38 protein-coding genes (2 of these 38 only partly in view) are annotated in these 57,671 nt (G+C 71.4%); 22 read left to right on the top strand and 16 right to left on the bottom strand.

Going from position 1 to position 57,671, the window contains the following annotated elements:
• The 4 genes in view from OG488_RS04565 to fabD are tightly spaced (each overlapping or abutting the next) and all read left to right on the top strand, a layout consistent with a single transcriptional unit that may run on beyond the window.
• Positions 1–1,202, top strand: partial view of a beta-ketoacyl synthase N-terminal-like domain-containing protein gene (locus OG488_RS04565; RefSeq protein WP_329226155.1) — the end only. 3,238 nt of this gene lie to the left of the window's left edge; only the last 1,202 of its 4,440 coding nucleotides appear in the window; the start codon falls outside the window, past its left edge; it ends in the stop codon at positions 1,200–1,202.
• Entirely contained in the window at positions 1,195–9,567 is an 8,373-nt protein-coding gene (locus tag OG488_RS04560; protein WP_329226153.1) for a type I polyketide synthase, read from the top strand. Before OG488_RS04565 ends, OG488_RS04560 begins: the two co-directional genes overlap by 8 nt.
• Entirely contained in the window at positions 9,564–10,628 is a 1,065-nt protein-coding gene (locus OG488_RS04555; RefSeq protein WP_329226151.1) for a ketoacyl-ACP synthase III family protein, read from the top strand. Before OG488_RS04560 ends, OG488_RS04555 begins: the two co-directional genes overlap by 4 nt.
• Positions 10,628–11,875: an ACP S-malonyltransferase gene (gene fabD, locus OG488_RS04550; RefSeq protein ID WP_329226149.1), complete on the top strand. Its 1,248-nt coding sequence runs from the start codon at positions 10,628–10,630 to the stop codon at positions 11,873–11,875. Before OG488_RS04555 ends, fabD begins: the two co-directional genes overlap by 1 nt.
• A gap of 240 nt (positions 11,876–12,115) precedes the next feature.
• On the opposite strand, the gene OG488_RS04545 is transcribed toward fabD, so the two are convergent.
• Together OG488_RS04545 and OG488_RS04540 are read right to left on the bottom strand one after the other, a co-directional pair.
• Complete coding sequence (locus OG488_RS04545) at positions 12,116–12,769, bottom strand: DUF6357 family protein (RefSeq protein WP_329226147.1); 654 nt, start codon at positions 12,767–12,769, stop codon at positions 12,116–12,118.
• Between the two features lie 140 nt (positions 12,770–12,909).
• On the bottom strand, positions 12,910–13,350 hold the full coding sequence (locus tag OG488_RS04540) for a hypothetical protein (protein WP_329226146.1): 441 nt from the start codon (positions 13,348–13,350) through the stop codon (positions 12,910–12,912).
• A 266-nt stretch (positions 13,351–13,616) separates the two neighbouring features.
• On the opposite strand from OG488_RS04540, the gene OG488_RS04535 reads away from it, so the two are divergent.
• The 5 genes from OG488_RS04535 (at position 13,617) to OG488_RS04515 (ending at position 18,742) form a co-directional block, all read left to right on the top strand.
• Entirely contained in the window at positions 13,617–14,057 is a 441-nt protein-coding gene (locus OG488_RS04535) for an ATP-binding protein (RefSeq protein WP_329226144.1), read from the top strand.
• Positions 14,058–14,462: 405 nt separating this feature from the next.
• Positions 14,463–15,218 carry a (5-formylfuran-3-yl)methyl phosphate synthase gene (locus OG488_RS04530; protein ID WP_329226142.1) on the top strand — a complete coding sequence of 252 codons (756 nt, stop codon included), beginning with the start codon at positions 14,463–14,465 and terminating at the stop codon, positions 15,216–15,218.
• Between the two features lie 8 nt (positions 15,219–15,226).
• A complete protein-coding gene (locus tag OG488_RS04525; protein ID WP_329226140.1) occupies positions 15,227–16,636 on the top strand; it encodes an aldehyde dehydrogenase family protein in 1,410 nt (469 codons plus the stop codon).
• A gap of 25 nt (positions 16,637–16,661) precedes the next feature.
• Positions 16,662–17,768: an NAD(P)-dependent alcohol dehydrogenase gene (locus OG488_RS04520; protein ID WP_329226139.1), complete on the top strand. Its 1,107-nt coding sequence runs from the start codon at positions 16,662–16,664 to the stop codon at positions 17,766–17,768.
• Positions 17,765–18,742 carry a class I SAM-dependent methyltransferase gene (locus OG488_RS04515; RefSeq protein ID WP_329226138.1) on the top strand — a complete coding sequence of 326 codons (978 nt, stop codon included), beginning with the start codon at positions 17,765–17,767 and terminating at the stop codon, positions 18,740–18,742. Before OG488_RS04520 ends, OG488_RS04515 begins: the two co-directional genes overlap by 4 nt.
• A 195-nt stretch (positions 18,743–18,937) precedes the next feature.
• On the opposite strand, the gene OG488_RS04510 is transcribed toward OG488_RS04515, so the two are convergent.
• The 3 genes from OG488_RS04510 to OG488_RS04500 form a co-directional block, all read right to left on the bottom strand.
• Complete coding sequence (locus OG488_RS04510) at positions 18,938–19,471, bottom strand: EF-hand domain-containing protein (RefSeq protein WP_329226136.1); 534 nt, start codon at positions 19,469–19,471, stop codon at positions 18,938–18,940.
• A 315-nt stretch (positions 19,472–19,786) separates the two neighbouring features.
• Positions 19,787–21,010, bottom strand: a complete 1,224-nt coding sequence (locus OG488_RS04505) for a metallophosphoesterase (RefSeq protein ID WP_329226134.1) — start codon at positions 21,008–21,010, stop codon at positions 19,787–19,789.
• A gap of 285 nt (positions 21,011–21,295) precedes the next feature.
• Positions 21,296–22,804, bottom strand: a complete 1,509-nt coding sequence (locus OG488_RS04500) for a DUF4246 domain-containing protein (protein ID WP_329226133.1) — start codon at positions 22,802–22,804, stop codon at positions 21,296–21,298.
• Positions 22,805–23,034: 230 nt separating this feature from the next.
• Between OG488_RS04500 and OG488_RS04495 the strand changes: the two genes are divergently transcribed.
• Together OG488_RS04495 and OG488_RS04490 are read left to right on the top strand one after the other, a co-directional pair.
• Positions 23,035–23,673, top strand: coding sequence for a LemA family protein (locus tag OG488_RS04495; RefSeq protein ID WP_329226131.1), 639 nt, complete (start codon positions 23,035–23,037; stop codon positions 23,671–23,673).
• Positions 23,670–25,238 carry a DUF2207 family protein gene (locus OG488_RS04490; protein WP_329226130.1) on the top strand — a complete coding sequence of 523 codons (1,569 nt, stop codon included), beginning with the start codon at positions 23,670–23,672 and terminating at the stop codon, positions 25,236–25,238. The genes OG488_RS04495 and OG488_RS04490 overlap by 4 nt, the downstream gene beginning before the upstream one ends.
• A 122-nt stretch (positions 25,239–25,360) precedes the next feature.
• Here the strand turns inward: OG488_RS04490 and OG488_RS04485 are convergent, their stop codons facing one another.
• Both OG488_RS04485 and OG488_RS04480 read right to left on the bottom strand, forming a co-directional pair.
• Positions 25,361–26,215, bottom strand: a complete 855-nt coding sequence (locus tag OG488_RS04485) for a rhamnogalacturonan acetylesterase (RefSeq protein ID WP_329226128.1) — start codon at positions 26,213–26,215, stop codon at positions 25,361–25,363.
• A 204-nt stretch (positions 26,216–26,419) separates the two neighbouring features.
• Complete coding sequence (locus tag OG488_RS04480; protein ID WP_329226127.1) at positions 26,420–27,607, bottom strand: PP2C family protein-serine/threonine phosphatase; 1,188 nt, start codon at positions 27,605–27,607, stop codon at positions 26,420–26,422.
• Positions 27,608–27,958: 351 nt separating this feature from the next.
• Here OG488_RS04480 and OG488_RS04475 point away from each other — a divergent pair, with 351 nt between their 5' ends.
• Positions 27,959–28,462 carry a GNAT family N-acetyltransferase gene (locus OG488_RS04475; protein WP_329226126.1) on the top strand — a complete coding sequence of 168 codons (504 nt, stop codon included), beginning with the start codon at positions 27,959–27,961 and terminating at the stop codon, positions 28,460–28,462.
• Positions 28,463–28,674: 212 nt separating this feature from the next.
• Positions 28,675–30,987 (top strand): protein kinase domain-containing protein, encoded by a 2,313-nt coding sequence (locus OG488_RS04470; RefSeq protein WP_329226124.1) that lies wholly within the window; start codon positions 28,675–28,677, stop codon positions 30,985–30,987.
• Positions 30,988–31,141: 154 nt separating this feature from the next.
• On the opposite strand, the gene OG488_RS04465 is transcribed toward OG488_RS04470, so the two are convergent.
• Positions 31,142–32,521, bottom strand: coding sequence for a glycoside hydrolase family 76 protein (locus OG488_RS04465; protein WP_329226123.1), 1,380 nt, complete (start codon positions 32,519–32,521; stop codon positions 31,142–31,144).
• A gap of 343 nt (positions 32,522–32,864) precedes the next feature.
• On the opposite strand from OG488_RS04465, the gene OG488_RS04460 reads away from it, so the two are divergent.
• The 3 genes from OG488_RS04460 to OG488_RS04450 all read left to right on the top strand — a co-directional run bounded on the left by OG488_RS04460 (position 32,865) and on the right by OG488_RS04450 (position 36,169).
• Entirely contained in the window at positions 32,865–33,818 is a 954-nt protein-coding gene (locus OG488_RS04460) for a GlxA family transcriptional regulator (RefSeq protein WP_443074209.1), read from the top strand.
• Between the two features lie 118 nt (positions 33,819–33,936).
• Entirely contained in the window at positions 33,937–34,935 is a 999-nt protein-coding gene (gene gap / locus OG488_RS04455; protein ID WP_329226120.1) for a type I glyceraldehyde-3-phosphate dehydrogenase, read from the top strand.
• A 397-nt stretch (positions 34,936–35,332) separates the two neighbouring features.
• Positions 35,333–36,169 carry an IclR family transcriptional regulator gene (locus OG488_RS04450; protein ID WP_329226118.1) on the top strand — a complete coding sequence of 279 codons (837 nt, stop codon included), beginning with the start codon at positions 35,333–35,335 and terminating at the stop codon, positions 36,167–36,169.
• Positions 36,170–36,266: 97 nt separating this feature from the next.
• On the opposite strand, the gene OG488_RS04445 is transcribed toward OG488_RS04450, so the two are convergent.
• Positions 36,267–37,439, bottom strand: coding sequence for an epoxide hydrolase family protein (locus OG488_RS04445; RefSeq protein ID WP_329226115.1), 1,173 nt, complete (start codon positions 37,437–37,439; stop codon positions 36,267–36,269).
• Between the two features lie 106 nt (positions 37,440–37,545).
• On the opposite strand from OG488_RS04445, the gene OG488_RS04440 reads away from it, so the two are divergent.
• On the top strand, positions 37,546–38,121 hold the full coding sequence (locus tag OG488_RS04440) for a CGNR zinc finger domain-containing protein (protein WP_329226114.1): 576 nt from the start codon (positions 37,546–37,548) through the stop codon (positions 38,119–38,121).
• Between the two features lie 178 nt (positions 38,122–38,299).
• Positions 38,300–39,484 carry a serine hydrolase domain-containing protein gene (locus OG488_RS04435; protein WP_329226112.1) on the top strand — a complete coding sequence of 395 codons (1,185 nt, stop codon included), beginning with the start codon at positions 38,300–38,302 and terminating at the stop codon, positions 39,482–39,484.
• Positions 39,485–39,577: 93 nt separating this feature from the next.
• Here the strand turns inward: OG488_RS04435 and OG488_RS04430 are convergent, their stop codons facing one another.
• On the bottom strand, positions 39,578–40,801 hold the full coding sequence (locus OG488_RS04430) for an alginate lyase family protein (protein WP_329226110.1): 1,224 nt from the start codon (positions 40,799–40,801) through the stop codon (positions 39,578–39,580).
• A gap of 268 nt (positions 40,802–41,069) precedes the next feature.
• On the opposite strand from OG488_RS04430, the gene OG488_RS04425 reads away from it, so the two are divergent.
• Positions 41,070–41,537 carry a GNAT family N-acetyltransferase gene (locus OG488_RS04425; protein ID WP_329226108.1) on the top strand — a complete coding sequence of 156 codons (468 nt, stop codon included), beginning with the start codon at positions 41,070–41,072 and terminating at the stop codon, positions 41,535–41,537.
• A gap of 140 nt (positions 41,538–41,677) precedes the next feature.
• Positions 41,678–43,636 (top strand): acyl-CoA dehydrogenase family protein, encoded by a 1,959-nt coding sequence (locus OG488_RS04420; RefSeq protein ID WP_329226106.1) that lies wholly within the window; start codon positions 41,678–41,680, stop codon positions 43,634–43,636.
• 127 nt (positions 43,637–43,763) lie between these two features.
• Here the strand turns inward: OG488_RS04420 and OG488_RS04415 are convergent, their stop codons facing one another.
• On the bottom strand, positions 43,764–44,036 hold the full coding sequence (locus OG488_RS04415; RefSeq protein ID WP_329226104.1) for a hypothetical protein: 273 nt from the start codon (positions 44,034–44,036) through the stop codon (positions 43,764–43,766).
• A gap of 146 nt (positions 44,037–44,182) precedes the next feature.
• Positions 44,183–44,989, bottom strand: a complete 807-nt coding sequence (locus tag OG488_RS04410; RefSeq protein ID WP_329226102.1) for a nucleotidyltransferase domain-containing protein — start codon at positions 44,987–44,989, stop codon at positions 44,183–44,185.
• A gap of 121 nt (positions 44,990–45,110) precedes the next feature.
• Between OG488_RS04410 and OG488_RS04405 the strand changes: the two genes are divergently transcribed.
• Positions 45,111–45,584: an ATP-binding protein gene (locus OG488_RS04405; RefSeq protein ID WP_329226099.1), complete on the top strand. Its 474-nt coding sequence runs from the start codon at positions 45,111–45,113 to the stop codon at positions 45,582–45,584.
• A 438-nt stretch (positions 45,585–46,022) separates the two neighbouring features.
• Positions 46,023–47,246 (top strand): cation:proton antiporter, encoded by a 1,224-nt coding sequence (locus OG488_RS04400; protein WP_329226097.1) that lies wholly within the window; start codon positions 46,023–46,025, stop codon positions 47,244–47,246.
• A gap of 21 nt (positions 47,247–47,267) precedes the next feature.
• Here OG488_RS04400 and OG488_RS04395 read toward each other — a convergent pair whose 3' ends face one another.
• From OG488_RS04395 to fxsT, 4 genes are all read right to left on the bottom strand, one after another.
• Positions 47,268–50,648 carry an ATP-binding protein gene (locus tag OG488_RS04395; protein ID WP_329226095.1) on the bottom strand — a complete coding sequence of 1,127 codons (3,381 nt, stop codon included), beginning with the start codon at positions 50,646–50,648 and terminating at the stop codon, positions 47,268–47,270.
• 120 nt (positions 50,649–50,768) lie between these two features.
• Positions 50,769–51,803: a hypothetical protein gene (locus OG488_RS04390; RefSeq protein WP_329226093.1), complete on the bottom strand. Its 1,035-nt coding sequence runs from the start codon at positions 51,801–51,803 to the stop codon at positions 50,769–50,771.
• Entirely contained in the window at positions 51,800–52,966 is a 1,167-nt protein-coding gene (locus OG488_RS04385) for a CHAT domain-containing protein (protein ID WP_329226090.1), read from the bottom strand. Before OG488_RS04385 ends, OG488_RS04390 begins: the two co-directional genes overlap by 4 nt.
• Before the next feature lie 110 nt (positions 52,967–53,076).
• Positions 53,077–57,671, bottom strand: the 3' portion of a protein-coding gene (gene fxsT / locus OG488_RS04380) for an FxSxx-COOH system tetratricopeptide repeat protein (protein WP_329226088.1). It continues 931 nt past the right edge of the window; the window shows 4,595 of its 5,526 coding nt (coding positions 932–5,526); its start codon lies beyond the right edge, outside the window; its stop codon occupies positions 53,077–53,079.

Here is a 57,671-nt window from a genome sequence, read left to right as displayed (position 1 = left end):
CGCCGGATCAGGCCCCGCACACAGGCGTCGGCCCTCCGGACGGCGACGCCTTCGTCGCCGACCTCGTCGCCTCGGTACTGGGCCTGTCGCGCCACGAGATCGACGGCACGAGGTCGCTCGCCGACTACGGTCTCAACTCCCTGCTCCTGGTCGCGATGCTGGGCCGGATCAGCCAGGTGTTTCCGGGGTTCCAGCCCGAATGGTGGCAGCCGCACGACACGTTGAACGACGTGGTCGCGAGGCTGCCCGATGCGGAGGCCCGCTCCACGCCCGTGCCGGCCCCGGAGCTGGTGCGCCTCAACGGCGCGACCGAGGGCAGGCCGGTCTTCTGGATCCACGGCGCCCTCGCCGGCGTCGAGTCGTACCGCACGATCGCCGAGCGGATCGACCGCCCGTTCTACGGCATCCAGGCCCGTGGCCTGCTGACCGAGGACGCGCCGATCGAGGGCGTCACGGCCATGGCCGAGTACTACACCGAGCTCATCCGCTCGGTGCAGCCCGAGGGGCCCTACGACATCGGCGGATTCTGCCTCGGCGGCATCGTCGCCTACGAGGTGACCCGGCGGCTGCAGGCGCAGGGCCAGGACGTGGCCTCGCTGACGATGGTGGACTCGCCGGACGAGACCGGCCTGGCGAAGTCCAACGCGAACGGAGCCCAGTCGGCGCGGAGCGCGGCTCTCCAGGTCGTCAATTCCCTGCTCTGGCCGCCGGGGGAGAAGGACCCCGCGGTCCTGCGTGCCCGTCTCGTCCACCGGGACGAGGTCGCGGAGGACCTGGACGAGGACGCGTTCGTCCTGCGGCTCGCCGAGTCGGCGGCCGAGCGCGGGCTCGCCATGAGACCCGCCCAGATCGCGCGGTTCATCAGGCGCAACATGGCGATCCAGCTCGCCTACCGGCTCGGCGAGCACACCATCAGGCCTCTGCCGCGGCCGGAAGCCGTGGCGTGCACCTACTTCCACAACCGGCGCGGGCTCTTCCTGGGCGAGGTCGAGCCCTACTTCCAGGTCGCGGGCGAGACCTTCTCCCTCGACCACGTGAACTACCAGCAGGACTGGGGGCGCGAGCTGCCGGGCCTTCGCCTGGTGGAGATCGACGCCGCGAACCACATGACGATCCTGAACGACGCGGGGCCGCTCGCCGCGATCGAGGACACCTGCCTGGCGCTCTACGCGCCCGACGAGATCGGGGCTTCCCGTGGCTGACCGGACCGCCGCCCGGACGTACGACCGCCGTGAGCCGGTGGCGATCGTCGGCATCGGTTGCCGACTGCCGGCACTGATCGAGGATCCGACCGCACTCTGGCAGGCTCTGCTCAAGGGCGTCGACGCGGTGCGTCAGGTGCCGGCCGACCGGTGGAACGCCACCGCGTGGGCCGACGCGGAGGCGTCCGGCGGGGCGGCGAACCGTCGAGGTGGATTCCTCGACGACGTCATGGGATTCGACGCGGAGCACTTCGGAATCCCGCCGGCCGAGGCACGGCAGATGGACCCGCAGCAGCGGATCGCCCTGGAGGTGGCGTGCGCCGCGGTCGAGGACGCGCGGCGTTCCACGGCGAGTCTCGCGGGCACACGCACCGGTGTCTTCATGGGCGCGATGTGGCAGGAGTACCCGCTGTTCACGCAGGGCGCCGCCGAGGCGATCCACGCCCACTCGGCCATCGGCTGGGACAACTCGGTGATCCCGTCCCGCATCGCCTACGCGCTGGGGCTGCGCGGCCCCGCGATGGGCGTGGCGACCGCGTCGAGCTCCTCCCTGGTCGCGGTGCACCTCGCCGTGCAGAGTCTGCGCTCCGGCGAGTCGGACTTCGCACTCGCCGGCGGCGTCAACCTGATGCTGCATCCGAACACCTCGGTGGCCTTGACGAAACTCGGCACGCAGAGCCCTGCCGGCCTGTGCCGTGCCTTCGACGGCGACGGCGACGGCTACGCCCGGGGCGAGGGCTGCGCGGTGGTCGTGCTGCGCCGGCTGTCCGACGCGCTCGCCGACGGTGACCGCGTCTACGCGCTGGTGCACGGCAGCGCCGTCAACAACGACGGCGCGACGGACGGACTGACCGCCCCCGGCCACGAGGCGCAGACGGAGGTGCTGCGGTCGGCGTGGGAGAACGCCGGCGTCGCGCCGCGCGCGGTGTCGTACGTCGAGGCGCACGGCACGGGCACGCCTCTGGGCGACGTGACGGAGGCGGGCGCGCTCGGCACCGTGTTCGGGCCCGACCGGACCGCGCCGCTGCGCATCGGCTCGGCGAAGACCAACTTCGGCCACCTCGAGCCGGCGGCCGGCGTGCTCGGGCTGGTCAAGGCCGCGCTGGCGGTGCACCACGGCGTCATTCCGCCCAGCCTGCACTTCCGCACACCGAACCCGCGCATCGACTTCCCCGCCGAACGTCTGGAAGTGGTCACCGAGGCAGCCGCGTGGCCGGCCGGGCCGCGGTTCGCGGGGGTGAGCAGCTTCGGATACGGCGGCACCAACGCGCATGTCGCCCTCGGCGAGGCGCCCGAGGGCGCGCCGGTACGGGCCACACCGGATGCGGGCGGTCCGGTCTGCCTGACGGTGTCCGGCACGAGCCCGCACTCGCTCGCGCGTAACGCCGCACGGCTGGCGAGCCACCTCGGGCAGTCGCCCGGGACCAGGCTGTCCGAGGTCGCCCACTCGCTGGCGACGACCCGCACGCAGCACCCCACCCGCGGCGTGGTGATCGCCGGAACGACGGACGAGGCGGTGGCCGGTCTGCGGGCGCTCGCCGCGGACGAGAGCCATGACGCGGTAGTGACGGGCGCGGCTGCCGGTCGTGGCCGCGTCGCGTTCGTCTTCCCCGGCCAGGGCGCCCAGTGGTGGGGGATGGGCCGGTCGCTGTGGGAGCAGAACGACGCGTTCCGCGAGGCCGTGACGGCCTGCGACGAGGCCCTTTCCCCGCACACCGGGTTCTCGGTCGCCGCGGTGGTGCGTGGGCAGGACGGTCTCGCGCCGCCCTTCACGCGCACGGACGTGGTGCAGCCGGCGTTGTTCGCGATGTACGTCGGTCTCGCCGCGATGTGGCGCGCCTGGGGCGTCGAGCCCTCTGCGGTCGTCGGCCACAGTCAGGGTGAGGTGGCCGCGGCGGTCGTCAGCGGGGCGCTGAGCCTGGCGGACGGCGCTCGCATTGTGGCGTTGCGTGCCCGGGCCGTGCACGATCATGCGCCGGACGGGGCGATGGGACTCGTGGAGCGCCCGGTGGGCGAGGTCATCGAGGAGCTGGCGGCCTACGGCGACGCGCTGTCCGTCGCGGTGGTGAACACCGCGCGATCGACCGTCGTGGCCGGAGACGCCGAGGCGGTGGACCGCTTCCTCGCGCAGATGGAGGCCACCGGCGCGTACTGCCAGCGCGTGGACGTGGACTACGCATCGCACAGCCCGCACATGGATTCGCTGCTGCCCGCGCTGCGCGAGCAGCTCACCGGCCTTGCCCCCGCGGACGCGGGGATCGCCTTCTACTCGAGCGTGACGGGGGAGCGGGTGACCGGGCCGGAGCTCGACGCGGACTACTGGTGCCGCAACCTGCGCCGGCCGGTGCGCTTCGACCGCGCGCTGGAACGCCTGCGAGCGGACGGGTTCGGGATCTTCGTCGAGGTGAGTCCGCATCCGGTGCTCGGGATAGCCCTGGCGCAGGGAACCGAAGCCGACGGGACGGCCGTCGTGGTGGGCAGCCTGCGCCGCGGTCACGGCGGGATCGAACAGGCGCTGCGGGCGCTGGCGGAGCTGCACGTCCAAGGGGTCCCGATCCCGTGGAAGCGGGTGTTCCCGACCTCGGACACGCGAAGGGCGGACCTTCCGACGTACGCGTTCGAACACCGCAGGTACTGGCTGGACGAACACGACGACGCGATCCCGGTCGTCGACGGTGCTTCGTGGCGCGAGGACGTGCGGGCACTGCCGGAACCCGAGCGTCTGGGATCGATGGTCGCACTCGTCACGGAGGAGGCCGCGGCCTTGCTCGGCCGGCCCGTGGAAGGCGTGCGCCCCGACACGACGCTGCGCGATCAGGGGCTTGACTCCCTCATGGTGGTCGAGCTGCGAAACCGCCTCAGTGCACGGACACGGGTCGCGCTGCCCATGGTCCTCGCCTTCGACTACCCCACGCCGCGAGCGATCGCGACGCTGCTGCTGACGCACGCGGATGCGCCGTACGAGGCCCCGGAAGTCTCGACCGCCGTCGCCGCGGTGCCCGTGCGGCCCGACGATGACGACCCCGTCGTGATCGTGTCCATGGCCTGCCGGCTTCCGGAGGGAGTCGACACGCCCGAAGCGTTCTGGGAACTGCTCGTCGACGGCCGCGAAGCCTCCTCCCCGTTCCCACAGCGCTGGGACGGGTGGGATCTCAGCACGATCGAGGAGGCGGAGCGCGCCGCCACCGGCAGGCGCTTCGAGCGCAAGGGCGGCTTCGTACGCGACGTCGAGGACTTCGACGCGGCGTTCTTCGGGCTCAGCCCGCGTGAGGCGCTGTCCCTGGACCCGCAGCAGCGGCTCGTTCTGGAAGTCGTGTGGGAGGCACTCGAACGGGCCGGTCTGCCCGCTGCGTCCATCGAGGGCAGCAACACGGGCGTCTACCTGGGGGCGATGAGTTCGGACTACGACGTCGCTCAGCGCTGGGACGTCGGGAGCAGTGACGGCTACAAGATCACCGGCAACGGGTCGAGCCTGATCTCCGGGCGTGTGGCCTATACCCTCGGCCTGTCCGGGCCCGCGCTCACCATCGACACCGCGTGCAGCTCGTCGCTCGTGGCCCTGCGCCTGGCGTGCGAGGCGCTGCGCAGCGGCGAGTGCGACCTGGCGCTCGCCGGCGGAGTGACCGTGATGAGCACCCCGCAGATCTTCGTCGAGTTCAGCCGCCTCAACGGGCTCGCGGCCGACGGCCGCTGCAAGAGCTTCGCCGACGACGCCGACGGGACGAGCTGGGCGGAAGGCTGCGGCGTCCTGGTGCTCAAGCGGCTCTCGGACGCGAGGCGCGACGGTGACCGTGTGCTGGCCGTCGTGCGGGGCACCGCCATGAACCAGGACGGCCGCAGCCAGGGTCTCACCGCGCCGAACGGCCTCGCGCAGCAGCGCGTGCTGCGCAGCGCCCTGGCCGACGGGGGACTGGCCCCGGCCGACATCGACGCCGTCGAAGCGCACGCCACGGGCACGGTGCTCGGCGATCCCATCGAGGCCGGCGCCCTTGCCGCAGTGTTCTCGGGCCGCGTGCGGCCCCTGCACCTGGGATCGGCCAAGTCCAACATCGGCCACGCTCAGGCGGCCTCCGGCGTCATCGGCGTCATCAAGATGGTGATGGCGCTTCAGCACGAGTTGCTGCCCCGCACGCTCCACGCGGAGAGGCCGAACACCCGGATCGACTGGACCGGCGGCGAACTGGAGCTCCTGCGGCAGCCGAGGAAGTGGCCGCGGACCCGACGGGTGCGTCGCGCCGGCATCAGCTCCTTCGGTATCAGTGGCACGAACACGCACATCATCATCGAAGAAGCACCGGAGACCGTCGTCGCGGACCGGCCCGGCGACGATCTCGTCCACCCGTTGGTGATCTCAGGCACCGACACGGCCGCTCTGCGTGCGCAGGCCCAGCACTGGGCCGAGTGGCTCGACGCGCGGCCCGCCACGTCGGTGCGGGACATCGCGTACACCTCCGCTGTCGGCCGTACGCACTTCGACGCGCGCGCCGTGGTCTTCGCGGGCAACGCCATGGATGCTGCCGAAGCCCTGCGTGCGGTCGAGCCCGGCTCCGGTACGGCGCTGGGGGAGATCGCCTTCGTGTTCGGCGGTCAGGACGCGCAGCCCCCAGGGACGAACAGGCAACTGCTGGAGCAGAGCGCGGTGTTCCGCGACACCGTGGCGGAGTGCGACGCGGCGCTCTCGCCGTTGACCGGCTGGTCCGTGCTGAAGGTGATGCGTGGCGAGGAGGACGTGAACAGTCAGGATGTGCTGCCGTGCACGCTGTTCGCGGCACACCTCGGACGTGCGGCGCTGTGGCGCAGCTGGGGCGTCGAGCCGGCGGCGCTGGTGGGCGACGCGCACGGCGAGGTCGCCGCCGCCGTGGTGAGCGGGGCGTTGAGCCTGGAGGACGGCGCCCGCGTCATCGCCCTTCGAGCTCGCGCGCTCTCGGGGGACGCGGCCGGCGGTGCGATGTCGGGGATCGTCCCTGCCCGGACCTCCATCCCTTTCCATTCGCGCCTGACGGGTGAGGTCGTGCCGGGCCCGGAGCTCAGCGGCGCCTACTGGTTCCGCGACCTGCCGGAGCCGGAGCCCATGGGGCTCGACCACGCGCTGGAGCGGCTGCGCGCCGAGGGCTTCGGAACGTTCGTCGAGGTCGGCCCGCCCTCCGAAGGTGCCTCGGGCGGCCTGGACCAGCTCTGGCGAGCGGCCGCCACGTTGTTCGAGCGTGGCTTCTCCCTGGACTGGGAGCGAGTGCTCGGGTCCCGTGGCGCCGCCAAGGTCGACGCCCCGACGTACGCGTTCCAACGCCAACGCTTCTGGCTGGGCGAGCCTCCGGCCGGGCCCGTCGCGGTGACGGCAGGTCAGCCCCGCGACGCGCACCCGTGGTTCGACGCGATCACGACGCTCGCCGGCAGCGGCGGTTACCTGTTCACCGGCCGGCTGTCGCTCGACGCGTGCCCGTGGCTGGCCGATCACGTCGTCGGCGGGCAGGTCTACGTGCCGGGCGCGGGCTTGACCGACGCCGCGCTGTTCGCCGCCCGGACCGCAAGTGCCGACACCGTGGCAGACCTGACGCTGCTGGAGCCGGTCGTCCTCCTTCCGGGCCGCGCGCTGCGGATCCAGGCCACCGTCGGCGATCCGGACGCGCACGGACGACGCCCCTTCGCGTTCCACAGCCAGCCCGAGGACACGGATGAGCCGCTGGCCTGGCAGCAGCACGTGACCGGGGAGTGCGTGACCCGCGCGGGCGTCGGTGCCACGACGCCGCCGGACATCGGCGACTGGCCGGTGCCCGATGCCCGGGCCCTCGACATCGAAGCCTTCTACGGACGCGCCCTCGCGAACGGGCTCGACTACGGCCCGGCCTTCCGAGGACTGCGCGAACTCGCCTGCCGCGACGGCGTCCACTACGCGCGGGTATCCCTTCCGGACACGCTGGATCCGGCCGACCACGGCCTGCATCCGGCACTGTTGGACGCGGCACTGCAGGTCGTCGTCGCCGGTCTGATGGAGGCGGGTGCGGCTCCCGGGCCGCTCGTCCCGTTCATCTGGTCGGACGTCGAGCTGTACCGTGCCGCAGGCAGAGAACTGACCGTGCGGGTGTCGTTCGAATCCGGCGGAGACGAGGGCCTCGCACCGGCCACCGTATGGCTGGCGGACCCGGCAGGGCAGTTGGTGGCCCGGATCGGCAGGCTCAAGTTCCAGCGCGGCAGACGTCGCGGACACCCGGCCGCCGAGCATCTCTACCGCGTCGGCTTCGAACGCGTACACCCCGTGGCCGGAACCCCCGACCCCGCGGGCACCCTCGTGGTCGGCGACGCCGAGTTGGGCGCGGGGCTCGGCGCCGACCTCGTACCCGACCTGGACGCCCTCGTGAAGCGGCTCGATGTCCGGGCGGACACGCCTCGGCGACTGCTGTTCGCTCTGCCTGACTGCGCGTCCGCCCAGTGGTACGACGCGGAACGCAGCGCCGCCGAAGCGCTGCGGACGCTTCAGGTGTGCCTGGGCGATGCCCGGCTTCAAGGCGCGGAACTCATCTGGATCACCCGAGACGCAGTGTCATCGAGCCCTGACGATCAGGTAGGGAACTGGGCCCAGGCCGCGGTGTGGGGCATGGTGCGCACGGCCCGCACGGAACAACCCGAGCGCGTCCTGCGCCTGATCGACCTCGACCCCGGTACGCCGGACTTCCGGCTCCTGGCGCGCGTGATCGAGACCGGCGGCGAACCGGAGTGCGTGCTGCGCGGCGAGACCGCCCACGTGCCACGAGCAAGGCCGACCATCGGTGAGGCCGACGCGCTCGTCCTGCCGGACGAAGGAAGCTGGCACGTGCGTCAGCGGGAAGACGATCAGCTGGACGTCGTCGCCGCCCCGCACGACGAGGGCGCGCCGGAGCCGGTCGGGCCGCGGGACGTCCGCGTCACGGTGCGCGCCGCCGGGATGAGCCCGAGGCACGCACCACAGGTACTGGAGTTCGCAGGGATCGTCATGGAGGTCGGCAGGGACGTCACCTCCCTGCACGCGGGTGACCGGGTCATGGGCAGCGCGGCAGGCCCTCTGGGCAATCGGATCAGCGGGGACGGTGCCACCCTCAGGCCGCTGCCCGCGCACCTCACCTTCGCGCAGGCGGCCGCTGATCCGTCCGCCCCCGATTCGAGGCAGGACGAGGTGTCGTTCACTGCCTTCGACGTACGCGACGCGCCGTGTGCCCTGCGCCAGGCGCGGAAGAAGGCCGCGCACAAGACCGTGCTGACCGTGCCACGCGCCCTCGACCCGGACGGCACGGTGCTGATCACCGGCGGTCTCGGCGAGCTCGGCAGCGCGCTCGCCACGCACCTGGTCCGCACGCACGGAGTGCGGCGGCTCGTGCTTCTGTCGCGGCGCGGTGGCAACGTCCCCGAAGCCGGCTCGTTCGTGCGGGAGCTCGAAGCCGCGGGCGCCGAGCGAGTGGATCTGGTCGCGGGCGACGTCGCGGAGCGGGCCGCGGTGGCCGCGGCACTGGAAGGGATCGACCCGCGCCATCCCCTCACCGCCGTGTTCCACCTCGCCGGCGTGCTCGACGACGGCCTGGTGCAGGGCTTCACCGCGGAGCGGCTGCACCGGGTGATGGCACCCAAGGTCCGGGGCGCGCGCCTGCTGGACGAGCTGACCGAGCAGCTGGACCTGGCTGCGTTCGTGCTCTTCTCCTCGGCGGCCGGAACGCTGGGCACCGCAGGACAAGGCGGGTACGCCGCGGCGAACGCGACACTCGACGCCCTGGCGGCGAACCGGCGCAAGCGGGGTCTGGCCGGACTCAGCCTTGCCTTCGGGCTCTGGGAACAGGCCGGAGTGGGCATGACCGCCCACCTCGGCAAGGGCGAGCTGGGACGCCTGCGGCGTCAGGGGATCGGTGCCCTGACCTTGGCTGAGGGCCTGCATGCTCTGGACGTCGCACTTTCGCGGCCCGAGGCCCAGCTGATGCCCGTGCACCTTGAACTGGCATCGCTGCGACACGCGCTCGGCGACACGGAAGCGCCTCCCTTGCTGCGCGACATGCTGCCGCGCACCACTGAAGGGCGCCGAGCCGAGGTTTCCGAGAACGCGCAGTCGCTCGATACGCGGATGGCCGGCGCCTCCGAAGCCGAACGGGCGGATCTGCTGCTGGACCTCGTCCGCAGCGAGGCCGCCGACGTGCTCGGCCTGCCCGGACCCGACAGCGTGCCGGCCGACAGAGCACTGCGTTCCCTCGGGATCGACTCGCTCACCATGGTCCAGTTGCGCAAGCGCCTCGCCAAGCGGCTGAACACCACGCTGCCCGCCACCTTGGTGTTCGACTACCCGACCGCCGAGGCCATCGCCGGGCTCCTGCTCCACCAGGCCACCACCCTGAGAGGGAACGAGAAGTGAAGACAGAGGCCCTGTTCATCGCGGGTACGGCGACCTACCTCCCCCCGGCGACCAAGGTCGAACAAGCCGTCGCCGACGGCCGGTTCGACGCCCAGGACGCCGAGGACACGCAGCTCGAGTCGGTCTGCGAGGCCACGGACGAAGCTCCGCCCGAGATGGCGGTGGCCGCTGCCAGGGACGCCCTAAAAAGGTCGGGTCACCGGGCCGAGGACATCGCGCTGCTTCTGCACGCCTGCGTGTACTTCCAAGGCCTCGAGCTCTACCCGACGGCTTCCTACATCCACCGCGAAGTACTCGGGGACCACTCGGCGCTCGCCTTCGAGGTCAAGAACGCTTCCAACGGCTGCATGACCGCGTTGGACATCGCGGCGCGCTCCCTCGCGGCCACCGACGACGTGGCGGCGCTGGTGACCACCGCCGACAAGGTCGGTCCGCCGGCGATCGACCGCTGGAACAGCGACATCGGCATCGTCCCCGGCGACGGCGCGTCGGCGATGGTGCTCAGCAAGAGGTCCGGGTTCGCACAGGTGCTGAGCACCTCCACGGTGTCGGATCCCACCCTTGAGCGCCTGCATCGCGGCGACGCGCCCTTCACCCCGCACCACGACCCCACGCTCCCCATCGATCTGCGTCTGCGTAAACTGCAGTACCTGGGAGACGTGGAGCTCGACGAGTTCACCCGCCGATTCCGGGCCGGCCTCAGCGACTGCGTCGATCGAGCCCTGCACGACGCGGACATTCGTCTGGGCGACGTCGCCCGGTTCGTCGTTCCGCACTTCGGGCGCATCGTGCTGCAGCGCGAGGTCCTCGCCGCACTCGACATCGACCTCGATCTCACGACCTGGTCCTGGGGCCGCACCGTCGGCCACCTCGGCGCGGGCGACCAGATCGCCGGACTCGACCACCTCGTGAAGGAGCGTGCCGTGGACGTCGGCGACCTCTGCATGCTGCTCGGCGTCGGCGCCGGCTTCACCTGGACGTGCGCCGTGGTCCGGATCATGGAGCTTCCCGAGTGGCCGACGCGGCCCGCCGGATTCGACCTCGGGGGCGGGCGGATCTGATGCGCTGCTACGTGTTCCCGGGACAGGGCACCCAGAAGAAGGGGATGGGACGGAGCCTGTTCGGAAGGTTCCCCGACCTCCGAGGCCGCGCCGACCGGGCGCTCGGATACTCGGTCGAAGAGCTCTGTCTGGAGAACCCGGAACGACGGCTGTCCGACACCGCGTACGCGCAACCCGCGATCTACGTCGTCAACGCGCTGCACTGGTCAGCGGCGCAGGAGGACCTGCCACCCGCGGACTACTTCGCGGGCCACAGCCTCGGCGAGTACAGCGCACTGTTCGCGGCCGGCGCCTTCGACTTCGAAACAGGCCTGACGCTGGTGCAACGCCGTGCGGAGTTGATGAGCCAGGTCAGCGGCGGTGCGATGGCCGCAGTCGTCGGTGTCTCCGAGCAGATCGTCGAGGAGACCCTGGCGCAGCACGATGCCACCGGAGTCGTCATCGCCAACTACAACGCGCCCGAGCAGTTCGTGCTCTCCGGCAGCCGCGAGGAACTGGCGCGGATCAAGGTGGTCTTCGAGAAGGTGGAGGGTGTCCGAGGCTTCATCCCGGTCCGGGTCAGCGGACCCTTCCACGCGCCGGCGATGGCCCCGGCCGCCGCGCGCTTCCGCTCCCTGCTGGCCGCGGTCGACGTGGGTGAACTGCGGACACCGGTCATCTCCAACGTGACCGGCCGGCCGTTCGGCCCCGATGCGCAGGAAGTCCGCGAACTGCTCGCCGAACAGATCGCCAAGCCCGTCCGCTGGACCGACTGCATCCGGTATCTGCGGGACGCGGGCGTGTCGGAATTCACGGAACTGGGCGAATCGAAGGTGCTCACCTCGCTCATCGACCGGATCACCACCGCGCAGGAGCCCGCGCCCGACCCACGCCGAGACCTGATCGAGCGCATCAAGCGCGAGATCCTCCAGCCGGAGATCGGCGACGAGGCGCTGGGCTTCGACGAGGACGCGTCGTTCCGGCAGCTCGGCCTGAACTCCATCATCTACGTGCGCCTGGCCCGCCGGGCCGCAACGGTCCTCGGCGTTCCGATCAAGCCGGACGTCATCTTCCAGCACCGTTCCTGCGCCGCCCTGGCGGACCACCTCCTGACCCGCGACGACGTCGCCCCAGCCGCAGCACCCGAGGCCCCACCCGCGCCTCTGCGCGAATACCAGGACGAACGGGTTACGGCCCTGCTGCGCGACTGTGCGAACGGAACCCTCAGCGTGGACCGGACCATCGAGGCGATCCGCGCCCTCGCGTGACGAGCGCCGCATGCAACAGAACTTCGTCTTGATCTGACGGCTCCGGGGACGAACAGTGCCCCGATGGCTTCCCTCCGGGTGGACAGGTGATGAGCAACCTGATGCGCGGCGGCGACTTCACCATGGCCGGGCGCGTGATTCCTTCGGATCCACCACTTCGCTCCGCCTTGACTTCACGTGCTGCGACAACAGGGAGCCGATTGACTCGCAGGCGAGTCGTTTCCGGAACGGCGCCAGCTGTTATGACCACCGTTCGAACTCGGCGTCGAGGCGCGTGTCGACGCGCACCCAGACTTCACCGTCGGCGGCCTCAGCCGGGGCGTCGACTCGTTCGAGACCGAGGAATTCGATCAACCGGAGCAGTTCGGCTCGTTCAGCCCGGTCATCGTCGGCATCGTGCGAATCGAAGAAGACGAAATACTGGTTGCTCGGGTCTACGATTCCAGAATTCGCCCAGATCCGGGCGACTTCTTCGATTGCCGCGGATTCGGTCGTGATCGTGGCGGCGCGGGCGACACCGCGAGTCTCCGGTGGCGCATCGAGGTCGGCCAAGTCCGGGAACCACTGGCCGAAGTGGTCGAGGCCGGCATATCCGTTCTCGAAGAACAGCATCGCGCTCGGCGTGTAGCGATTGGCCCTGTCGACCGCGAGGTATTCGGACCGGCGTCGGTCCGCCGCCTCGATCCGGGCGATCACACCTTGACCGGGCATGAGCACCAGTTTCTGGCCTGCCGGCACATCTTCGATGGTGTAGGTGTCGGAATCCCGCTCCCGGAAGAACGCGGAGAACGCTACGTACGCTTCCTGAGGGTCACCCACGGAGACCTGCTGGTCGTTTCCGTCACCTACAGCGAAGACGAACTGTTTTGGTCCGGGGTTGTAAGGGCGAGCCATTTGTGTCCTTCGTTCACATGCGATATCCCCAGCAGCGTAGGTGTGCCGGAACAGTCGGTGCGGGCACGTCGGTGAAGACGATCTCGGCGTGGCCGCCGTGGGAGCCGACTCAGCTCGGCGTGAGGGTGCGCCGGTGATGGTCAGCGACGGCCGGTGGACAGGACGACGAGGAACTGGCCGCCGCCCGGCTCGATGCCGGCGGTCACCGGCAGCCCCGGCACCAGGCGGGAGAACCGGTCCACCAGCCAGTCCGCCGCCGCCTGGGCGTCCCGCTCGGTCGGACAACGCCCCACCATCTCGCGGCCCCCCTTGCGCTCCAGCCGCCCGGCGACGGTGATCAGCGGCGCGGGTTCGACCACGTACAGGCTGTCCGGCCAGGCGATGGTCACCTTGACCGCGCCCTTGCGGGTGTTGCATCCGCGGTGCGCGAGCCGCTCGGCGACCTTGGCCTTCCGGTCGGCGGTCCGGCTGTCGACGCTGGGCCCTCGCGGGTCGTTCACCGACTCGTCGGGGTCGACCGCTTCGTCGCACACCCAGCAGCGCCAGCCGTCGCGCTCGGCCACATCATCAAGGAGACTCATCCGAGCAAACTAGCCTGCCCGGCCTCCGTCCCGCGCACCAGGGCTTGGCAAGGTCCCCATGAATGCGGCGGCCGGGCATCTGGCGCCGATCGGGCATGGAGTGCCCCCCCACCAGGGGGTGAGGTGCGCGCCCCGAGACCCGGCAGGAAGACCTTGTTCCCGCTTCGGCTCCGGGGCGCCGGTGGCCGGGCCGCGTGCCGGGGGTGCGAGGGTGTTCCCCGAAGACGGGGGTAGAGGAGTGAGGAGTGCCGAGTGAGGGAGGGACGATGACGAAGGACACATCGCTGCGCGCGGTGGGATGGGCTCAGTCGTTTCCGGTCTCGCAAGGCGTGCGGGCCGGCCGCCGTTGGACGCGTGAGCACCTGGCTTCCCTGGAGTGGACCAGGGAAGCCCCCGACATGGTCGACTCGATCCTGCTCAGTGTCTCCGAACTGGTCACCAACGCACACGTGCACGCGCACAGTGACGCCCAGCTGGTTCTGACCTGGGACAGCCACTGCCTGCATGTGAGTGTCCACGACTCCGACCCCGTGCCCCCGGCCAAGCAGCCCGAGGACCTCACGACGACCGGGGGGCGCGGAATGGCCATCATCGACGCGCTCTCCGACGGCTGGGCCACGCATCCGCAGGCGTCGGGCAAGACCGTCACCGCGTGTTTCGTACCGCCGGGCGCTCCGAAGCCCGGGCACGGCGGGGACATCAGCTGAGTTCTGGGCGGCGGCGAACCACGGCGGGAGGGCGAGGTCCCGTCCCCCTGCGTCGTACGCCTCGCGCCGGTGTACGCCTCGTGCCGGGAGGGGAAGTCCGGCGGCACCGACTGGACCGCTCGCGCAGTCTTCCGCCGGCCGGCCGTCCCACCGCTTGTCTGTCGGTTGGCGGCATGGAGCGCGAGGAGCGCGCCCAGCAGGGCGGTCAGTTCGGTACGGCTCGACAGGTCCGCTTCGCGCCGGTGCACACGGAGTCCCAGGCGTAGGAACGCGCGCCGCCCGGGGAACTCCGCAAGCCCTACCGATGCGTGCGGGCACGGGAAATGATGAGCACCGCACATGAACCAGGTGATCCGCAGTTCCCCGGCTCCAGGCCGGACGGACTGGCGGCGAAAGGAGTTCACGGTGTTGCTTCTCATCTCCCCGGACGGCGTCGAGGAAGCGCTCGCCTGCGCGAAGGCGGCGGAGCACCTCGACATCGTCGACGTCAAAAAGCCCGATGAGGGCTCTCTCGGCGCCAACTTCCCCTGGGTCATCCGGGAGATCCGCGACGCGGTACCGGCGGACAAACCGGTGTCCGCCACGGTGGGCGACGTGCCGTACAAGCCTGGCACCGTGGCGCAGGCCGCGCTCGGCGCGGCCGTCTCCGGAGCCACGTACATCAAGGTGGGCCTGTACGGATGCACGACTCCCGAGCAAGGCGTCGAGGTCATGCGGGCGGTGGTCCGGGCGGTGAAGGATCACCGTCCGGATGCGCTCGTCGTCGCCTCGGGCTACGCCGACGCCCACCGCGTCGGCTGCGTCAATCCGCTCGCCCTGCCCGACATCGCGGTCCGCGCCGGTGCCGACGCGGCCATGCTGGACACCGCGATCAAGGACGGGACGCGGCTGTTCGACCACGTTCCGCCCGATGCCTGTGCCGAGTTCGTCCGCCGCGCCCACGCCTCCGGTCTGCTCGCCGCCCTCGCGGGCAGCGTCAAGCAGGCCGACCTCGCCGCGCTCACCCGTATGGGCACGGACATCGTGGGCGTGCGGGGAGCGGTCTGTTCGGGCGGTGACCGCAATGCCGGAAGGATCCAGCCGCTCCTGGTCGCCGCCTTCCGGGCGGAGATGGACCGGCAGGCCCGGGAGCACGCCGCCGACGTCCCGGCCCTGAACTGACCACCGGGATGCCGACACCGGAAGCCGGCCACGCCCCCGGACACCGTGCCCCACGCCTCGCCGTCATCGATCCGTCCACCGGGGAGAGCTTCGGCGAGACCCCTGACCAGCATCCGGACGAGCTGGACGACGTGATCGAGCGGGCCCGGCAGGCCTGGGCCGGATGGCGCGCCGACCCGGCCGCCCGCACCACCGGGCTGAACGCCGCCGCCGACGCCGTGGAGGCGGCCGGCGACGACCTCGCTCCGTTGCTCACCCGGGAACAGGGCAAGCCCCTGAGCGAGTCGTACGCCGAGGTCGCCCGTACGGCGGCGCGGCTGCGGTACTTCGCCGATCTGGCTCCCCGTACCCGCCGGATCGACGACGGCCGGCCCGTGCACAGCGAGATCCGCTGGCGCCCCCTCGGACCCGTCGCCGCGATCGTGCCGTGGAACTTCCCCCTTCAGCTCGCGTCGGCGAAGTTCGCGCCCGCGCTCGCGGCCGGCAACACCGTGGTCCTCAAACCGTCCCCGTACACCCCCCTTGCCACCCGACTGCTCGGTGCCGTCCTCGCCACAGCCCTGCCCGAGGACGTCCTGACCGTCGTCACCGGCCGGGAACCTCTCGGCGCCCGCCTCGCCTCCCACCCGGGTATCCGTCACGTCACCTTCACCGGCTCGGTTCCGACCGGGCGGGCCGTCGCCGGGGCCGCGGCCGTCTCCCTCGCCCGTGTCACCCTGGAACTGGGTGGCAATGACGCGGCCGTCCTCCTGGACGACGTCGACGTGGACAGGATCGCGGACCGGCTGTTCTGGGCCGCCTTCCGCAACTGCGGGCAGGTCTGCATGGCGGTCAAACGCGTCTACGCGCCGGCCCGGCTCCACGCCGAGGTCGTCGAGGCCCTCGCACACCGCGCGAAGACCGTCGTCGTCGGACCCGGCCTGGACTCGGGCACCCGGCTCGGGCCGGTCAACAACGTCCATCAGCTGGCCCGGGTCGAGCGGGTCACGCAACGCGCCCTGGCGGCCGGTGCCAGGGCGGCGACCGGCGGTCACCGGCTCGACGGACCAGGCTACTTCTACGCTCCCACGATCCTCACTGACGTCCCTCCCGACGACCCGGTGGTGACCGAGGAACAGTTCGGACCGGTCCTGCCGGTGCTGCCGTACCGCAACCTCGACGAAGCCGTCGAAGCGGCCAACGGCACCGGCTTCGGGCTGGGCGGCTCCGTCTGGGGCACCGACCTCGACCGGGCGGCGGCGACAGCCGACCGGCTCGAATGCGGCACGGCCTGGATCAACCACCACGCCGAACTCTCCCTCGCCCAGCCCTTCGCCGGCGTCAAGGACAGCGGGGTCGGCGTCGCGGGGGGACCGTGGGGCCTTTACGGCAACCTCCGTCCGTTCGTCGTGCACCGGCCGCGGGAGGAGGAGAGATGAGGTACCGGCCGCGGGAGGAGGAGAGATGAAGTACCGAGCCGCCGTGCTGCGCTCGTACGAGACCCCGTTCGCGGTGGAGGAGATCGTCCTGAGCACCGGGCCGGCCGCCGGTGAGATCCTCGTAGAGATCGCGGGATGCGGAATGTGCCGGACCGATCTCGCGGTCCGGCGATCAGCCGGCCGCACACCGCTGCCGGCGGTCCTCGGACACGAGGGAGCCGGAGTCGTGGTGGCGTCGGGCGATGGCGCGGACAGCGCGATCGGCGTCGGTGACCACGTCGTGCTGAGCTTCGATTCCTGCGGAGACTGCCGTAACTGCCGCGGAGCGGCCCCCGCCTACTGCGACTCCTTCGCCTCACTCAACCTCTTCGGGGGACGTGAGGAGGGCGCGTCACGGTTCACCGATGCCGTCGGGGGAGCGCTGGGATCCCGGTGGTTCGGCCAGTCCTCCTTCGCCGAATACGCCCTCGTCCCGGCACGTAACGCCGTCCGGGTCGACCCGGACCTGCCGCTCGAACTGCTCGGTCCGCTCGGCTGCGGCGCCCTCACCGGTGCCGGAGCGGTGCTGAACACCTTCCGTGCCGGTCCCGGCGACACCCTCGTCGTACTCGGCGCGGGAGCGGTGGGCCTGGCCGCGGTCATGGCTGCCACAGCCGCCGGCGTACGGACCGTGGCCGTCGACCGGCATCGCGGGCGCCTGGACCTGGCCGAGCGGTTCGGCGCGGTCCCGATGCCCGCCGTGACGGTCGGGCTGGCCGAGCGCATCCGTCGGCACACCGACGGTGGCGCGCAGTACGCCCTCGACACAACGGCCTCCGCCCCGCTCATCAACGACGCGCTCCGCGCTCTGCGCCCGACCGGCACCCTCGGTCTCGTGGCACGCCTCCACACCGCACTGCCACTCGAACCGGGCACGCTCGACGGAGGCCGCAGTATCCGGCACATCTGTGAGGGGGACGCCGTACCCGAACTGCTGATACCCCGGCTGATCGGTCTGTGGCAGGCAGGCCGCTTCCCCTTCGACCAACTGATCCGCACCTATCCGCTGGCCGACATCAACGAGGCCGAACGCGACTGTGACGCCGGACGCGTGATCAAGCCCGTCCTGCTGCCGGAAAGAAGAGACCGATGAGTGAAACGACCACCACCGGAGACTCCCGTCCCACCCCTTCCGTGTCCGGCGCACCCACCGGAGGGGACACGACCACCACCACGACACGGCGGACCGGCGCGGACAGCGTGGACGCAGGCGTGGGGCTGACCGCCCTCCTGGTCGCCGCCGCACGGGCGATCGAGACCCACCGCCACGACAGCCTGGCCCAGGACGTGTACGCGGAACACTTCGTACGCGCGGCCCCCGCCTGCGCGGACTGGCCGGTGAGCATCCAACAGGTCCAGGACGGGGACGACAACCCGTTGTGGGGGAGGTTCGCCCGCTACTTCGGTCTGCGGACCAGAGTCCTCGACGACTTCCTCCACCGGTCGGTCGGTACGGGCGTTCGCCAAGTGGTCCTGCTGGGAGCGGGATTGGACACCCGCGCCTTCCGGCTGGACCTGCCGTCCGACTGCGTCGTCTTCGAGATCGACAGGGCGGGCGTGCTCGCCTTCAAGCAACAGGTGCTCACGGAGCTGTCGGCCGCCCCGAAGGCGAAGCGGGTCGCGGTACCGGTCGACCTGCGCGGCGACTGGGTCACCGCGCTGACCTCTGCCGGCTTCGACCCTGCCGCCCCGAGCGTCTGGCTGGCCGAGGGACTGCTCTTCTACCTGCCGGGCCCCGCTGAGACCTACCTCATCGACACGGTGGACCGGCTCACCACCGGGGGCAGCGCCCTGGCCTTCGAGGCCAAACTGGAGAAGGACCTGCTGGCGTACCGCGACAGCCCGATCTACAGGGCGACGCGGGAACAGATCGGTATCGATCTGCTCGACCTCTTCGACAGGGGGCCGCGCCCCGACTCCGCGGGTGCCCTGGCGGCCAAGGGCTGGTCCACCTCGATGCACACGCCTTTCGACTTCACCCGTCTGCACGGACGTGGTCCTCTCCCTGCGCCGAACGACGCGCTGGAGGGGAACCGGTGGGTCTTCGCGAACAAGCCCCGACCCTGACCTCGGTCCACGACGACATCGCTGAGGTCCTGGTACCGCCGTGACCTCACGCCGTCCGCACGGCCCCCGGCACCGCGGTGCTCCCACAGGGGACCGAACGCCCGCGCGTGGGTGCGAGCCGGGTGGGGGGTGGCGCCAGGCGGCGTCCCCGTGACGGCCCGCGGCCGCCACGGGGACGCTCATGCCCGGGCTGTGTCAGACGGCCCGGACAGCCACCAGTTGGTCAGCCGGAATCCCGCCCAGGTCCGGGGCGTAGTAGTCCTCGATGCCCCTGGCCCAGGTGGTCACGGTGATGCGGTCCTCGGCGTCCGGGCCGAAGGCGTCGAATAGCGCGTGGATGTTCGCCTCCGCGAAGCCGATCGCCCTCATCAGCGACACGAAGAGCGGGCGCTCGATCAGGCCGTCCCCGTCGGGGTCGCCGAGTACGGCGAGCGCCTCGGCGAACTCCGTGATCGTAGGACCGAAACGCTCGGGGTCGAGCACGAACGGACGGAACTCGTCGACGCTGATCACACCGTCGCCGTTGGCGTCCAGCTCCGTGGCCAGCGTGGTCCAGTAACGGCGGAAGGCGGCCCGGATGGCCTCCCTGGCGCCGTCGTCCGATGCGACCGCCGCCTCCAGAACGCGTGCCGTCATCAGGTCGAAGTCGTCGGAGTCGAGGACCCCGTTGCCGTTGGCGTCGAAGAGGGAGAAGACCAGCTCGGCCCTCTCGGTGGCCTCAGTTCGCACGTTCGTCCCCTGTCTCCTGCGGTCCGTGGATCCCGGACGTGGCTCAATGGGTGCAACTGCCCAACCGCGTATGGCGAGAAGCGTGACGGTGGGGCGGCCTCCGCTACCGGAAGGAGTGAGCTCGCCGACAACCAGTTCGTACGGTCGGGCCCGGCGGACGAGGTCATGACGTCAAGGTCGACCACAGGTGGGGCGCGTTGGCCGTCTTGATGGGTGAGGCACGCCGGATGGCAGGTGGAGCGCCTGCCGGTCGCGCACGGGACACCAGATCACCGACCGCATCGATCGCTGCCGCTGCCGGATTCCCGAACCAGGTCACTGGGGCGAGGTGGCCTGCTGCGGGGAGCGGAGCACGAGCAGGGTGATCTCGCTGGGGGCGAAGACGCGGAAGGGCGGGCCCCAGAAGCCGGTGCCGCGGCTGGTGTAGAGGAGGGTGCGGGCGCCGTGGTGGCTGAGGCCGGCGAGGGCCGGCTGGTCCAGGCGGACCAGGTAGTGGAAGGGCCAGATCTGGCCGCCGTGGGTGTGGCCGGAGAGCTGGAGATCGACGCCCTGGGCTGCCGCGCGGTCGACGAACGTGGGCTGATGGGCGAGGAGGAGGACGGGAAGCTCGGGGTCGGCGCCCTGGAGGGCTCCGTCGAGGTGGGCGCGGTGGCCCGCCAGCCCGGAGGACTCGGCGGTGACGTCGTCGACGCCGGCGACCACGAGGGAGTCACCGCCTCGTTCGAGCAGCAGATGGCGGTTGCGCAGCGGTTCCCAGCCCAGCTCGTCCATCAGGTCGACCCAGCCCTGGGCCTCGCTGTAGTACTCGTGGTTGCCGGTGACGTAGACACGTGCCCGAGTCGCCTGCACGCTGCCCAGCGGGGTGGCCTGGGCGCGGCGTCGTTCGGCTGTTCCGTCCGCGATGTCGCCGGTGTGGCAGACCACGTCGGCTTCCAACGTGTTCACGGTCTCGCAGACCCGTTCCGACCAGCGGGCGCGATCGAGCGGACCGTAGTGGGTGTCGGTGATCAGGACGACCCGGGTGCCGTCCAACCCAGCCCCCAGACGGGGGAGTCGCACGTCGAGCTGCCGCACGCGTGGCACGCGTCGGGCCTCGAAGTTCCCCCAGGCGAGCAGCACGGCGGCTACGCCGAGGACGGCCCAGGTGACGATGCGCGCCCGGCTCTGACCGTCACCGGCACCGGCCACGGTCAGAGCGAGCCGCAGCAGGACACCGAGCAGGACGGACCAGGTGAACAGGACCCAGATGCCGCCCAGCAGCGTGTCACCGACGATCGCCGCCCGGTCCTGCTGGCGGCGGCCGTGGCCGCGCACCATCGCGAGCGGCATGCCGATCAGGCCGAGGGCGAACAGGGCGGTGCCGATCAGCGTGACGGGAAGGGGCCAGTGCTGACCGCCGTGCACGAGCACCCAGCACGGCACGACCCACAGCAGGACGGGGGCGATCAGAGGGATGTAGCGCATCAGGCGCTGCAGCCGGCTCCGTGGCGCCTCTTGGGCTTCACTGCCGGCGGATCGGGTGTCGCTCGTCTCGGTCACGCTTCCCCTCCTGCGGTTCTGTCCGGCGGATGCGGGATCCGCCGCCGATGCCCGATTCTGCTCCGGCCGCAGCTGCCGGACCACCAGAGCTCGTGGTTGGCCGTTGCAGCCCCAGCAGTCCTGACCGGCCGACGCGGGAGAGCAGGCTCTGCGTACCGAACTCCTCCGCCGGCACCCCCGGCAGCGTAGCCTCCTGGACTCGGTCCGCGTCGGCCACGGCCCTGGGCGGCACCGGTCGGGGCGGGGTCAGGCGGGGGTGGGCACCCCCGTCAGGTCGGAAGACGCTCAGTGTTCGCAGAGGGAGAATTCCCGTTCGTAGAGCTGCTCGTTGTGCTCGTCGACGAAGAACTTGCGCTCCTGCATGAGCTGTTCGCGAAAGTCCCTGGCCTGTTCAAGCGTCATGGTCGTGGTCTCGGACCATGGTTGTTGCGGAGGGACATCGGACGTCGAGACGATTCCTTCCGAAGGGTCGACCAGGAAGAACGCGAGAATTTTGCGATATCCGGGGCGGGTGGCGTCCGCGAGGCGGAATGAGCCGACTCGGTGCTGCAGGACGTTCGGGAACGCCAGGCAGCGGCCGGCCGGGGTCGTCGCCGATCCCAGTGGCTGGTTCAGTGCGTCCTCGTCCTCCAGGCCGTAGACCTCACGCAGTCCGTTGTCGTCGTTCTGTTCGTAGCGGGGGTCGTCGAGCGCCGCCCGGAAACCCAGCCGGCTTTCGGTGATGTTCTCGCTGTCCCAGTAATAGATCCCGGTCGAGACGATCCGCTCGTTCATCATCCCCTCGACATGCCAGGAACCGCCCGCGTACTCGGACTTGTCCGGGGTGAGGTGAATGGTGGCGAGCTTGACGATGACCTGGAGGCGGCGTCCACGCAGGTCGACCCGGGCAGATGAGTCGGGCAACTCGGGCGGGGCGAAGGCGGGGGCGTCAGGGATGACCGGTCGGCGGTTTTCCCACCAGTCGTCCTGGGCCTGCTCCCACGCGCCGAGGGCTTCCGCGTATGCCTCGTCATCTCCGTAGGACGACTTTTCCGGGTGCTCAGGCTCGGAGTCGTACCACCCGTAAGGATCGGCCTCGATCCGGAGGGGGCGCGGATGGCGCAGATCGGTCAGTACGTTCTCGAAAAGGGGACGCAGGCGTGCGAACAGTTCCGGGAGGACGGAGACCAGTTGATGATGATTCTCCGGGTGGACGTTGTTGACGTAGGAACGGAAGTGGACATCACCGTCGGAACTGATGTCGATGTCCGTGGGAAGCCACTGGAATTTCTCCGAGAACTCGTATGCCGAGTAGCGGTCCGTCGGGTTCCGCCAAGCGTGCTCCGGCGCACCGCTCACCCCTCTCACCAGGCAGAACAGTGAGGGATGGACCAGGTCCATCACCTGGCCGTCAGATCCGGGATGCCAGTCCTGCTCTGCTTCGGGGACCTGTTCCAGAACCCGGGCGGCCTCGCGCAGTCGGCCCCTGAGCGTGTCGTCGACCAGTGTGTCCGATTGCCACACGCCGTCGACGGCCGACACCTCGATGCCGGTCTCACCGTCCCGCAGCGCGGCGTAGTGCGCGAGTTCGGCGAGCACGTAGCGAACCTGCGCTTCCGTGAGTCCTTGGGCCACGGCTTCGTTCGTCCACCTGGCGACGATGTCGGCATCGTTCATCTTGTCGAACCACCCGGACTTCGCCCGGATGTGCGCGCTGCACTGCATCATCTGGAGTTCCCGCAGCGTCCGGGGTGTCGCGAACGATATGGAACGGGAGGTGCGGAAAGGCAGCGGGAAGGCAGGCAGGCCAGTCAATTCTCTTGGTCCTCCGAGTCAGCGTGCGGTGGCCGGAAGGATACGTCAGCGGACCGACGTCACCGCGGCCGTACTCCGGCCATCGACGGGCCCGGAGCCGCAACCTGCACGGATCGCAGTCCGGGCGGGGTCGGAGGCCGCGGATTCAGGCCGCTGAGACGGCAGGACCGTGCGCGCGACCGAACGCGGCCACCGCCAGCCATGTCGAGAACGCCCCCGCTGTGCGGAGCATGACAGCCCCGCATAAGATCGCGACGATCGGCCAGGGGGGTCGGATCTTCAGGGCCTTTGGGGGCGACACCGTGGGTGTCATTGTGGGTGCGATTTTTGCGGTATGTGTCGTTGTGTGCGGATGGTGGGTCGTCCGGACCTACAACCGGCTCGTCCGGCTGCGGAATCAGACGCAGGCTTCGTGGGCGCAGATCGATGTGCAGTTGAAGCGACGCCACGAGCTGATCCCGAATCTCGTCGAGGGGGCGCGCGGCTATGCCGCCCATGAGCGCGGCACCTTCGAAGCGGTCACCGCCGCGCGCGGAGAGGCCATGGGCGGTGGGCTCGGCGCGACGGACCGGGCCGCCGCCGAGGACGCGCTCACCGCGACGCTGGGGAAGCTGTTCGCGCTCGGGGAGAGCTATCCGGAGCTCAAGGCGGATCAGCACTTCAGTACGGTGCAGGTCGAGTTGAGGTCGGCGGAGGACAAGATCGCGTACGCGCGGCAGTTCTACAACAGCGCCGTGCAGAGCTACCACACCGCCCTCGAGAGCTTCCCGGGGAACATCGTGGCGGGACTGGGCGGCGCGCATGAGCGGCGGGAGTACTTCGAGGCTCCCGGAGCGGCGCAGGACGCCGTCCAGGTGAGGTTCGCGTGACGCTCATCGAACAGCTCTACTGGGGTGGCGCCGGCCTGATCGTGCTCTGGCTCGTCGTCTTCGGGCTCGCCCTGGCCGCCACCCGGAACGGCGTGGTCACGCCGGGGCCCGCGACCCAGGAGTTCGGGGACGAACCCGAAACACCGGCCGTGGTCAGCCTGCTCGGCAACCGCTGGCGTGGTGTGGAGCACGCCGCCGCGGCCACCCTGCTGGACCTCGCGGCCCGCGGACTGGTCGAGCTGCGGCAGCCGGGCGACGACCCGGCCCGCAGTACCGTGCACGTCACCGAGGCCGGCCGGTCGGCACCACTGCTCCTGCCGCATGAGCAGCGGGTGCTGGAGCGCGTCCTCGCGCGCGCGGCGAACGGCGGAGCGCCCATCGGCGCGATCGCCTTCCGCGACGACAAGCGCGCCGCCGCGTGGAACACGGCGCTGCGCCAGGAGATCATCGCCGAGGCCCGGCTGCGCGGCCTGTCCCGGTACCGGTTCGCGCCGTTGCTCGGCAGCGCCCTGCTGATCGGTGCCTTCGTGCCCGGCGCGCTGTTCGCCGTGGCCGCGGTCATGGGAGAGCACGGCGTGCGCGCCGCGGCCGCCGTCGGTGTGGCCCCGGGGGTCGCGCTGGCCTTCCTGCTCGCCAGATCGCTCGGCGAGCGGGCGACGCCGAAGGGCCTCGAACGCGCCGGGCACTGGGCCGGACTACGCGCCTGGCTGACGGCTCACGAGGACTTCGCCCAGCTGCCCCCCGCAGCCGTGACGGTGTGGGACCGCTATCTCTCGTACGGGACCGCGCTCGGCGTCACCAGCCTGACCAGCCGGCTCCTCGGCTTCGACTCCGGAGACCGGCGACGCGTCTGGTCCTCGTACGGAGGGACCTGGCGCCCGGTGAGGATCCGCTATCCACGGCTGCGCCCCGGCTTCGGTGGCTCGACGTACCGGCTGCTGCATCTGGCGACCGCGGCGGCCGTCGTCGCGGTGGGCTTCTGCGCCTTCGCCGTGCTGAGGCAGCCCGACTGGGTGGTCGCGGTCGACGAGGGCTCGCTGCGCAGGCCGGGGGTGGTGCTCAGCGCCGTCTGGGTGGGCGTGGCGCTGCTGGCCCTCGTGGTGGCAGACATGTTCCGCCGGTGGACCCTGTTCGTCGCGTTCCTGGCGATGATGCCCGGGAACTTCGCGCCCGGCAGCCACGGATGGTTCAGGGACACGGCGGTCCACGAGGGCCCTGTGGCCGCCGAGTGGGCGGTGATCACGGTCTTCGGCGCGGTGGCGGTGTACTTCCTGGCACTCGCCTGTCTGGAACGGCGGGAGCCCGACACGGTCACCGGTGAGGTGCTGCGGATGGAGTCGCGCAAGGGCAGGAGGGCGGCGCGGTTCCTGGCCCTGGACGAGGGAGACACGGACGTGACCACCGCCTGGGCGCTGCCCGCGGCGTCGCAGGGCATCGCGACCGGCGCCCAGGTGCGGCTGAGGGTCTCGCGAGGTACGCGCACCATCCGCTCCGCGGAGCTGGTGCGTGCCGCGAGCCCGGAAGGCGACCGGGCGGCGAAGGCCGCCAAGCAGGAAGCGTCCTGAGGGAACGGACGCTCCGGAGCGCCTCCACGACGAGGCGCTCCGGACGCGTGCCGGCACGGGCGTGCCCGTACCGCCGCGGCCGTATCGGCACCGGCTCGGGCGTACCCGTACCGCGCGCCTCCTCATCCGGCGGCCGTGGGCACCACCTCACCCGAGAGCGGCAGGCCCAGCCCCGCCACCGAACGGGAGACGAGGCGCGCCATCTCGACGGCGCCCCGCTCCTGGAAGTGGGTGTTGTCCTGGACGCCGTCGGGGAAGTTCGGGTACTGCCCGGCGCTCAGCCACAGAAAGATCGCCTTGGACGCCTCCACCCCCAGCCCGTCGAGGTAGGCCCGGCTGGCCGCCGCGAGGTCGACGAGTGCCGCACCCTCCTCCTGCGCCACGGCTTTCGCAGCGTCCACGTAGGCGGGGAAGGAGACGTTGAACTTCCCGGTGGAGGCGTTGAAGGAGCGCCGCGACACGGGCGTCACCACGACCGGTGTCGCGCCCAGGGCCCGGGTCGCGCGGATGTAGTCGTTGCGCAGGTACTCCTTGTAGTCGGCGGGCGGTGTGTACCGCTCGGCATTGCCCACGGTCGCGTCGTTGTGTCCGAACTGCACGAAGAGGTAGTCACCGGGCTTGATCACGTCGTGGATCGCGGCCAGACGTCCCTGCTCGATGAACGACCGCGAACTGCGCCCGCCGATGGCGCGGTTGGTGACCGTGACGTTCGAGGTGAAGTACGAGGACAGCTTCTGCCCCCATCCGGCCTGCGGGTAGTAGCCCGAGCTGTACGTCTGCGCGGTGGAGTCACTCGCGATGTACACGGTGCCGGTCGCCGCCGCACCCCTTCCTCCGGGGGCGGCGGATGCGGAAGGGGCGGCGGCGGATGCGGAACGGGGAACGCCCAGGGCGCCCGCGACTCCGGCACCCAACGCGCCGGCGGCGCCGAGGAGGAAGCGTCTGCGGCTGCCACCGGCCATGGCTGTAGGGCTCATCCGACCTTCTCTGCAGAGTCGTTGGAGAATCGTCGGAGTCCAGTGGCAGCCGGGACGGAAAAGGTTGCCGTGACCGGGCGACGGGGCGCACGACGTGGAGCACGGGTGCGGCCGCGCCCTACGACGCCGACGCCCCCTGCGCCCGATGCCGGTCGTGCTCGGCCTGCTGGACGGACGCAGGCGCAGGAGACCACCGTGCAGTGTCTACGCACCGAGTGGAGCGGGCCCCTCGGTGCCGTGCCAGTCCAGTATGACGACGGTGGCGTCGTCCTTGAGGTTGCCGCGGCAGGCTTCCAGCACCGCCGTGGTCAGGGCGCGTACGGCCTCCCTGGGGTGCGAGGCGCGGGTCTCGCCCACGAGAGCGGCCAGGTCGACGGCCGAGGCACCGCGTTCCTGCATGCCGTCGGTGAGCAGGACCAGACGGTCGCCCGGGTTCAACTGCAGCTCCTGGAGCCGGTAGGAGGTGGGTGCGGCGACGCCGAACGGCAGGTTGACGGCGAGCTGGACCTCCTCGGCCTCCGTGGCACCCTCCCGCAGGCGCAGAGGCCAGGGGTGCCCCGCGTTGACCAGTTCGCACATGCCCGTGTCCAGACGGATGCACAGCAACTGTCCGGTGACCAGCCCACGGCTGTGGCTCAGCAGGGCCTCGTGGGCGCGGTCGGCCTGGCGCAGGGCGTCGCAGCCCGTGCGTCGGGCGCCACGCAACGCGGCCGTGACCAACGTGGCCAGCAGGGCGGACTCGGTGTCGTGGCCCATGGCATCGGTGATGGACAGGTGCAGCGTGTTCCGATCGAGGGTGTAGTCGTAGGTGTCCCCGCCGATGTCGTCCGCCGGGATCAGGCCGGCGGCGAGGGTGAACTGGGGAGCCTCGCAGCAGGACGACGAGGGGAGCAGCTGGTGCTGGACCTCGGCGGCCAGGCTGGTCCGCGTGGTGCGCCGGCCTGCGTGGTACAGGTCGGTGAAGCGGCGGTCCGTCACGATGATGTAGGCCAGTGCGTGCGCCGCGTCCTTGATCTGCCCGAGGACGGTGTCGTCGGCGTACTGCAGGGTCACCTCCAGCACACCGATGCAGTCGCCGCGATTGCTCACCGGTGAGATCACGCGGCTGCCGCCCTGACCGTCCGGCTCCACGTACTGGCGCTGGCTGCGGAGCACCGTGTCGTAGACGCTGCCCTGCAAGGCGATCTGCTCCGCGGGGTCGGCCACGTCACCCTCGACGGGTGCGGTCAGGCGCAGCAGTCGCTCTCCCATGAGGTCGACGAACAGGAACGACACACTCTCCGCTCCGAAGCGCTTGCGCAGGTCGTGCGCGATCACGCCGACGGACTCCCCGGGCGGCGCGGACTCCGCGGCGGCCAGAAGCTCGCCGAGTTCCAGATCTCTGCCATCCATGGCAACCTCCCATCATCTGTCGCCACTTATTCCCCGGGTTTCGCCGACCTCACCCGGAACGTCCTTCCTGCCCGGCGATTCGTCGAGGGCAGACACGCGAAAGCGCACGTCAAGGCGCACATCACACCGTCGAGCCGCATCGTGGATTATGACCGCGTCCAGTGGGCAGGAAATACGGGGGAGGAGCGTCCTGCGGTCGCTCGCACCACGTTGATCCGGACATGGCGCTCATCCTGACGCGACTCGCCGCGCGGCGTGTCCGTGCCGCCTGCCCGGTCGGCGACGGCGGGCGTGCCGAGCCGTTCTGCGCATGGCTGGGGCCCCGCCGCGTCGAGGCGGCAGAGTGGGCCCATGCCCCCTTACGAGACGATGCCCTTCCACCTCGGGACCGAGCGGCTGGTACTGCGGCCGTGGGACGAGTCGGATGCCGCCGAGTTCCGCGCACTCCTCTCCGAACGCGGCAAGGAGACGCCCACGGTCGACCGCACCCGCACGGCCATCGCGAAGCTGCTCACCGAGACGGAGACGACGCGGTTCGCCCTCCTGCCCATCCAGCGGCGTGACGAAGGCGACTTCATCGGCTACTGCGGGTTGATCATCGGCCGTTCCACCGTGGAGGAGCCGGAGATCGCGTACGAGCTGTTCCGCCGCGTGCACGGGTGCGGATACGCCACCGAGGCGGCGAGGGCGGTGCTCGACGCCGCTGCCGCGACAGGGCGGAAGAGGCTATGGGCGACCGTCGGCACGTGGAACACCCCGTCTCTCCGAGTCCTCGAGAAGCTCGGGTTCGAGCGGGATCACGTCTCCACGGAGGAGAACGGCGAAGTGGCATGGCTCACACGCTCGTTGCCGTGACGCAGGGGCCGCACGGCGCCCTCACCGGTTCAGCCGTTCTCACCGGCGTCGCCGCGACCGAGCCCCTGCCGAGCGCGGTCGGCAGGCCGTCCCGCGTCCCCCGTTCGTCACCCGCTTCGCTCCGCCGCACTGCCCTGCGGCTAGTTTGTGTGCAGGACAGGTACGCGGGCCCGTGGTGAGAGTGGTGCACGGGGGACGGGAGGGCGGGAAGAGTGTCGCTGCGCGGAGGTGACCCGGCCGAGATCGGCGGCTATCCGCTCGAGGCGCGGCTCGGATCGGGCGGCATGGGCACGGTCTTCCTGGCCCGTACGAGCTCGGGGCGGCCTGTCGCGATCAAGCTGATCCACCAGCAGTTCGCGGGGGACGACGAATTCCGCATCCGTTTCCGGCAGGAGGTGGCGGCGGCGAGGCGGGTGAGCGGCGCGTTCACCGCCGCCGTGGTCGACGCCGCACCCGAGGCCGAACAGCCGTGGATGGCGACGACCTACATCGAGGGGCAGACGCTCGCCCAGCGCATCGCCGCGAAGGGGCCGCTGGACGGAGCGGAGCTCAGAAGGCTCGCCATCGGGCTGGCGGAGGCCCTGCGTGACATCCACCGGGTAGGGGTCGTCCACCGTGACCTCAAGCCGTCGAACGTCGTGCTCTCTCCCGAGGGGCCGCGCGTCATCGACTTCGGCATCTCGCGCGCCGTCGACCAGCAGACGCTGACGATGACCGGACGGGTCATCGGTACGCCGCCCTTCATGTCGCCGGAGCAGCTGCAGGCGCCGCGTGGTGTGGGGCCGCGGTCCGACGTGTTCTCGCTGGGGACGCTGCTGGTGTACTCGGCCACGGGCCGCGGGCCCTTCGACGCGGACAGTCCGTACATGACGGCGTATCAGGTGGTGCACGAGGAGCCGTCGCTGGGCGCCGTACCGGCGGCGTTGCGCGCGGTCGTCGAGTCGTGTCTGGACAAGGACCCCGAGGGGCGCCCCTCGGCGGACGAACTCCTGGTGCTGCTGCGGGACCTGCCGACCGATCTCGGTGGCACGGACGGGGACGCTGCCGGCGCGGGCCGGACCCGCGACATGATCACCCAGCATCACCTCGCGACGCCGGCCACGCCGGCACCGAACGCCCCGGCGGCCGCCCCGGTCGACGTCCCTGCCGAGGAAGCGGTCGGCGCACCGGTCGGTCCTGGTGCGGGGAGCACCGACGCCCCGGCCGGCCCCGGTGCCGGAAGCGGCGGGACCCCCGTCGGCCGTCGTCTGCGCCGCCGATGGCGTCCTGTGCTCGCGGCCGCGGTCGCGGTGGCGGCGATCGGCGGGGGAGCCGCCGCCCTGAAGGCGGGCGGCATCGGGGAGAACAGCGGTGGCGGCAAGGATGACAGCGTCGCGGCGCCGGGCGCCGCGCTCCCGGACGGCTTCGCACCGTGGCGGGGGACCGTGCCGGGCGGCCACGCCGACATCACCGACGAGCTGCGGTGCGTGGCGCGAGGGGACGCGCTGTTCTGCGGGGGCGGTGGTGCTGTCGCGACCAGGATCAGGGCCCAGGACGGCTCGCGGGTGTGGACGGCGAAGAGCCCGGGCGTACCCGTCCAGGGCATGCACATGGTGGGCGCCACCGACGACACGGTGCTCGGGTACCGGTTCGCCGCCGAGGACGCTCCGCAGGACCCGCCCACCGAGGTGGTGGCCCTCGACGCGAACAGCGGCCGCGAGCTGTGGTCCGTGCCCTCCGGCGCGCAGTCGACAGCCGTCACGGGCCGGACGCAGGACGCCCTCGTGGTCGGCTCCGCCGTCGTGACGGTCGACGCCTCCAACTCCCGCTTCGAGGCCCGGGACGCGCACAGCGGCGAGGTGACCTGGACGACGTCGTTCCCCGAGGGGTCGCAGTGCGCTCCCGTCCCGATGGGCTCCCAGCTCCTCGCGATGTGCGCGACGCGGGCGGAGGTGGATGCCCTGGAGGTGCGCCACCCCACCCTGCACACCATGGACCGCGCCTCGGGGACGCTGGGCAGGCCCATCGAGGTCGACGGCCCCGCCGTGCCGATGGGCGTCGCCGACGGTGAACTCGTCCTCCTGCAGGAACACCTGGAGGGACCGGCACTGGCCGGCTACGACGGGGTGGCGCGGGTCGACCCCGCCTCACGGAAGGTCACGTACTCCCGTCTCGCCACGACGTACGAGGGCACTCCCGGCATGGCGGACGGCACCGTCTACGTGAGCGGGCAGACCGGTCTCGTCACCGCGATCGACTCCGCGACCGGCGAGAAGAAGTGGTCACGGCAGACAAGTGTGGAAGGCGCGTCGGGTCCCGTCGAGGGGGCCGGCACGCTGTACTTCAGCTCGGCCACCGGCCGCGTGGTCGCCCTGTCGCCGAAGGACGGCACGCGACTGTGGACGACGGACCCGCAGGCCGACGGCCTGACGGGCGAGCAGGGCGCCAGCCCGCGCGTGGTCGTGGCGGGGCGTGCGGTCATCGTGGCCGCCGACAAGAACACCCTCTTCGCCTTCGACGCGCAGAATCCGCCGAAGCCGGGCTGACCGGCGGCGGCAAGGAGCCGGCCGCTTCCTCGCCCGACGCCGGGGCACCGGCGGGCGACCGGCCGGCGGCCGCCCGCCGTCCGGGCCCGGTCCGACACGTGGTCCGCCGCGCGCGGCGGACGCTCGTGCGGATCGCGGGCCCGTCCGGGACGCCTCAGCCCGAAGCGGCGTTGAGGAGGTCGAGAACGCTCTGCTGGCAGCCGTAGCCGGTGGTGCCGCTGCCTCCGGTCCAGTGCGGGCCGTACTGGTCGAGGGCGTTGCGGTCACGGTCGTAGGCGCTGTTCGCCCAGCGGGTGAGGGCCGGGGTGTAGGGGCGGTCTGACAGCTGACGGTTGAGCGCGCCGAGTCCGCGGACGTAGGCGCCCTTGAAGCTCGGGCCGTCCCCGGTGCAACTGTCTCCCTCGCCCGGCTCGCGCAGCACACCGTCCGTCTGGAGCCGGACCGTGGAGGCGTCGGCCAGTCCGCGTGCCGTGGTCAGGACGCCCGAGTCACCCGTGGCCTTGTGGAACTCGGTCAGAGCCCCGAGGATCACGCCCTGGTTGTAGGTCCAGGCCGTCTGTCCGTTGTTGACGCAGGCGTCGCTGAGACCGTCGTTGATCATGCGGTCACCGTTGATCATGCCGCTGTTCCGGAACCAGTTCCATTCGCTCTTCGCCCGGTCCAGGTACGTCGTGTCCCCGGCGATGCGGTTGTGCAGGGCCGAGCTCAGCTGGAGGAACAGCTCGTTGGTGATGGCGTTCTTGTAGTTGCCGTTCGTGTTCCACCGGACCCCGCCACCACAGGTGTTGTTCCAGTTGGCCCACATGTGGTCCGCGTCGGCACGCGCGGTGTCGAGGTACCGCCGGTCGCCGGTGCGGTCGTACGCGGCGATCCAGGCCAGGCCCCACCAGCCGGTGTCGTCGAGGTACTCGTTGCGGAACTGCCCTCCCTGCGCGTTGATGTTCTTGTCGTAGGTCTCGGCGATGGCGTAGGTGTAGCTGCCCATGCCGCTGATCCGGGCGTTGTCGATGATCGCGGTCAGCGCGTTGGCGCCGGTCCACCAGCCGTCGCCGCCGAACAGCTTGCTGCTCCGGTCGAACGACATCATCAGCGCGGTCGCCGCCGCGGTGCTCCGGCTGCCGGCGTTCCACGTGGTGCGTGCCCAGGGCGTGCACGCGATGGCCCCGCCGGCCGGCTGTCCGCAGGCCCTCAGGGCCCCGACTTCCCGGGTGTTCCAGTCGTCGACGTTGTACATCTGGGTGCGCCAGCCGCGCCCTCCGGAGGGCACGGCGGTGGCGCCGAGGCGGCTTCCCGACGCCCAGGTCCGGCCGCCGTCCATGGAACGGTCCAGCCAGACCTGGTCGCCGGTACCGCCGTTGTCGAGGGACGCCCAGCCCATCGCCGCCGTGTCGTCGACGTGCAGAGCAATCGATCGTGAGGAGACCGTGGCGGTGACGGGCACGCGGTCCTTCGTGCTCAGCGCCGGATCCCGCGCGTCGCAGTACGTGTTGCACACGGCCGCTGCGGGTGCCGCCGCGGCGGGGGGCGACGCCATCCCCCCTGCGACAAGGGAAGACAACGTTGTCAGAGTAGCGAGTGCGGCGGCTGGTCCGAATCTCAGTGGCTTCACGGAAGGGCTCCCGAAACGTCTGGTCGCGGTGGGGGGAGGTTCTGCGTGGAGGAGAGCGCTCTCTGACGGTAGTAAGCCGCCATGCCCACGTCAATGCTCCGGGCGTCGCGACGGTGTCCCACTTCCGGGGTGCCGACGGGTGTCCCAGTTCCGGGGTTGCCGACGGTGGGGGCGACGACGACAGCCGGACGGTTCGGTACGGGGCGTCGGCCTCCATCGATGTGGGAGCCGACGCTGCCCCCGACCCCTCCCGCGTACCCTGTTGCCCGTGGTCTCCCGCCTGCATCACGTCGCCGTCCTCGTGCTCGAGGGTGCGAAGCCGCTCGACGTCGGCATCCCTGCCCAGGTGTTCACGACCCGCGCGAGCATGCCGTACGAGGTGCGGGTGTGCGGCGCGGCTCCCGGCCTCGTGACGGGGGGCGACGGCCTGTCGTACCACGTCGCCCACGGCCTCGACGCACTCGCGTGGGCCGACATCGTCTTCATCCCCGGCTACCGTTCCCCGGACCGTGACGACCCGCCGCGAGCCGTGGTCGACGCGCTGATCGCCGCCCACGACCGGGGCGCGCGGCTCGCCGCGATCTCGACCGGCGCCTTCGCGCTCGCGGCCACGGGCCTGCTCGACGGCAGGCGCGCCACGACGCACTGGCACTACACGCGGGCGCTCGCCGCGAGGCATCCGCGCGTACAGGTGGACGAGAACGTCCTGTTCGTCGATGAGGGCAGTGTGCTGACGTCGGCCGGCGCCGCTTCGGGCATCGACCTGTGCCTGCACATCCTGCGCGGTGACCTCGGGGTCGCCGCGTCCAACCACGCGGCCCGACGCCTGGTCGCGGCCCCCTACCGCAGTGGCGGGCAGGCGCAGTACGTGCCGCGCAGCGTGCCCGATCCACTGGGGGAGCGGTTCGCCGCCACCCGCGAATGGGCGCTGCACCGGCTCGGCGAACCCCTCACGCTCGAGGTCCTCGCCCGGCACGCGGCGGTCTCGCCCCGTACCTTCTCGCGACGCTTCGTCGAGGACACCGGGTACACACCGATGCAGTGGGTCATGCGCGCCCGCATCGATCTGTCCCGTGAGCTGCTCGAACGCTCGCAGCAGAGCGTCGAACAGATCGCCACGGAGGCCGGTCTGGGCACCGGTGCGAATCTGCGGCTGCACTTCCAGCGCATCCTCGGCACCACGCCGAGCGAATACCGGCGCACGTTCGCACAGGGCGAGTAGCCCGCGTCGACGTGGCGCGATCCGACGTGGCGCGATCCTTTTGAACCATGGCGATCGCGCCGCTGTCACAGGCGGATGCGGCGCGCGACGCTGGTGGTGACCCGAAGGGACACCATTCATGACTCGCATCGCCATCAACGGATTCGGCCGCATCGGACGCAATGTGCTGCGCGCGCTGCTCGAACGCGACAGCGACCTCGAAGTCGTCGCCGTCAACGACCTCACGGCGCCCGCCACCCTCGCCCGTCTGCTCGCCTACGACACCACGGCCGGCCGCCTCGGCCGCCCGGTGACCGTGGACGGGGACACCCTCGTCGTCGACGGCCGGCGCATCAGGGTGCTCGCCGAGCGTGAACCGGCGCAGCTGCCGTGGGCCGAGCTCGGCGTCGACATCGTGCTCGAGGCGACCGGCCGCTTCACGTCGGCCAAGGACGCCCGGGCCCACCTCGACGGGGGCGCGAAGAAGGTGCTCGTCAGCGCGCCGTCGGACGGCGCCGACGTCACGCTCGCGTTCGGGGTCAACAACGACGCGTACGACCCCGAGACGCACACGATCGTCTCGAACGCCTCCTGCACGACCAACGCGCTCGCGCCGCTGGCCGCGGTGCTCGACGAGCTGGCCGGCATCGAGCACGGCTTCATGACGACGGTGCACGCCTACACGCAGGAGCAGAACCTGCAGGACGGTCCGCACCGCGACGCCCGCCGCGCCCGCGCCGCCGCCGTCAACATCGTGCCTACGACGACGGGTGCAGCCAAGGCGATCGGCCTGGTGCTGCCGAACCTCGAGGGCAAGTTGTCCGGCGACTCGATCCGCGTACCGGTGCCCGTGGGCTCGATCGTCGAGCTCAACACCACCGTCGCCCGCGACGTGACGCGCGATGACGTGCTGGCGGCCTACCGCGCGGCGGCGGAGGGGCCGCTCGCCGGCGTCCTCGAGTACTCGGACGACGCCCTCGTGTCGTCCGACATCACGGGCAATCCCGCCTCGTCGATCTTCGACTCGGACCTCACCCGCGTCGACGGCCGCCACGTCAAGGTGGTCGCCTGGTACGACAACGAGTGGGGCTTCTCGAACCGCGTGATCGACACGCTCGAACTCCTCGCCACCCGCTGACGGGACGCCGGGGCGGCCCGGCCTCCTGAGGCCGCCCCCCTCGTCCTCCGGTGTCCGTGCGGAACCCGATGGTTCGGTCCGTCGCGGAACTGCCACGTCCACCACGTCCACCCGGAGGGCGACGGAGGTCGTCACCCCGGGGAGCTCTGCCCCGGAGAGGTGCGACTTCTCCATGCCCCGCGCCCCATCAGGTCCAGGTGCTGCTCGGCGCACCGGGTGGGCCGGCCATCCCGTCGGGGTGCCCGACGCCCGCGGACCGTGCCGCCGCGACACAGCTGTCGGTGAAGTGGTGGGCACGGACGTCGATGAGTCAGGTGGTCCATGGCGGCCTGCCGTTGACCGAGCCGCACAGAGGCCACCGTGGAAACGGGGCCGTAGCATGGCACCGGTGATTCCGATGGATGAAACGCAGCCTTCCGGCGGCGACCCCCGGCCTCGGCGCGGAGGCAAGCCCGTCGAGCGGCAACCGGTGATCAACCGGGCGTTCGCGCTGCTCGGCGCCTTCGACAGCGGCCACCGTGTGCAGACGCTTGCGGATCTCGCGCACCGTAGCGGCATTCCCCGCAGCAGCACCCTGCGGCTCGCCCGGACGCTCGTGGACGTCGGTGCGCTGGAGCGGCTCGACGACGGCCGGTACACCGTGGGGCTGCGGCTTCTGGAAATCGCCTCCCTCGCGCCACGCGGCCACGGGCTGCGGTCGGTGGCCATGCCCTTCATGGAGGACCTCTTCCAGGTGACCCGCCAGCACGTGCTGCTGGCCGTGCTGGACCAGGGGGAGGCGCTCCTCGTCGAGCGGCTCTCCTCGCTGGACGCCAGTCCGGTGCAGTACCGCGTCGGCGGACGTCTCCCGCTGACCTCGACGGGCGTGGGACTCGTGCTGCTGTCCTTCGCGCCACCGGCCCTCCAGGACTCCGTCATCGAGGACTACGTGCCGGGGGAGGGCGACGACACCGTCCGTTCTCCGGCCGACCTGCGCCGTCTGCTCGCGGAAGTGCGCCGTGGCGACTCCGTGGTCGCCCATCAGGGTCGTCCCTGGCAGATGAGCACCGCCGCCGCGCCCGTACGGGACGGCGGCGAGGTGGTGGCCGCGCTGTCGGTCGTGGCGCCCCGCACCGGTTTCGCCGACGCCGGTTACGGCGCCGCGGTGCGGGCGGCCGCGCGGGCCGTCTCCCGCCAGCGCTCCGCCGACGGCCGTCGGGCCGCCCCCTCCGGAGGCACGGAGCCGCCCGGGTGAAGGCCCCCGTGGCGGGCAGCTCCGTGGCGGCGGCGAGGAGTGAGGCGGGTACGCCCGTCAGGACCGACGCCGGTCCGGAACCGGCACCCGGCCGCCTTCACCGACGAGCGGCCAGCACTGCCGCGAGGCCCTCTTGCAGATCTCTGACGAAGTACCCGGGAACCTCCAGCGACGGGAAATGTCCCCCGACACCGGGCGACCGCCACCGGACGATCTGCCGGTACCGCTCCTGAGCCCAGGGGCGCGGACACTTCTCGATGTCGCGGGGATACATGGTGAGGGCCGACGGGACGTCGACCCGCAGTTCGGGATCGAGCGAGTGGTGGCTTTCGTGGTAGATGCGGGCCGCCGACGCGCCCGTCCGCGTCAGCCAGTACAGGGTGACGTCGTCAAGAACGCGGTCCATGGAAATCGACTCGAACGGACTGTCCTCGGTGTCGGTCCACTCGGCGAACTTGTCCAGGATCCAGGCGAGGAGTCCGACAGGTGAGTCGACGAGCGAGTAGCCGATGGTCTGCGGCCGGGTCGCCTGCTGCTTCGCGTACGCCGAGCGGTGGAGCCAGAAAGCGCGGGTCTCCTCGGTCCATCGGCGCTCGACCTCCGTCAGTCCGTCGGTCGTCAACCCGGGCGGTGCCTGCGCGAGCACGCTGTGGATACCGAGAACGTGCTCCGGAAACCTGCCTCCGAGGACGGTCGTGATCACCCCTCCCCAGTCGCCGCCGTGGGCTGCGAACGTGCTGTAGCCGAGTCTTCCCATCAGTTCCACCCACGCGGCGGCGATCTTCTCGGTTCCCCACCCCGTGGTGGCCGGCTTGTCGCTGTAACCGAAGCCCGGTAGCGACGGGACCACGACGTGGAAGGCCGGGGCGTCCGCGTCGTCCGGATCCGCCAGTTCGTCCACGACATCGGTGAACTCGGCGATGCTGCCCGGCCAGCCGTGCGTCAAGATCAGAGGAGTGGCGTCCGGACGCGCGGACCGGCGGTGCAGGAAGTGGATTCCCAGACCGTCGATGGTGGTGCGGAACTGGCCGATCCGGTTGAGGCGTGCTTCGAACGACCGCCAGTCGTACCCGGTGCGCCAGTAGTTCACGACACGGACGAGGTCGGCGAGGGGAACGCCCTGCTCCCACCGGTGAGGGCCGGGCGCGGCGCGACGGACCGTCTCGGCCTCCGGCAGGCGTGCCGCGGCCAGTCGCGCGCGCAGATCGTCGAGGTCGGCGTCGGTCGCGTGGGCTTCGAATGCGTGCACGTCGCTGGTCGGACGGTGCATGGGGCCTCCTGGCCGTCGGGGGGGCGCCGGCCAGGACGAACCGAGAACCGGCTAAGACGGTTCTAACAGGTCTCCGAGTCATGCTGCAACCGGCTAAGGTGGTTCCATGTGTGCTGCGTTCCCTGACTTCCGCCTCGGTGCCGTGCTGGCGACCAGCTTCACGGGGACCCTGTCGGAGCGTCATGGCACCGTGGTGGAGCGCATTCCCGTGCCGCAGCGGCTCGTCGACTGGCTGGCGGTGAACGGCCTCGCCGTGGACTCCTGCACCCTGGCCCAACTCGATCTCGCCCGGGAGTTGAGGGAGTCGATCCATGCCGCCGCGACAGCGGCCGCGATCCAGGACGCTCTGCCGGCGGCCGCTGTCCGTGCCATCAACGACTTCAGCGTCCAGGGCCGGGCCGCAGCGACCCTGACGCCCGAGGGCAAGCGTCAGTGGCGGCTCAGCCCGGCTTCCCGCGTGGAAGACGCCCTCGGCGTGGTCGCCGCCGACGCGGTCAGCGTCATCGCGGGCGAACGCGACGGAAAGCTGGCTTTGTGCGCCTCACCGACCTGCCGAGCCGCCTTCTTCGACACCAGTCAGAGCCGCACCCGCAAATGGTGCGACATGAACACGTGCGGGAATCGTCAGAAGAAAGCGCGCTTCCACGCCAACCAGCGTGAGAGTCCCAGCTCGGCGGAGTGATCGAGAGCGGTGCCGTCCGACGGCGGGACCGCTGGGTACGGTTGGATCCGCGCACCGTCGCACCGCGCTCGGCAGGTCGACGCCGGACCGGCGACCGCCCGCGCTGGGGGTTATCCCCCGTTCCGACCGTCGGGTTCGCCGGATCGCGCCCCGGTGGGAGCGAAAATAGCGTGCAGCCATGACTTCGACTCTGCGAAAGCTCCAGGTCATGGCACTCGGTGTCGCTACGCAGCTCGCTGCCGTAGTGGTCCCCGCCATCGCTCAGCCTGCCGGCCCCTCCCCTCTGGACCAGTTACGCCGGGACACCAAGGCGATCCACGCCCTCGGCGTGAGCGGTGTACAGGCCCGCGTGATCGCGCCCGACGGTCGGCAGTCGGTCGCCACCAGCGGTACCGCCGACCTGGACACCGGCCGACCGGTCTCCTCCGGCGGGTACTTCCGCATGGCCAGCACGTCCAAGACGCTGGTCGCCACCGTGGTCCTCCAGCTGGAGACCGAGGGCAGGCTGTCCCTGGACGACACGGTCGACCACTGGCTGCCCGGAGTGGTGCGAGGAAACGGCAACGACGGCAGCAGGATCACCATCCGTCACCTGCTCCAGCACACCAGCGCCATCCGGGACGCCCTGCCCGGATACACCACGCCGGAGGAGTACCACCAGCAGCGCCACCACATCTACGAACCCGAGCAGCTGGTCGAGTTCGCCATGGCCCATAAGCCGGAAGAGTTCCTCCCGGGCAAGGGCTGGGCGTACTCCAACACCGGCTACATCCTGCTCGACCTGATCATCCGGAAGGTCACCGGTCACCCCGCTCACCAAGAGATCGACACACGCATCCTGCGCCCCCTGGGCCTCGACCAGACCCGGTGGATGGGCACCTCGCCGACCCTGCCCCGACCCCACGCCCAGGCTTACCAGCTCTTCGGCCCAGGTTCCCGGGTGAATGTCACCGACCAGATACCGGTCGACCACGCGAACCTTTCGTGGGTCACGACCACTCGGGACGAGAACCGCTTCCTCCGCGCTCTGCTCGACGGCCGCCTACTGCCGGCACGGCAGCTGGCCAAGATGAAGCGCACCGTCCCCGTGAGCGCGGAGGTCCAAGAGCTCTGGCCCAAGGGCCGGTACGGGCTCGGCCTGGTCGAACGCCCCCTGGGATGCGGAGGAACCTACTGGAGCCATGAGGGCGGGGACGGCGGCTACATCACGCTCAACGGCGTCACCGACGACGGGCGTCGAAGCGCCGTGGTCTCCATGTCCGAGGCGCGCGGCGACACCAAGGAGCACATGCTGGAGCAGGAGAACGCGGCCAGCGCCCTGATCGAGCACGCGCTGTGCGCCAGGAACTTCAGCACCCCGTGACGCAACGCCTGCCGACCAGACCGGGCGGGGGACGCGCACCCGCCCGGCGTGTCCATCCGTAAGCCGGTCAATGACTCGGTGCCGTGCGACGCCTCAGGACAGGTTGTCCCCCTGGGTCAGCGTCTCCCAGGCGACGAAGAGGTTGTTCGTCCCCATCGGACGCCCGGCCCGGGTGTAGGCCTCGGTGTTGCTCATGGCGTTCCCGAGCCGGTTGTGCAACGCGTTGTAGCCGACCTCGGTGACGGGGCCGAGCCCGCGGTTGATGCTGCCTCCGCACAGCCAGGACGGCGGGTTGTTCAGTTCGTACGTGGCGTGGAGGCCCAGCGCGTGCCGTATCCGTTCGCCGAACTCCGGGTACAGGTCCTGGCCCTGGATGCGGGAGGTCTCGGCCACCTGGGACATGGCCGCTATACCGTAGCCGGTGTGGACGAAGTCGCGGCAGGTCTCCTGGGCGAGCCCGTTCACGAATGTGGTCTGGTTGTGCCAGTAGCCGATGATCTCGTCGCGGGTGTCGCGGCCGTCACCCGGCTTCGTGCGTGGCAGGGCGCCGTCCGAGGTGAGGTAGACGAAGGCGGGCACCCGGTTGCGGTAGAGCGACACCGCCCGGTCGTAGATGCCCTTGTCGTCCAGGTGGACCCCGATGCCGATGATGGCCTGGGTCATGCTCAGTTCCCAGTTGCCGTTGGAGTTCGAGCCGTTCTGGATCTCCGGGTAGTAGACGTCGCGGAGCATGGTGCCGAAGCGGCCGGAGTTGGGCCAGTTGCCGTAGACGTGCTTGATGATCTCGGCAGCCTTGGGCCAGGAGGAGGCGGCCCAGGCGGTCTGCAGCGGCGCGTTGCTGTTGGTGTGGTCCCGGACGGTGGCCGACCAGGCGTCCATGATCTGGATCGCTTTCGTGGCGTGGGCCGCGTTGCGCGTGACGTACCAGGCCAGGGCGTGGGTGTACGCGGCGATCGCGTCCTCACGCTCGTCCGTGCAGCCGTAGTTGGGATTCGAGTACGAACCGCACTCGACGACGGCGCGCGGGTGGGGGGTGTACGAGAGGGAGGCGTACCGCGAACCCATCATCTGGCTGTAGGCGGCCGCCTGGGGGGCGGTGCCCGCGTCGACGCGGCTGCGCATGGTGTCCAACTGGGCGCGGCTGACGCCGACTCCGGGGTGGGTGAACGCGGCGGGGGCGGCCTGCGAGGCGGGCACCGCGTCGGCGGCCGTGCTCGCGGCATCGTGCTGGGCGGCCGAGGCCGGCAGCGCGAGGAGGCCTGCCAGCAGCCCGCCTACGGTCGCGATCAGGGTGGATCTCAGAAATCTGCTGCGCATGGGGGGTGTGCCTCTCTAACCGAGGGGATGTTCTTGTATGTGAACACTTCCTGCGGACGTGAATGGCTGATGTCTTCAGGAAGCTAACGGCCCGCCATGCACGCGTCAAGGTCTAGACCTGACGCGCCTGTCGGCTCGTCGAAGGCTGCCCCGCGCCGGACGTGACGAGGGCTCGATGTACGGGCCCTCGGGCCCGGGGTCGGTGCGCCCCGCGCGTGACGGTCGCGGAACGGGGACGGCCTCCGGCCCGAACTGCGAGCATGGGCTCATGGACGAGGGAGCGGGCCCCGGCGAGTTCGTCGTGCGCAGCGTGAGCGAATGGGAGTCGGAGGCGCTCTGCCGGATCGACCCGTTCGCGGCCCAGGGCGATGTCGGGCGGCAGGCGAGCATCCGAAGGTGGTGTCACCAGGGCCTGGCAGTCGCGGCGGAGGACGTGTCCGGCCCGCTCGGCTACTGCGTGGTGGAGTACACGTTCTTCGCACAGGGCTTTGTCACCATGCTGATGGTGGCTCCGGCTGCCCGTGGCAAGGGTGTCGGCCGTCGCCTGCTCGACGCGGCGGCCGCCTCCTGCGCGACCCCGAAGCTGTTCACGTCGACCAACGTGTCCAACCAGCCGATGCAGCGACTGCTCCGACGCGCCGGGTGGACCCCGGCCGGCCTGGTCCATGGCCTCGATGAGGGCGACCCCGAGCTGTTCTACCTCTGCCCGACCGCCGACGGACCTGATCCGGGCTGAAGGGGCCCGTCCGGGATGCGGCGGTGCACCTCGGTACAGGCCGGTCCACCGTGTACCGACGGCCCTCCCCGCTTCCCCCGTACGGCTCCGGGAGCCCGGGGCGACTGCTTGATCGTCGTCGCGCGGGGTAGCGAAAGTGCATGGCTACCGACAGATCCACTGCTGAGAGCGGTTACGTGCAGCCCGAAGTCGACGTCCGGGCACTGACGGAGGTGCTCGACGGCGAGTACGCCGAGATCCGTGACCTCGTCCGGACCAACCTGGCGACGTACGCCTCCGTGCTCGAGGAGGCTGACGAGCTCGGTGTCGACGCGTTCCGGGAGCGGGTGCGTGAGCTCGTCGTCGAGATGGCCGCCACGGGACAGACGGGCATGGGGTTCCCGAAAGAGTACGGCGGGGGAGGCGACATCGGGGCCTCGATCGCCGCATTCGAGACGCTTGCCTTCGGCGATCTGTCGGTGCTGGTGAAGGTAGGTGTGCAGTTCGGACTCTTCGGCGGCGCGATCCTGCACCTGGGCACCCGACGCCACCACGAGGCCTACCTTCCGGATCTGATCACCGGGCAGCTGATGGGCTGCTTCGCCATGACCGAGACAGGGCACGGCTCCAACGTCCAGGCCCTCGGCACCGTGGCGAGGTACGACGCCGCCTGCCAGGAGTTCGTCATCACCACCCACGGCGACCAGGCGCGCAAGGACTACATCGGCAACGCGGCCCGCCACGGCGAGCTGGCCGTGGTGTTCGCCCAGTTGGAGGTGGGCGGGAAGTCCGAGGGCGTCCACGCGTTCGTCGTCCCGATCCGGGTCGGGGGAGAGGCGGCGGCGGGTGTGCGGATCGAGGACGACGGCCGCAAGATGGGTCTCAACGGGGTGGACAACGGCCGGCTGTGGTTCGACGGCGTCCGGGTTCCGCGCGAGGCGCTGCTCAACCGGTTCGCGGACGTCACCGCCGAAGGCGTCTACGAGAGCCCGATCGAGAACCCGAACCGGCGCTTCTTCACGATGCTCGGAACGCTGGTGCAGGGCCGTGTCAGCGTCGGTGGGGCCGGGGTCAACGCCGCCAAGGTCGCCCTGGCGATCGCCACGAAGTACGCCGTGAAGCGCCGGCAGTTCGAAGCGGCCTCGGACACCGAGGAGCAACTGCTCCTCGACTACGGTCTGCATCAGCGGCGCCTGCTGCCCCTCATCGCGCGTACGTACGCACTGCACTTCGCGCAGGACGTCGTACGTACGCAGCTGCACGCGGTCTTCTCCGGCATCAAGGACGACGCCCATGCGCGGCGTCAGCTGGAGTCGCGGGCCGCCGGGACCAAGGCGCTCGGTACCTGGCACGCCACCCGGGTCGTCCAGGAGTGCCGCGAGGCCTGCGGCGGCGCCGGCTACCTGGCGGTCAACCGGTTCGCCGCGCTCAAGAGCGACAGCGACATCTTCACCACCTTCGAGGGCGACAACCACGTGCTGCTGCAGCTCGTGGCCAAGGGCCTGCTCACCCACTACGCGAGTGAGTTCGAGGACCTGGACCAGCTGGGCACGGTCCGCTACGTGACCAACCTCGCCGTCGAGACGGTGATAGAGAAGACGTCGGCCCACAAGCTGCTCGAACGGGTACGTGACCTGCTTCCCGGCGGCGACGAGTGGGACCAGGAAGCCGGCCTGCTCGACTCGGAGTACCACCTCGCGATGCTCCGCTACCGCGAGGAGCACATGCTCGCCGGGGTGGCCCGGCGGCTCAAGCGCGGGATCGACCAGAAACGCAATCCCGGCGTCGTCTTCTCGCAGGTCCAGGACCACGTCATCGCGGTCGCCCACGCACATGTGGAGCGGCTGGTGCTGGAGGCGTTCGTCGAGAAGGTGGGCGCGCTGCCCGAGGGCGACAACAAGGTGGCCCTCGGCCTGCTGTGCGATCTGTTCGCCCTGTCGACGATCGAGGCGGACCGGGCCTGGTTCATGGAACACGGACGGCTGACCGTCCAGCGCTCCAAGGCGATCAGTCGTGAGGTGAACGACCTCTGCCGCAAGGTCCGGCCCCTCGCGGTCGGGTTCGTCGACGCCTGGGGCATCCCGCCGGAGATGCTGCGCGCGCCGGACCTGGTGGGCTGACCCGGCGCCGCCGGCCGGGGTGTGCGTCGTGCGCTCACCCGCATGAACCACCTCGGCCGGTTGCTGCGCCCCGCCGTCGAGGCCGGGGCGCAGCAACCGGCCGAGGTGGCGCGGTCGTCGGCTCAGGTCAGGAGCCGGCCAGCAGGATGCCGAGGAGCATGCCGCCGACCAGGCCCACGGCGCTCACCACGATGGCGGGCACAGCGAGCCGTTCGTGTCTGACGGTCTTGGCGACGATGGCCAGCACCAGGCCGACCACACCGAAGACGATGGGCAGGAAGATGAGCGAAATCACGCCCAGCACCATCGCGATGATGCTCAGCACGTTGCCGCTCGCCGTGCGCTGCGGTGCGCCATGAGGGTGCTGCCCGGTCTGCTGATTGTCGTACTGCGCAGTCATCTGCCACTCCTTCGTGATCGTCAAGAGGCCTGATCCCGATATCGACCGGCCAACTCCACGGGTACCCTCAAGTCCCCCTCTGACACCGCTACTTGGGAGAGGTCTGTGGTGAGGGCCCATGCCCCGGCGGGACCGCGGCCGGGCCGTCAGGGCCGAGGCGCCTTCTCGCCGTGCACCGCCGTGTACGCGGCGGCGAGCCAAGGCCCCAGGTCATCGATGAGCATGCCGAGTACCGCCGGATCGGGCGAGGGGGTGCGGCCGGCCGACGCCGCGACGCGCATCTGCTCGGCGCGCTCCGGGTGATGACGGCCGAAGAGTTCGGCGGACCTGTTCAGATCGCTGGTCCAGCCGCCCCACTGCGGCATGACCAGCGTGAACCCCGTGCGGACGGTGCGGCGGCCGACGAGACGGCTGAGCGTGCGTCGGTCGGTGTCCGTCACGGCTGCGGCGGCCCTGGCGCGCCAGCGCGGAAGAACGCGCCCCAGATCGCCGTTGGTCTCGCGGGCGAGGAGGGAGGTGGGGCGGTAACGGGGGAGACGTTCCGCCAGGTCGGGTCCGAGCAGCGGGGTGCAGAGGCAGGCGACGAAGAACCCGCCGTCGTGGCGTTCGAGGTCGCTGAGCAGGACGCGCCTGCTGGACAGCAGGATTCCGACGCCGTCGATCTGCCGGAACGCCTGGTCGATCGCGGCCTCGGTCCTGTCCGCGTCGGCACGGTCGGCCCGGGTGGGTTCGTCGTGCAGGACGAGCTGGAGGTCGAGGTCGGAGACTCCGGGTGTGGCGGTCCCGCGTGGGATGCTCCCGTAGAGGTAGGCGCTGTGCAGTCGCCCCCTGCCGAACGTCTCGGCGATGTGGGTGCGGGCGGCGTCGACCACGGGAACGAAGGGTGCCGTGATCCGGTCCAGGGCGCCCTCGCGTGCGATGGTTCCGTCGTGGTCCAGCCCTCGCTCGTCCATGGGGTCACTGTGCCTCACACGGCCCACGTCGCCGAGCGGATTTTTCTCTTGGTCTGACCCCGGATTTTCGGGGTAGAGGACGCTGAGCAGGATGAGGATCACTTCAGATCAGGCGGGTTCCATGGACCAGGTGGCACAGGACCGTGTGCAGCAGTCTTCGGCCGGCGGAACCATCGAGGTCTCCGCGGTCTTCGAGCGGGGCGAGGGCATCGCGGAGGCCCGCGGGCTCGCCCGGTCCTTTCTCGGCGACGTGCAGGCCGTTCACGGGCTGCCGGTCTCCAGCAGGGTGCTGGGGACGGTGCAGCTCGTCGTGAGTGAGCTGGTGACCAACGCGCAGAAGTACGCGCCGGGGCCCTGCCTGCTGGTGCTCACGATCGAGAGCGGCACCGTCCAGGTGAGTGTGTGGGACAGCGGCACGACACTGCCCTCCCTCCTGGCACCCGACCCGACGCGGATCGGGCAGCACGGCCTGGAGATCGTGATGGCCGTGTCGCGCAGCTTCGCCGTGCACCGGGAACCCGTCGGCAAGCGGATCACCGCGGCCGTCGTCCTCGCCGACGATCCCGGTGACGACGTCCTCGGCCGGCAGCCCTGAACAGAGGCACGACTCCCGGCGGGGATCGAGCAGGGGCCCGTGATCACGCGCTCCCGGCCCTCCGCGACGGCCCGCCATCCGGTGACACGTGGTTCCGGACGCCCGTGGGGCCGGCGAACGGATCCCGACCCGGGCGCTGCGGACAGGGGCTCACCCCGACGGCGTACACCCGGTAGTACGACCTCGGAGCAGCGGCGAGAGTGACAGGGACCGCGCGTCGTCGCGTCCTCGGCCACCCCATGCCGTCTGCGAGGGAGATCCCGATGTCCCGGACCACGGAAGGCCGGCACACGGAGCCGGCGGATACGACTCGGGCGCGCGGACAGCGCCTCCCCAGCGAGGCGGACAGCCCCCCGGAACGGGGCGTTCCGTACCCCGACGGCCCCATCGCGACCCCGTGACCCGCCACCCCGTGACCCGCCACCGCGGCGGCGTCGTATGACCCACCCGGGCACCCTCGTCCTCATCATGGCGGCAGCCGTTCTGGCACCGCTGCTCGTGTACGCGACGCGGCGCCGGTTCCGCGTTCCGCTGGTCATCTTCGAGATCGCGCTCGGGATCCTGATCGGCCCCGACGTGCTCGGCTGGGCCCACACGGACGAGGTCATCGACACGCTCTCCGACCTCGGGCTCTCCATGCTCATCTTCCTCGCCGGCTACGAGATCGAGTTCGCGGCCATCCGCGGGGACACGCTGCGCCGCTCCCTGTGGGCCTGGCTCGTCTCCCTCGTCGCCGCGATCGGGCTGGCCCTCCTCATCAGCGGCGGAGAGGTGTTCAAGGCATTCGTCATCGGTACGGCGCTGACCAGCACGGCCCTCGGCACCGTGTTGCCGATGCTGCGCGACGGCGGGGAGCTGAAGGGCCGCTTCGGGACGGTCATGACGGCGTTCGGCGCGGTCGGCGAGTTCGGTCCCGTCGTCGCCGTCGCGCTGCTGCTCAGCGGCCGCCGCCCGGCCGAGTCCGCCGCTCTCCTCGCCGCGTTCGGGGTGATCGCGGCCGCAGCCGTCTTCTGGGCCCTGCGCCCGCGGAAGCCCTGGTTCACACGGCTGACGGAGCGGACCCTGCACAGCAGCGGCCAGTTCGCCGTCCGCTTCGTGATGCTGCTGCTGGCCTGCATGCTGGGGCTCGCCGAGGTGTTCGGCCTGGACGTGCTGCTCGGCGCGTTCGCGGCGGGGATCCTCACCCGTCTCGTCCTGCACCGGGCCGCGCCCGAGAGCAGTGACGAGGTCCTGGGCAAGGTGGAGGCGATGGGCTTCGGCTTCCTCGTACCGCTGTTCTACGTCGTCACCGGCATCGAATTCGACCTGGACGCGCTGGTGCACGACCTGGCCGCCCTGCTGGTGGTGCCGCTCTTCCTCCTGTTGTTCCTGCTGGTGCGGGGCGGACCGGTGTACGTGTTCGCCCCGAAGGACCTCGGCTCCGCCGACCGGGCCGGACTGGCCCTCTTCGCCTCGACCTGCCTTCCGCTGGTCGTCGCGATCACCACCATCGGGGTGGACCAGGACCTCCTCGGTTCGAACGAGGCCGCTTCGCTGGTCGGCGCCGCGATGCTGTCCGTCCTGGTGCTGCCGTTGCTCGCCACGCGACTGCGGTCGAAGGCCGGCGGGCAGGGCCGGACGGCCACCGCCTCGGACGCCGGCTCCGAAGCCGAGGCATGGTGACGTCTCCGCTCCGGGCCCGCCTCAGGCGTCCATGAGCCCGCGCGCCGTACGCACGCGACGCAGCCCCGCCGGGTAGGGGAGCGCGCCGGCGAGGGCCTCCGCCTGCCGGAGGGCGTCCACCGCCTCGTCGGCGAGGGACAGCCGGGAGAGGGAGACGGCGAGGGCCACCCGTGCCTCCACCTCGGCGAGGCGCTCACCGGTCCGTTCCGCCCGGGCGGCCTCCGCGAGGGCGAGCAGCCGGGCAGGTTCCGCCCGCCCCGCGAGGAGCTCGGCCCACGCCGCCAGCACCGGTGCCTCCGCCACCGAACCGTCCAGGGCCCGTAGCGCAGCCTGCGGGTGGTTCGCCGCCAGGGCCAGTTCCGCGCGTGCGGTCCGCACCTCGTACGTGGCCTGCCGGTCGCCGAGCCCGGCGGCGGACGCCCCGGCCCGGTCCAGCAGGACCGCGGCCTCCGCGTCGGCGCCGGTGCGCAGTCGCACGCGTGCCAGCGTCGCCAGGGTGTACGGCAGGCACCAGGCCTCCTCCTGCTCGGCGCCCGCGACGGCGGCCTCCGCGAGCGCCCGTGCCTCGTCGATCTCCTCCAGCAGCAACCGCAGCTCGGCCAGGTTGGCCCGTTCGAACGCGGCGGCCGTCGGATCGCCCGACTGCTCGGCGAGTTCGAGCGCCCGCCGGCCCGTGGTGACGGCCGCACGCAGACGTCCGCCGCGCCGGGCGTTCTCCCGTGAGGTGGACAGGACGAGACCGTGCAGCGTGGGGTCGCCGTAGGCCTCGGCGGGTGCGAGGGCGCGCTCGCCCGCCTCGCGCGCCTCGTCGAAGCGGCCCGCGAGCCCGAGGGTGCTGGCCTGCTGGGCGTAGGAGCGGGCCACGAGCCCCTGCCCCGGCGCCCCGGGCACCCGCACTGCCGCGGCGAGAGCCTGCCGGGCGGCCTCGAACCCCTCGGCGTACCGTCCCTGGACCCCGCAGATCACGGACAGCGCGAGGAAGTGGTCCGCGACGGCCTCGGGCGCGGTGTCCTCGGCCACCGGATGGTCGCGGAGCACCTGGAGGCCGGCGTCACGGGCCCCGGTCTTCACCAGGGTCTCGGCGAGGCGGGCGGCCGCGAGCACGGTGTCGTCGTGGTGGCCACGCCGTACGAACTCGTCGAGTGCCAGCCGTAGCGAGTCGGCCGCCTTCGTGAAGTGGCCCATCCTGCGCAGCACCTGGCTGTGGGCGAGCCGGGCCCGGGCCGCGTCCACGTCCAGACGGTTCACCAGGTCGCGGTAGTAGCGGTCGGCGCTGTCGTTCGCGTAGAGGGAGGCCGCCCGCTCGGCCGCCCGGCGCAGGTACTCGGCGGCCCGCGAGTCGTCCGCGCGGGCGAAGTGGGAGGCGAGCGCGTCGACGGCGTCCGGGCGGCGGCGGAGCACCGCGCGGGCGAAGGCGCCGTGCAGTTCGCGGCGACGCATCGCGGAGAGCCTGTCGTAACACGTCAGGCGGACCAGGGGGTGACGGAAGGCCAGCCCCTCCTCGGGCCGCCCGGAGACCACGACCTGACGTTCCTCGACGAGCGAGGCGGCGACGGCCCGTTCCAGCGCGTCGGCGGCGGCCGGCCCGTGGACCGCCGGGTGGAGCCCCTGCGCGGCGACGTCGAGCAGCTCGGAGAGAGCGGCCTCGCCTCCCGCGACGGACAGCGCCTCGACGATGCGCCGGGTGTCCTGGTCGAGCCTGCCGAGCCTCTCACCCACCAGTCGGCGCACCCCGTCCGACGCCAGAGCGGCGGGCAGGCCGTCACCCAGCCCCCGGGCCAGCTCCACGGCGTACAGGGGATTGCCGAGGGAGAGTTCCCAGACACGGCGCATCCGTCCGTCGGGAACAGGTGCGGGCGGTGCCCCGGGGCCTTGCCCCGCCGTGTCCGGGCCGGGTGCCGTCCCCGTCGCGTCCCGTACGAGCGCCAGACACGCGTCCCGGTCGAGCGGTCCCACCCGCTCGCGCACGGCGAGCCCTTGGCGCAGCATCGCGGTGAGGCAGGTGCGGCGCGCGTCGCCGTCGGGCAGCTCCTCCTCCCGGCAGGTGACGAGGAACCGAAGCCGTGCGCCGGTGGCCGCCGCGCGCCGGGCCAGATGACTGAGGAGCTGATACGAGCCGGTGTCGGCGGCGTGCAGGTCGTCGAGGACGATCAGTACGGGATGGGCGGCCGCGAGTTCGGCGAGCAGGGCCGAGGTCACCCGGAAGAGCCGGTCCCGTTCCTCCTCCGGGCTGCGTCCACCGACCTCCCGCACCTGGCCCAGGGACGGCAGGAACGAGGCCAGTTCGGGGTACTCCGCGCCCACCCGGGCCCTCTGTGCGGCGTCCCGCTCGGCGAGCCACGCGTCGAGGGCCTCGGCGAACACCCCGTAGGGCGTGTGCCCCTCCTCGTCGTGTCCGGCGCCCCACAGCACGGCCGTGCCGGTGGAGGCGGCCCGCCGGGCCGCCTCGCCCGCCAGCCGGGTCTTCCCCACGCCGACCTCACCGGTGAGGAGCCGGACCGGCGGGCCCTCCCGCGCGAGCAGACGGCCCAGGGCGGCGTCGCGTCCGTGCAGGGGGGCCGCGGCGGGAACCCGCAGGAGCGCGGGGAGCGAGGGCGTGGACGGGAGGGGCACGGGACCCGGTTCGAGCGCCTCCCGGTGCAGACGCTCCGTCTCGGGGCCCGGCCGCACACCGAACTCGCGATCGAGCAGCCGGCGGCACGCGTGGTACTGCCGTACGGCCCGCCGCCGCAGCCCCTGGCGCAGGAACGCGTCCATGAGGATGCGGTGGGCCAGCTCCTCGGCGGGGCTCGCCCCGAGGACCTCTTCGGCGACGGCCACGGCCTTCTGCACCGCCCCCGCGTCCAGGTGCGCCGAGGCGAGTCCGAGCAGGAGTTTCTCCTGGAGCGCCGCGAGCCGTTCCCGGCGCGCCTCCGCCCAGGGCGCGTAACGGTCCTCGGGCAGCAGCTCACCGGTGAACCGGCCGAGGGCCCGGACCAGTTCCGGAACTCCGGCGGAGGCCAGAGCGGCCCGCCCCGCCTCCTCCGCGTCGTCCGCGTCGATCCACACGGTGGCGGGGGCGAGCAGGAGCATCGAACCGTCCGAGACCAGGTACGACGAGGCGGCGCGGGGCGCGAGTTCGGGCTCCAGGGCGCGGCGGGCGGCGTGCAGCGAGACCCGCAGGCTGCCGAGCGCCGCCTGCGGATCGGCGTCGGGCCAGCAGGCGTCCATGGCCTGCTCGCGGTGGAGACGGTGGCCGGGCGACACGGCGAGCAGTTTGACGAGGGCCTGTGCGCTGGGCCTCGGCCAGCGTTCGGCGAGCGCGGGGCCGCCGTCACGGGTGACCCGGAACCCGCCGAAAAGGTGCAGACGCAGCAGCGGTGGGGCGGGGGTGGTGCGGTGGGGCCCGTGCTGCGCGTTCATCAGGGCGCCACTGTAACCGAGGACGCCCGAGGGCCCCCGGGCGAGTGCCCGGGGGCCCGGCACCGCGGTGAGTGCGCGCCCGGCAGGGGCTCGCGGCCGCCGGGCCCGGCCTCTGCCGCTTCAGCGGGAGCGCTCCGCCAGGGTCAGCAGGAGGTGGGCCGACTCGGGGCGCAGGAAGTCGGAATGTGCCCCGGCGGGGGAGAGGCGGGTGAGACGGCTGCCGCGGTAGAGCCCGTCGGCGTTGACGTTGACGACCCGGTGGTCCAGGACGTGCTGGGGGTAGGGCGTGTCCGTTCCGAGCAGCGTGGTCGAGAACTGCGGAACCGGAGCGGGACCCGCTCCCGAGTGCCCGATCCCTGGCCGGCGCTCCGCCCGCAGATGCCAGAAACCGGTGGCCCGGTCCCAGCGGGAGTGGGTCAGGACGAGTGGTCCCCGGAGGGGCGCCCCGGGATGCCGGCCGGAGGGGAACAGATCGGCGTAGTGACGGACGAAGGCGTCGCGGGGCGCCGCCATCTGGAAGATCAGCGCACTGTCGACGGTGAAGGGACGGCGGGAGTCGTACGGGGTGCTCCACCCGAGTACGGGCGGGCGTTCTGCCGCACGCTGCATCGCCTCGCACAGGAAGCGGCCGCCGAACGAGTGGCCCGTCAGGTGGAGGTACTGGCCGTTGCGGTTCGCCAGTACGGCGGAGGCCCTCGGATCGACGCGCCCGGCATCCAGGTAGCCGAGCAGATGCCCGATGACGTACGGCGCGTGGCCCCGCCCCTCGGCGCTCATGGAGTGCGCCCGGTCGCGGATCAGGCGGTAACCGCCGAGCGTGGGGCGGCTGGAGGACGGCCAGCGCACCACGACGCTCCACGGCCGGTAGCCGTCCGACAGCCCCGGATAGCGGTCGGGACGGGCCGTCCACAGGTCCATGGCCTGCGAGAGGAGCTTCGTCGCGCTGCGCGCGGCGGTCGCGGGAGGCGTCCGCCAGCCGTGCACGTAGACATGGATGTCCGTCGCCCACCCGGGGATCCGCAGCCGCCGTGCCAAGTGCTCGGCGACACGGTCGACGGGCACGGGTACGTCCTCGGGTGTCCTCAGCCGTCCTTGCTCGTCCAGGTCGACCACGAGCGGCTCCGGGACGACACGCGGCAACGCGCCGGCGGTCATGAGGCGAGGTCCAGACGGCTGTGCAGTCCGCAGTGCAACGAGTAAGTGAGGGCGAGCGGGTTGTGGAACTTCTCGGCGAACGTCCGGACCAGCAGCTGGCTGATCTCCCCTGCCGTGTGCGTGCCGGCCAGGTACAACTCGAGGAAGGAGTAGGCGTACTCCGACGCGAAGACCTGCGGTATCTCGATCTGAGGGCCGAGGACACCGTCGGCACCCAGGTCTATCAGCGCCGCGCCGAGGTGCTCGACGTGCGTGCCGGTGGCCGCCTGGCCGGTGTGACAGGCGTTGAGCAGGACGAACGGCCTGAATCTCTGCGGCATGTCGCGAAGACGCCGACGCCTCCGGCGGACCTTCGCGCTGTCGATCAGATCGGAGTCGGACAGCTTGATGACCAGACGCCGGTCCGACGTGCCCTCGTCCATGAAGGTCCCGTGGCACCAGAAGTACATCAGGTCCTCGGGCAGGACCGCGTTGTTGAGGGCGTCCAGGAGGTCCACCGCCCGGGTGCGGACCGTGAGGTGGGAGCGGCTGTCGAGGAGGTCCCGCACATCCGAGGCCCGGCCCACCCTGTCGAGCGTGGTGTCGGTGTTCAGGCTGGTGACCGCGCGCCGACGCGGTTCCAGCGTCAGCTGATCCACCCAGGAGTACGCCGGGCTGGTCTGTTCGACCTGGTGCCGGTGTCCGAGGAAGGCGTCCCACGGATCCGAGAACCGGGACGGATCGACGGCCAGCATGGACCAGGGCAGGGGCAGGTCCGAATCGAAGCTGATCCGCAGGTCCTTCTCCTCGGACAGGGTCTCGAGGAGGAACGTACGCAGACGCCTCAGACCGGGGTCGCTTCCGTCGAGCATGACGTCGAGCACCTCGAAGCCCTCTTCCGCGAGGGTCTTCACCAACGTCTCGACCAGGGTCGAGTGCTGGGTCAGATCGGGCTCCTCGGCCAGAGGGCGGCCCCCCACCCGCATCCCCGGTCCGGGACTGTCGTCGGTGTGGTCGACGACCAGGCGCTTCCACTCGAAGCGCAACGTGCCCGCCTTGCCGAGCAGCGCTTCCGGCGTCGTCTCCAGGCGGGCGTTGCGCCACTGGTCGCGGGGAGGCAGCCACGAGGCGTGGGTGGTGATGGTCAGGCCGTCGCGCTCGGCGTGACGCAGCATGATGCGCATGTCACGAGGTTTCCCACCACCCGTGTCCTGCGCGGCCCGTGGTGGGGGAACCGTGTATCCGGACGACGGATTGCGCACTATCTCGAAGTTGAGTTCCTGTGCCATCCGGGTCAGTCGCTCCCTTGCGTCCGCGCACCGTGCCGCCCTTCGGTGCCGGGTACCTGGACCACCGTCTCCAACTCCTGCAGTGCGAGGCCGGAGGCATGGTCGTACAGAGTGAAACGGAGCTTGTGCGCGCCCGGTTCCCGCGGGGTGAAGGAGAAGACCGCAGGGGCGCCACCAGGGGCGTACTCCACGACGGCGGGGAGGAGCACCGCGTCGGTGCGGCAGTCCGCGACCACCTCGATCCGGGGCAGATCGAGGGCCGGCACGTCCTTCTGCCGTTCCAGACGCACCTCCACGGACGACGTCAGGCCGACGGCGGCGGTGCCGGTGAGCGTGAGCCTCGGCTGCCAGGCCGGCCGGGCGGTGCGCAGACGCCAGCGGAGCTCCTCGGTCTCGGGGTGCTGCGCGCCGAAGACGCTCTCCCAGCGGGACAGCAGATCGCTCTGCCAGTCGGGGGACGCGGGCGCGGCGGTCTCCAGGCGGGCCAGGACCAGTTCGGCGTGGCTCTCCAGGGTGTCCGGGTGGTCCGGCCCCAGTACCCGGCTCCGCCCCGCGTGGACAGCCTCCAGCAAGGTCACGGCCTCCGCGTGGCGCTCGGAGTCGGAGAGGACACGGGAGAGTTCGACCGGCAGGCTGGGCAGACGGACGCCGAGGCGGTCGGCGTGGAACTCGACCACCGTACGGAGCCGGACGACCTCCTCGTCGACGGCCGCGGCCTCCGGGTGAGTCCCCTCCATCCCGCATCCCTCCGAGGCGCCGAGGGCCGCCGCCCTCAGATGGGCCCGGACGAGACCGTCGATGCTCGCCGGCCACGCGGGGTCGGGCTGCAGCCGGCTCACGTCCAGGAGCAGCTGTTCCAGGACGTCCAAGGCCTCCTCGGCCGCCCCCGCCTGCAGCAGCGTGTGCCCGAGGACCGCCGCCGGGCCCCAGGCACGACGGTGGTCCGCGCCGAAGAGTGCGACGGTGTCGTCGACCAACCGCTGTGCCAGCTGTACCGCACGGTCCGTCAGCCCGGAGTCGGCGAGGACCCAGGCGAGGTTGCCGCGGATGTGGGACGTCCAGGGGTGCTCGTCCGGCAGAACCTCCTCGCACCGCTTGAGCAGCTCCTCGAGCATGGACGTGGCCCAGGGCAGGTCGCCCGTCTCCCAGACGGCGAAGGCCAGGTTCACCCGGCAGGCCACGGACGCGACATGGTCCGCGCCCCGGATCCGGTCGCTGTCGGCGACCAGTTCGAGCAGATGCCGTACGGCCTGCTGCCGGTCACCCGCCGGCCGGAACAACGATGCCCAGGTGAGGCGCGCGAGCAGCGTCGAGTCGTGGAGCGGCCCGAGGACCCGGCCGAAGTCCTCGACGAGCTGCCCCCGGAGGCGGAGGGCCGTGCCGACGTCGCCGGCCTGTGTGTACGCCCGGGCGAGCCTGGCACGGGCGTTGAGGGTGCGTGGGTGGTCCGCCCCCAGGGCGCGGGCACAGTCGTCCACCAGCGACGTGGCCGCGCGCACGGCGGACCCGGCCGTGGAACCGCCCAGCAGCACCCGGACGACGTCGTCACGCACTTCGAGCGTGTCGGTGTGCTCCGGGCCCAGGAGACGTTCGTGGTCCCCGCGCAGCCGGAACAGGTCGCGCAGGGCTCCCGCACGGTCGCCCGCGAGTTCGCGGTGCCTGGCCAGAGTCGCCCGCGCGGCCAGGGTCATCGGATGGTGCGCGCCCTGTACGCGCGTCCGGTCCGCCACCACTCTCCCCGCCAGCGCGAGGGCCGCCTCGTACTCCTCGGCCTCCTCGAAGGCGAACGCGAGCGTGGTGCGTGTACTCAGCGCCGCGACGTGGGAATCCCCCTGCAACGAGACACGGTCCGCGAGCAGGGCACGCAGGCCGGTGATGGCCCGGTGGACCTGGCCGGAGCGCATCCACGCGTAGAGGAGCCAGGAGCGCGCGTTCAGGGTGTCCGTGTGGTCCCGGCCGCGTACGCGGACGTAGTCGTCCACGAGCGGGCCCGCCAACTCCTCGGCGAGGAGGTTGTTGCCCGCCGCGATGTGCCCCGCGACGACGTCGAGCCGCAGCGCGAGGACACCGGGGTGATCATCCCCGTCGCGGTCGGCCTGGCTCTCCAGCACGGTCATCAGGGTGGCCAGGGACACCTCGTGCCGCCCGGCCTCCCGCTGGACGAGGGCGAGGTCCCGCCGGGCCGACAGCGTGCGCTGGTGCGAGGGGCCCCAGACGCGGTCCCACGCCGCGACCGCTTCGTCGTACAGGGCCATGGCCTGCTGGTGGTTCTGCGCGGCTGAGTACGAATCCGCGAGGTTCTCCCGGACGGTCAGGGTGGCGGGCGCCTCGTCCCCCAGGTACCGGCGGTGTGCGTCGAGCAGCCGGGAGAACTCCGTGATGGCCCTCTGGTGGTCGTCCGCTCCCAGGTAGGCCAGTGCCAGCCCGTTGCGGGTGTCCAGCGTGCTCAGGGCCTCGGCGCCGAGCAGCCGGGTCCGGTCGTCGATCAGCCGCTCGTACGCGGTGGTCGCACGGTCGTACCTCCCGGCCGAGCGCAGGACCCAGGCATGCAGGTCGCGGGTGTGCAGGGTGTGGGGGTGCCGGGCGCCCTGGACACGGGTGCGGTCGGCCACCAGCGCGTCCAGCAGGGCGAGGGACCGGTCGAACTCGAAGGCCGCCTGGTGCGCCACACCGAGCCGCTCGCGGATGTGCAGGGTCCTCGGATGATCCTCGCCGTGGACGCGCGTCTGGTTCTCGATCAGCTCCTGGTACGCGCGTATCGCATCGGGATGGCGGCGCTCCGCCGCGAACAACTCGGCCAGGGACTGGCGGACCGCGAGAATCCGTGGGTGGTCGGGCCGGAGGAACCCCTCCATGTCGGCGAGAAGGCTCCGCAGCTCCTCGACCGCCTGGGCGTGCCGGCCGTCGTCCTGCCGGGTGAAGGCCAGGATCTCGCGCGTGCCCAGCACATGCGGGTGTTCCGGTCCCAGCAGCTTGATCCGGTCGGCCAGGACTTCCGTGAAGAGCGTGATGGCGTCCTTGAACTCGGACGCCGCACGGAGGGTGTTGGCCAGGCCGACGCGGGCCGTGAGCGTCGCGGGATGCTCCTGCCCCTGCGCCGTGGTCCTGTCGGCCACCAGCCTTCTGCGTTCGTCCAGGGCGCGGCGCAGGTCTCCGGACATCTGCAGCGCGTAGGCACGGGCTCCCCGGGCACGGAGCGTGTCCTGGTGGAACTCTCCCCGGACCCTGCTGTACCCCGCGATCACCGCTTCGTAGTGGTCGGACGACCTGGCGTAGTCCCCGCGGAGCCGGTGGACGACGGCGATGTCGTTGCGGTAGTCCAGCGTCGCCGGGTGATCCGGGCCCTGCGCACGCGCGCTGTCCTCGGCGAGCGACTCGAAGGAGGCGAGGGCGAACTCCGGGCCCTCGGCGTCCACGACCGCGTAGGCGAGGTCCTGTCTGCTGCGCAGCGTGTCCGGGTGATCCGCTCCCTGGACGCGTGTCCGGGCCTCCACCACCTGCGTGTAGATCTCGGCGGCGGCCTTCGGGTTCTCCGCGGCCATGTGCGCGGAGGCGAGCCAGCCGCGGCTCGTGAGGGTCTCGGGGTGGTCCGGCCCGTGGATCGAGCTCCGGTCGCCGACCGCCTGCGCGTACAGGCGTAAGGCTGTGGCGTGGTCACCTGCCGAGCGGTAGGCGTACGCGAGGTTGGTGCGACTGGTGAGGGTGTCCTTGTGCTGGGGGCTCAGGATGCGTTCGCGGTCGGCCACGACCGCCTCGAACTCCCTGACCGCGTCCACGTGGCGTCCGGCGGTCTGCAGCGCGTACGACAGGTCGTTGCGGCTGCGGAGCGTGTCCTCGTGGTCCGGACCCTGCACGCGGAGACGGATCCCGACGACCGCCTGCAACTCCGTGACCGCGCGCATCACCTCGCCCGCCTTGCGGTAGGCGTACGCCAGCCGCTCCCGGCTGGCCAGGGTCTCCGGCGCCTCGGCGCCCGACACCGCGGTGCGGTCGAGGAAGAGGTCCTTGCAGAGGCTGATCGCCGTGACGGGGTCGCCGGCCTTCGCGTGGAGCTCGGCCAGGCGGTCGCGGTAGCCGAGCGTGGGCTCGCGGTCGACGTCCCACAGGCGTGTGCTGCAGTCGACGACCCGCTGCATCAGCGGGATGGCCAGGACGTGTTGCTCGCGGGCCCCCAACTCCTCGGCACCTTGGCGGTACATGGCCACCAGCCCGGCTTCGGCTTCGGCGTCCTCCGCCGTCCCGGTCGCCGCCAGTGCCTGAATGTGGGTCAGGTACGGTCTGACGCCGTCGGGTGCCGCGCCGACCGCGGTGGCGAGTGCCCTTTCGGCCCGCCCGCGGGCATCCGGTACCTGCGTCGCCGCCGCCTCGCGCAGCGTCCGCTGGAGAAGCCGGTGCAGGGCGATCCCGGCTGGCCCGATGGCGACCAGGTGATAGTTCCTCAGGGCCTGCAGCGCCGCCTCGGTGTCCTCCTCCCGGCCGTCCATGTGCTTCAGCACGACCAGGGGCAACGCCTCGGGGGCGTACCAGGCCAGTGTGTGGAGCAGGGACACGGCCAGGGGATGCCGGGCGCGGATGGCCTCCAGACTGGTACGGCAGATCC

Source organism: Streptomyces sp. NBC_01460 (genome assembly GCF_036227405.1).
In the GTDB taxonomy this organism is placed as follows: Bacteria; Actinomycetota; Actinomycetes; order Streptomycetales; family Streptomycetaceae; genus Streptomyces.
This window is presented reverse-complemented; position numbering and strand designations above follow the sequence as displayed.

Coding starts and splice junctions, on each gene's coding strand:
- OG488_RS04410 (WP_329226102.1), bottom strand. CDS start 44,989: ATGGACGAGCGAGGGCTGGACCACGACGGAACCATCGCACGCGAGGGC.
- OG488_RS04385 (WP_329226090.1), bottom strand. CDS start 52,966: ATGCGCATCATGCTGCGTCACGCCGAGCGCGACGGCCTGACCATCACC.
- OG488_RS04395 (WP_329226095.1), bottom strand. CDS start 50,648: ATGAACGCGCAGCACGGGCCCCACCGCACCACCCCCGCCCCACCGCTG.
- OG488_RS04435 (WP_329226112.1), top strand. CDS start 38,300: ATGACTTCGACTCTGCGAAAGCTCCAGGTCATGGCACTCGGTGTCGCT.
- gap (WP_329226120.1), top strand. CDS start 33,937: ATGACTCGCATCGCCATCAACGGATTCGGCCGCATCGGACGCAATGTG.
- OG488_RS04495 (WP_329226131.1), top strand. CDS start 23,035: ATGACAGCCCCGCATAAGATCGCGACGATCGGCCAGGGGGGTCGGATC.
- OG488_RS04430 (WP_329226110.1), bottom strand. CDS start 40,801: ATGCGCAGCAGATTTCTGAGATCCACCCTGATCGCGACCGTAGGCGGG.
- OG488_RS04475 (WP_329226126.1), top strand. CDS start 27,959: ATGCCCCCTTACGAGACGATGCCCTTCCACCTCGGGACCGAGCGGCTG.
- OG488_RS04405 (WP_329226099.1), top strand. CDS start 45,111: ATGGACCAGGTGGCACAGGACCGTGTGCAGCAGTCTTCGGCCGGCGGA.
- OG488_RS04525 (WP_329226140.1), top strand. CDS start 15,227: ATGCCGACACCGGAAGCCGGCCACGCCCCCGGACACCGTGCCCCACGC.
- OG488_RS04440 (WP_329226114.1), top strand. CDS start 37,546: ATGTGTGCTGCGTTCCCTGACTTCCGCCTCGGTGCCGTGCTGGCGACC.
- fabD (WP_329226149.1), top strand. CDS start 10,628: ATGCGCTGCTACGTGTTCCCGGGACAGGGCACCCAGAAGAAGGGGATG.
- OG488_RS04400 (WP_329226097.1), top strand. CDS start 46,023: ATGACCCACCCGGGCACCCTCGTCCTCATCATGGCGGCAGCCGTTCTG.
- OG488_RS04540 (WP_329226146.1), bottom strand. CDS start 13,350: ATGAGTCTCCTTGATGATGTGGCCGAGCGCGACGGCTGGCGCTGCTGG.
- OG488_RS04480 (WP_329226127.1), bottom strand. CDS start 27,607: ATGGATGGCAGAGATCTGGAACTCGGCGAGCTTCTGGCCGCCGCGGAG.
- OG488_RS04390 (WP_329226093.1), bottom strand. CDS start 51,803: ATGACCGCCGGCGCGTTGCCGCGTGTCGTCCCGGAGCCGCTCGTGGTC.
- OG488_RS04445 (WP_329226115.1), bottom strand. CDS start 37,439: ATGCACCGTCCGACCAGCGACGTGCACGCATTCGAAGCCCACGCGACC.
- OG488_RS04415 (WP_329226104.1), bottom strand. CDS start 44,036: ATGACTGCGCAGTACGACAATCAGCAGACCGGGCAGCACCCTCATGGC.
- OG488_RS04485 (WP_329226128.1), bottom strand. CDS start 26,215: ATGAGCCCTACAGCCATGGCCGGTGGCAGCCGCAGACGCTTCCTCCTC.
- OG488_RS04420 (WP_329226106.1), top strand. CDS start 41,678: ATGGCTACCGACAGATCCACTGCTGAGAGCGGTTACGTGCAGCCCGAA.
- OG488_RS04425 (WP_329226108.1), top strand. CDS start 41,070: ATGGACGAGGGAGCGGGCCCCGGCGAGTTCGTCGTGCGCAGCGTGAGC.
- OG488_RS04520 (WP_329226139.1), top strand. CDS start 16,662: ATGAAGTACCGAGCCGCCGTGCTGCGCTCGTACGAGACCCCGTTCGCG.
- OG488_RS04515 (WP_329226138.1), top strand. CDS start 17,765: ATGAGTGAAACGACCACCACCGGAGACTCCCGTCCCACCCCTTCCGTG.
- OG488_RS04465 (WP_329226123.1), bottom strand. CDS start 32,521: ATGGCGTCGCCCCCCGCCGCGGCGGCACCCGCAGCGGCCGTGTGCAAC.
- OG488_RS04450 (WP_329226118.1), top strand. CDS start 35,333: ATGGATGAAACGCAGCCTTCCGGCGGCGACCCCCGGCCTCGGCGCGGA.
- OG488_RS04545 (WP_329226147.1), bottom strand. CDS start 12,769: ATGGCTCGCCCTTACAACCCCGGACCAAAACAGTTCGTCTTCGCTGTA.
- OG488_RS04535 (WP_329226144.1), top strand. CDS start 13,617: ATGACGAAGGACACATCGCTGCGCGCGGTGGGATGGGCTCAGTCGTTT.